General features: G+C 71.2%; 57 protein-coding genes and 1 tRNA gene (1 of these 58 running past the window's edge). 30 read left to right on the forward strand and 28 right to left on the reverse strand.

What is annotated here, in order from left to right; all coding sequences use genetic code 11:
- Positions 1–45: 45 nt before the first annotated feature.
- Positions 46–288, forward strand: a complete 243-nt coding sequence (locus NRP21_RS01420; RefSeq protein WP_257714379.1) for a hypothetical protein — start codon at positions 46–48, stop codon at positions 286–288.
- A gap of 129 nt (positions 289–417) precedes the next feature.
- A complete protein-coding gene (locus NRP21_RS01425; protein ID WP_257714380.1) occupies positions 418–672 on the forward strand; it encodes a hypothetical protein in 255 nt (84 codons plus the stop codon).
- A 228-nt stretch (positions 673–900) separates the two neighbouring features.
- Here the strand turns inward: NRP21_RS01425 and NRP21_RS01430 are convergent, their stop codons facing one another.
- Entirely contained in the window at positions 901–1,566 is a 666-nt protein-coding gene (locus NRP21_RS01430) for a glutathione S-transferase (protein WP_257714381.1), read from the reverse strand.
- A 224-nt stretch (positions 1,567–1,790) separates the two neighbouring features.
- Here NRP21_RS01430 and NRP21_RS01435 point away from each other — a divergent pair, with 224 nt between their 5' ends.
- The 4 genes from NRP21_RS01435 to NRP21_RS01450 all read left to right on the forward strand — a co-directional run bounded on the left by NRP21_RS01435 (position 1,791) and on the right by NRP21_RS01450 (position 7,527).
- Entirely contained in the window at positions 1,791–3,020 is a 1,230-nt protein-coding gene (locus tag NRP21_RS01435; protein ID WP_257714382.1) for a polyhydroxyalkanoate depolymerase, read from the forward strand.
- 164 nt (positions 3,021–3,184) lie between these two features.
- Positions 3,185–6,409, forward strand: a complete 3,225-nt coding sequence (locus NRP21_RS01440) for a PAS domain-containing protein (protein WP_257714383.1) — start codon at positions 3,185–3,187, stop codon at positions 6,407–6,409.
- A 135-nt stretch (positions 6,410–6,544) separates the two neighbouring features.
- Complete coding sequence (locus NRP21_RS01445; protein ID WP_257714384.1) at positions 6,545–6,883, forward strand: YMGG-like glycine zipper-containing protein; 339 nt, start codon at positions 6,545–6,547, stop codon at positions 6,881–6,883.
- 80 nt (positions 6,884–6,963) lie between these two features.
- Positions 6,964–7,527, forward strand: coding sequence for a DNA-3-methyladenine glycosylase (locus NRP21_RS01450; protein ID WP_257714683.1), 564 nt, complete (start codon positions 6,964–6,966; stop codon positions 7,525–7,527).
- Positions 7,528–7,560: 33 nt separating this feature from the next.
- Here the strand turns inward: NRP21_RS01450 and ypfJ are convergent, their stop codons facing one another.
- Positions 7,561–8,496, reverse strand: a complete 936-nt coding sequence (gene ypfJ, locus NRP21_RS01455) for a KPN_02809 family neutral zinc metallopeptidase (RefSeq protein ID WP_257714385.1) — start codon at positions 8,494–8,496, stop codon at positions 7,561–7,563.
- Positions 8,497–8,691: 195 nt separating this feature from the next.
- Positions 8,692–9,117, reverse strand: a complete 426-nt coding sequence (locus NRP21_RS01460; RefSeq protein WP_257714386.1) for an organic hydroperoxide resistance protein — start codon at positions 9,115–9,117, stop codon at positions 8,692–8,694.
- A 179-nt stretch (positions 9,118–9,296) separates the two neighbouring features.
- Here NRP21_RS01460 and NRP21_RS01465 point away from each other — a divergent pair, with 179 nt between their 5' ends.
- Entirely contained in the window at positions 9,297–9,737 is a 441-nt protein-coding gene (locus NRP21_RS01465; protein ID WP_257714387.1) for a MarR family winged helix-turn-helix transcriptional regulator, read from the forward strand.
- Between the two features lie 24 nt (positions 9,738–9,761).
- Here the strand turns inward: NRP21_RS01465 and NRP21_RS01470 are convergent, their stop codons facing one another.
- The 8 genes from NRP21_RS01470 to NRP21_RS01505 form a co-directional block, all read right to left on the reverse strand.
- On the reverse strand, positions 9,762–10,676 hold the full coding sequence (locus tag NRP21_RS01470) for a Rossmann-fold NAD(P)-binding domain-containing protein (protein WP_257714388.1): 915 nt from the start codon (positions 10,674–10,676) through the stop codon (positions 9,762–9,764).
- A 92-nt stretch (positions 10,677–10,768) separates the two neighbouring features.
- Positions 10,769–12,229, reverse strand: a complete 1,461-nt coding sequence (locus NRP21_RS01475) for an amidohydrolase family protein (RefSeq protein WP_257714389.1) — start codon at positions 12,227–12,229, stop codon at positions 10,769–10,771.
- 85 nt (positions 12,230–12,314) lie between these two features.
- Positions 12,315–13,289, reverse strand: coding sequence for a tripartite tricarboxylate transporter substrate-binding protein (locus NRP21_RS01480; RefSeq protein ID WP_257714390.1), 975 nt, complete (start codon positions 13,287–13,289; stop codon positions 12,315–12,317).
- Positions 13,290–13,323: 34 nt separating this feature from the next.
- Positions 13,324–13,686: a cupin domain-containing protein gene (locus tag NRP21_RS01485; protein WP_257714391.1), complete on the reverse strand. Its 363-nt coding sequence runs from the start codon at positions 13,684–13,686 to the stop codon at positions 13,324–13,326.
- Positions 13,683–14,693, reverse strand: coding sequence for a quinone oxidoreductase family protein (locus NRP21_RS01490; RefSeq protein ID WP_257714392.1), 1,011 nt, complete (start codon positions 14,691–14,693; stop codon positions 13,683–13,685). Before NRP21_RS01490 ends, NRP21_RS01485 begins: the two co-directional genes overlap by 4 nt.
- A gap of 11 nt (positions 14,694–14,704) precedes the next feature.
- Positions 14,705–15,589 carry a BKACE family enzyme gene (locus NRP21_RS01495; protein ID WP_257714393.1) on the reverse strand — a complete coding sequence of 295 codons (885 nt, stop codon included), beginning with the start codon at positions 15,587–15,589 and terminating at the stop codon, positions 14,705–14,707.
- Positions 15,586–16,326, reverse strand: coding sequence for an SDR family NAD(P)-dependent oxidoreductase (locus NRP21_RS01500; protein ID WP_257714394.1), 741 nt, complete (start codon positions 16,324–16,326; stop codon positions 15,586–15,588). The genes NRP21_RS01495 and NRP21_RS01500 overlap by 4 nt, the downstream gene beginning before the upstream one ends.
- Positions 16,323–17,207: a dioxygenase family protein gene (locus NRP21_RS01505; protein ID WP_257714395.1), complete on the reverse strand. Its 885-nt coding sequence runs from the start codon at positions 17,205–17,207 to the stop codon at positions 16,323–16,325. The genes NRP21_RS01500 and NRP21_RS01505 overlap by 4 nt, the downstream gene beginning before the upstream one ends.
- A 77-nt stretch (positions 17,208–17,284) precedes the next feature.
- Here NRP21_RS01505 and NRP21_RS01510 point away from each other — a divergent pair, with 77 nt between their 5' ends.
- Positions 17,285–18,322, forward strand: a complete 1,038-nt coding sequence (locus tag NRP21_RS01510; RefSeq protein ID WP_257714396.1) for a LacI family DNA-binding transcriptional regulator — start codon at positions 17,285–17,287, stop codon at positions 18,320–18,322.
- A 13-nt stretch (positions 18,323–18,335) separates the two neighbouring features.
- Here the strand turns inward: NRP21_RS01510 and NRP21_RS01515 are convergent, their stop codons facing one another.
- From NRP21_RS01515 to NRP21_RS01525, 3 genes are read right to left on the reverse strand one after another with little or no spacing between them, the layout of a single operon-like run.
- Complete coding sequence (locus NRP21_RS01515; RefSeq protein ID WP_257714397.1) at positions 18,336–19,124, reverse strand: IclR family transcriptional regulator domain-containing protein; 789 nt, start codon at positions 19,122–19,124, stop codon at positions 18,336–18,338.
- Between the two features lie 19 nt (positions 19,125–19,143).
- The gene (locus NRP21_RS01520) at positions 19,144–20,124 is read right to left on the reverse strand and encodes a Bug family tripartite tricarboxylate transporter substrate binding protein (RefSeq protein ID WP_257714398.1); all 981 of its coding nucleotides are present in this window, start codon (positions 20,122–20,124) and stop codon (positions 19,144–19,146) included.
- 13 nt (positions 20,125–20,137) lie between these two features.
- Positions 20,138–21,421: an FAD-dependent oxidoreductase gene (locus NRP21_RS01525; protein WP_257714399.1), complete on the reverse strand. Its 1,284-nt coding sequence runs from the start codon at positions 21,419–21,421 to the stop codon at positions 20,138–20,140.
- A 199-nt stretch (positions 21,422–21,620) separates the two neighbouring features.
- Here NRP21_RS01525 and NRP21_RS01530 point away from each other — a divergent pair, with 199 nt between their 5' ends.
- The 5 genes from NRP21_RS01530 (at position 21,621) to NRP21_RS27850 (ending at position 26,151) form a co-directional block, all read left to right on the forward strand.
- Positions 21,621–22,730 (forward strand): ABC transporter substrate-binding protein, encoded by a 1,110-nt coding sequence (locus NRP21_RS01530; protein WP_257714400.1) that lies wholly within the window; start codon positions 21,621–21,623, stop codon positions 22,728–22,730.
- Positions 22,727–23,542, forward strand: coding sequence for an ABC transporter ATP-binding protein (locus NRP21_RS01535; protein WP_257714401.1), 816 nt, complete (start codon positions 22,727–22,729; stop codon positions 23,540–23,542). Before NRP21_RS01530 ends, NRP21_RS01535 begins: the two co-directional genes overlap by 4 nt.
- 24 nt (positions 23,543–23,566) lie before the next feature.
- A complete protein-coding gene (locus NRP21_RS01540; protein ID WP_257714402.1) occupies positions 23,567–24,427 on the forward strand; it encodes an ABC transporter permease in 861 nt (286 codons plus the stop codon).
- Positions 24,428–24,495: 68 nt separating this feature from the next.
- Entirely contained in the window at positions 24,496–25,194 is a 699-nt protein-coding gene (locus tag NRP21_RS01545) for an isochorismatase family protein (RefSeq protein ID WP_257714403.1), read from the forward strand.
- Positions 25,195–25,305: 111 nt separating this feature from the next.
- Positions 25,306–26,151, forward strand: a complete 846-nt coding sequence (locus NRP21_RS27850; protein WP_308219859.1) for a tetratricopeptide repeat protein — start codon at positions 25,306–25,308, stop codon at positions 26,149–26,151.
- A gap of 77 nt (positions 26,152–26,228) precedes the next feature.
- On the opposite strand, the gene fzlA is transcribed toward NRP21_RS27850, so the two are convergent.
- The 3 genes from fzlA to NRP21_RS01570 form a co-directional block, all read right to left on the reverse strand.
- Positions 26,229–26,897: an FtsZ-binding protein FzlA gene (fzlA, locus tag NRP21_RS01560; protein ID WP_257714404.1), complete on the reverse strand. Its 669-nt coding sequence runs from the start codon at positions 26,895–26,897 to the stop codon at positions 26,229–26,231.
- A 159-nt stretch (positions 26,898–27,056) separates the two neighbouring features.
- Positions 27,057–31,574, reverse strand: coding sequence for a glutamate synthase large subunit (gene gltB, locus NRP21_RS01565; protein ID WP_257714405.1), 4,518 nt, complete (start codon positions 31,572–31,574; stop codon positions 27,057–27,059).
- A gap of 14 nt (positions 31,575–31,588) precedes the next feature.
- Complete coding sequence (locus NRP21_RS01570; RefSeq protein ID WP_257714406.1) at positions 31,589–33,025, reverse strand: NAD(P)-dependent oxidoreductase; 1,437 nt, start codon at positions 33,023–33,025, stop codon at positions 31,589–31,591.
- Positions 33,026–33,355: 330 nt separating this feature from the next.
- Here NRP21_RS01570 and NRP21_RS01575 point away from each other — a divergent pair.
- From NRP21_RS01575 to hpf, 7 genes are all read left to right on the forward strand, one after another.
- Positions 33,356–33,442: transfer RNA gene (locus NRP21_RS01575), tRNA-Leu, on the forward strand.
- A 58-nt stretch (positions 33,443–33,500) separates the two neighbouring features.
- A complete protein-coding gene (locus tag NRP21_RS01580; protein WP_257714407.1) occupies positions 33,501–34,154 on the forward strand; it encodes a ribonuclease D in 654 nt (217 codons plus the stop codon).
- A gap of 116 nt (positions 34,155–34,270) precedes the next feature.
- A complete protein-coding gene (lptC, locus tag NRP21_RS01585) occupies positions 34,271–35,038 on the forward strand; it encodes an LPS export ABC transporter periplasmic protein LptC (RefSeq protein ID WP_257714408.1) in 768 nt (255 codons plus the stop codon).
- A 23-nt stretch (positions 35,039–35,061) separates the two neighbouring features.
- Positions 35,062–36,099: an LptA/OstA family protein gene (locus NRP21_RS01590; protein ID WP_257714409.1), complete on the forward strand. Its 1,038-nt coding sequence runs from the start codon at positions 35,062–35,064 to the stop codon at positions 36,097–36,099.
- An 11-nt stretch (positions 36,100–36,110) separates the two neighbouring features.
- Positions 36,111–36,866 (forward strand): LPS export ABC transporter ATP-binding protein, encoded by a 756-nt coding sequence (gene lptB, locus NRP21_RS01595; protein WP_257714685.1) that lies wholly within the window; start codon positions 36,111–36,113, stop codon positions 36,864–36,866.
- A 180-nt stretch (positions 36,867–37,046) separates the two neighbouring features.
- Entirely contained in the window at positions 37,047–38,510 is a 1,464-nt protein-coding gene (gene rpoN, locus NRP21_RS01600) for an RNA polymerase factor sigma-54 (protein WP_257714410.1), read from the forward strand.
- A gap of 72 nt (positions 38,511–38,582) precedes the next feature.
- Positions 38,583–39,197 carry a ribosome hibernation-promoting factor, HPF/YfiA family gene (hpf, locus tag NRP21_RS01605; protein ID WP_257714411.1) on the forward strand — a complete coding sequence of 205 codons (615 nt, stop codon included), beginning with the start codon at positions 38,583–38,585 and terminating at the stop codon, positions 39,195–39,197.
- 64 nt (positions 39,198–39,261) lie between these two features.
- Here hpf and NRP21_RS01610 read toward each other — a convergent pair whose 3' ends face one another.
- The 5 genes from NRP21_RS01610 to NRP21_RS01630 form a co-directional block, all read right to left on the reverse strand.
- Entirely contained in the window at positions 39,262–41,145 is a 1,884-nt protein-coding gene (locus NRP21_RS01610) for a TRAP transporter permease (RefSeq protein ID WP_257714412.1), read from the reverse strand.
- Positions 41,146–41,155: 10 nt separating this feature from the next.
- Positions 41,156–42,142, reverse strand: a complete 987-nt coding sequence (locus NRP21_RS01615) for a TAXI family TRAP transporter solute-binding subunit (RefSeq protein ID WP_257714413.1) — start codon at positions 42,140–42,142, stop codon at positions 41,156–41,158.
- A 97-nt stretch (positions 42,143–42,239) separates the two neighbouring features.
- The gene (gene pdxY, locus NRP21_RS01620) at positions 42,240–43,088 is read right to left on the reverse strand and encodes a pyridoxal kinase PdxY (RefSeq protein WP_257714414.1); all 849 of its coding nucleotides are present in this window, start codon (positions 43,086–43,088) and stop codon (positions 42,240–42,242) included.
- A gap of 115 nt (positions 43,089–43,203) precedes the next feature.
- Positions 43,204–43,947: a glucose 1-dehydrogenase gene (locus NRP21_RS01625; protein ID WP_257714415.1), complete on the reverse strand. Its 744-nt coding sequence runs from the start codon at positions 43,945–43,947 to the stop codon at positions 43,204–43,206.
- Between the two features lie 81 nt (positions 43,948–44,028).
- Positions 44,029–44,271, reverse strand: coding sequence for a hypothetical protein (locus tag NRP21_RS01630; protein WP_257714416.1), 243 nt, complete (start codon positions 44,269–44,271; stop codon positions 44,029–44,031).
- 296 nt (positions 44,272–44,567) lie between these two features.
- On the opposite strand from NRP21_RS01630, the gene NRP21_RS01635 reads away from it, so the two are divergent.
- From NRP21_RS01635 to NRP21_RS01645, 3 genes are all read left to right on the forward strand, one after another.
- Positions 44,568–44,813 carry a hypothetical protein gene (locus NRP21_RS01635; protein ID WP_257714417.1) on the forward strand — a complete coding sequence of 82 codons (246 nt, stop codon included), beginning with the start codon at positions 44,568–44,570 and terminating at the stop codon, positions 44,811–44,813.
- Positions 44,814–44,961: 148 nt separating this feature from the next.
- Positions 44,962–45,189 carry a 50S ribosomal protein L31 gene (gene rpmE / locus NRP21_RS01640; RefSeq protein ID WP_257714418.1) on the forward strand — a complete coding sequence of 76 codons (228 nt, stop codon included), beginning with the start codon at positions 44,962–44,964 and terminating at the stop codon, positions 45,187–45,189.
- A gap of 216 nt (positions 45,190–45,405) precedes the next feature.
- Positions 45,406–45,900 (forward strand): Hsp20 family protein, encoded by a 495-nt coding sequence (locus NRP21_RS01645; RefSeq protein WP_257714419.1) that lies wholly within the window; start codon positions 45,406–45,408, stop codon positions 45,898–45,900.
- A 70-nt stretch (positions 45,901–45,970) separates the two neighbouring features.
- Here the strand turns inward: NRP21_RS01645 and NRP21_RS01650 are convergent, their stop codons facing one another.
- A complete protein-coding gene (locus NRP21_RS01650) occupies positions 45,971–46,165 on the reverse strand; it encodes a DUF1192 family protein (protein WP_257714420.1) in 195 nt (64 codons plus the stop codon).
- Positions 46,166–46,283: 118 nt separating this feature from the next.
- Between NRP21_RS01650 and NRP21_RS01655 the strand changes: the two genes are divergently transcribed.
- The gene (locus NRP21_RS01655; protein WP_257714421.1) at positions 46,284–46,838 is read left to right on the forward strand and encodes a DUF1013 domain-containing protein; all 555 of its coding nucleotides are present in this window, start codon (positions 46,284–46,286) and stop codon (positions 46,836–46,838) included.
- Positions 46,839–46,956: 118 nt separating this feature from the next.
- On the opposite strand, the gene NRP21_RS01660 is transcribed toward NRP21_RS01655, so the two are convergent.
- Positions 46,957–47,139 carry a YdcH family protein gene (locus tag NRP21_RS01660; protein ID WP_257714422.1) on the reverse strand — a complete coding sequence of 61 codons (183 nt, stop codon included), beginning with the start codon at positions 47,137–47,139 and terminating at the stop codon, positions 46,957–46,959.
- A 218-nt stretch (positions 47,140–47,357) separates the two neighbouring features.
- On the opposite strand from NRP21_RS01660, the gene NRP21_RS01665 reads away from it, so the two are divergent.
- From NRP21_RS01665 to NRP21_RS01685, 5 genes are all read left to right on the forward strand, one after another.
- Entirely contained in the window at positions 47,358–47,558 is a 201-nt protein-coding gene (locus tag NRP21_RS01665; protein ID WP_257714423.1) for a YdcH family protein, read from the forward strand.
- Positions 47,559–47,578: 20 nt separating this feature from the next.
- On the forward strand, positions 47,579–48,067 hold the full coding sequence (gene purE / locus NRP21_RS01670) for a 5-(carboxyamino)imidazole ribonucleotide mutase (RefSeq protein WP_257714686.1): 489 nt from the start codon (positions 47,579–47,581) through the stop codon (positions 48,065–48,067).
- Between the two features lie 8 nt (positions 48,068–48,075).
- Positions 48,076–49,200, forward strand: coding sequence for a 5-(carboxyamino)imidazole ribonucleotide synthase (locus NRP21_RS01675; protein WP_257714424.1), 1,125 nt, complete (start codon positions 48,076–48,078; stop codon positions 49,198–49,200).
- A gap of 176 nt (positions 49,201–49,376) precedes the next feature.
- The gene (locus NRP21_RS01680) at positions 49,377–50,528 is read left to right on the forward strand and encodes an OmpA family protein (RefSeq protein ID WP_257714425.1); all 1,152 of its coding nucleotides are present in this window, start codon (positions 49,377–49,379) and stop codon (positions 50,526–50,528) included.
- A gap of 175 nt (positions 50,529–50,703) precedes the next feature.
- Positions 50,704–51,141 carry a hypothetical protein gene (locus NRP21_RS01685; RefSeq protein ID WP_257714426.1) on the forward strand — a complete coding sequence of 146 codons (438 nt, stop codon included), beginning with the start codon at positions 50,704–50,706 and terminating at the stop codon, positions 51,139–51,141.
- Between the two features lie 9 nt (positions 51,142–51,150).
- Here NRP21_RS01685 and NRP21_RS01690 read toward each other — a convergent pair whose 3' ends face one another.
- The 3 genes from NRP21_RS01690 to def all read right to left on the reverse strand — a co-directional run bounded on the left by NRP21_RS01690 (position 51,151) and on the right by def (position 52,989).
- On the reverse strand, positions 51,151–51,690 hold the full coding sequence (locus NRP21_RS01690) for a hypothetical protein (RefSeq protein WP_257714427.1): 540 nt from the start codon (positions 51,688–51,690) through the stop codon (positions 51,151–51,153).
- Between the two features lie 202 nt (positions 51,691–51,892).
- A complete protein-coding gene (locus NRP21_RS01695; protein WP_257714428.1) occupies positions 51,893–52,474 on the reverse strand; it encodes a COQ9 family protein in 582 nt (193 codons plus the stop codon).
- The gene (def, locus tag NRP21_RS01700; protein ID WP_257714429.1) at positions 52,471–52,989 is read right to left on the reverse strand and encodes a peptide deformylase; all 519 of its coding nucleotides are present in this window, start codon (positions 52,987–52,989) and stop codon (positions 52,471–52,473) included. Before def ends, NRP21_RS01695 begins: the two co-directional genes overlap by 4 nt.
- 212 nt (positions 52,990–53,201) lie before the next feature.
- On the opposite strand from def, the gene rpsU reads away from it, so the two are divergent.
- Positions 53,202–53,405 (forward strand): 30S ribosomal protein S21, encoded by a 204-nt coding sequence (gene rpsU, locus NRP21_RS01705; protein ID WP_043829268.1) that lies wholly within the window; start codon positions 53,202–53,204, stop codon positions 53,403–53,405.
- Positions 53,406–53,496: 91 nt separating this feature from the next.
- Here rpsU and NRP21_RS01710 read toward each other — a convergent pair whose 3' ends face one another.
- Positions 53,497–54,656 carry the 3' portion of an ABC transporter substrate-binding protein gene (locus NRP21_RS01710; RefSeq protein ID WP_257714430.1) on the reverse strand. Its footprint extends 433 nt past the window's final position, so 1,160 of the gene's 1,593 nt are visible here — the last part of the coding sequence; its start codon lies off the right edge, out of view; its stop codon occupies positions 53,497–53,499.

Here is a 54,656-nt window from a genome sequence, read left to right on the forward strand (position 1 = left end):
CAGGAGCAGACCTGGAGCTGAAATGACTGTCATCACGAGGCTTGGATGACATCGGACGACCCTCGCCCGCTACCCAGCGGGCCCGAGCAGCTCGATGCCATGCTGGAGGAACTGATCGCCCGCTTCAACGAGCGGGATCTGGAGAGGGTTCTGCTGCGGGACGTGGGACTGTCGCTGATCCAGCGGCTGGCCTCGCCCGAGGAGGTGGAAGGCATCGCGGCGCGCTGGCGGGATCGCTGGCGGGAAACCGTGCGGCTGGAGAGCATGCCGATGCGAAGGCAGGGCTAGGCCGGGACGGGCGGGCCGGTCCGGGACCTCTCGGACCCGCTTCCAATAATTCCACTATCGCAATATATTTTGAGGGCTACGCATCCGGCACCACCGCCGCTTGCCCATTGATTTGTTGGACGGGATGACATGACCACGCCACCCGGCAGCGCCTCCGGCATTACCCGCGTGCTGGAAATGCGCGATTCCGCGCGCGGAACCAGGACGGTGGCGGTGGAATTCGAGACCGGCTCCGGGTCCGGGGCCGTGATCGTGACCGTCGATGCGGCCGGCAAGCTTAGTTTCAACTCGGTGTTCCGGGACCCGGCGTCGGTTCGCCCGCCATCCTCAGCCAAAGAGCGTCCGGCGGCACTTCGGGCGCCAACCGCCGAGGCTTCCAGCTAGGCGGCGTTGCGCCTGGCGGTCCATCGCCCGCGACCGGCGAGAGCGAAAAGCTGCACATGGGCTGCGGGGCCAGCCCCCACCCCTTGAGGCGGCTGCCTCCCCCGCCCGTTCACTCCTGGCCGCTGCCGCCCGGGTCCGGGTAGTCGAGGATCCGGGGTAGCGGGTCCTGGTGCGGGGAGGCTGGGGCAGGCTGGCTGGGCCACCTCTCGAAGGCCCCCTGCCCCCTGCCTAGAACTCGGCTTCGACCTCGAGCTCGTGAATGGGGGGCTCCGGCTCGTGCTGGGCGGCGGCGACCCATTCGGCCATGGGTGCCCATTCCATGATCGTCTCGGCGTATTTGGCGCAGGCGCCCTCCATCTTCACGTCATAGGTGAGGAAGCGGGTGATGACGGGGGCGTACATGGCGTCGGCCACGGTGGGATGGTGGCCCATCAGCCAGGGGCCGCCCCAGTGGCCCAGGCATTCCCGCCAGATGGAGACGACACGCTCGATGTCCGCGCGGGGGCCGGACCAGATGCGGAAGCCCGGGCGGTGGGCGCGGAGGTTCATGGGAAGGGAGGCGCGCAGGGCCTGGAAGCCGGCGTGCATCTCCCCGGCGATGGAGCGGCAGCGGGCGCGGGCGGTGGGGTCGGCGGGGAGCATCCGGGCTTCGGGGAAGCGCTCGTTCAGGGTTTCCGCGATGGCGGTGGTGTCCCAGATGCGCAGGCCGTCCATCAGCAGGCAGGGAATGCGGATGGAGGAGGACTGGAGGAGGAGCTCGGCCCGGACGGCGGGGTCGTCCAGGTTCACCGCCTCTACCGCGGCGTCCAGCCCGGCCAAGCGGCAGAGGAGGTGGCCCCGGAGCGACCAGGAGGAGTAGTTGCGGCTGCTGATGAGGAGCCGGGGCCGGTCCATGCAGGAAATCCTCTCCGCCCTTTGCCTGTGGGCTCGCCCTGGGGCGCCCGGCGTTCATGCCAGAACCGTTCCATACCCGCCACACCACGCGCCTGGGAATGGGGCCATGTGTTCCGCGGGATACAGGGGAGATTGACCAGCGTCGTGTGACCTCTCACTTTTCAAACCCACGATGCTCTGGGCCGTTCTATCCCCATGCGCCTGATACCGACGATGCGGCCCGAATGATCTACCAGATCTGGCAGGCGCAGCAGGACATCCAGTTCCCCATGCGGGCCTTCGCCGAGAGCGCGGGCCGGATGCTCCGGCAATGGGAGCCGGTGACCGCCTCCGTCCCCCTCGCGGCTCCGTTCATCCGCACGGCGGGCGCGGCGATGGAGCTGATCGCCCATGCCCGCACCACCCATACCCGGCCGAACTACGGCTTCACCACCGCGCAGGTGGGGAACCGCGCGGTGGAGGTGACGGAGGAGGTGGTGCACGAGACCCCCTTCGGCACCCTGCTGCGCTTCGCCAAGGACACGGCGGTGCAGCAGCCGCGGGTGCTGGTGGTGGCGCCGATGTCCGGGCACTTCTCCACCCTGTTGCGGGGCACCGTGGAGGTGCTGCTGCCCGACCACGACGTGTACATCACGGACTGGGTGAACGCGCGGGACGTCCCCCTCTCGGCCGGGGAATTCACCTTCGACGACTTCACCGACCACATCATCCGGTTCCTGGAGGTGATGGGGCCCGGGGGCCACGTGCTCGCGGTGTGCCAGCCGGCGCCGGCGACGCTGGCGGCGGTGGCGGTGATGGCCGAGGCGCGGAACCGGGCGACGCCGGCGAGCATGACGCTGATGGCCGGGCCGATCGACACGCGGGTGAGCCCGACCAAGGTGAACGACCTGGCGAAGTCCAAGCCGATCGAGTGGTTCGAGCGGAACCTGATCGGGACGGTGCCGGAGCGTTACGCCGGGGCGGGGCGCCGGGTTTATCCCGGGGCGGTCCAGCTGCAGGCCTTCATGTCCATGAACATGGAGCGCCACATGAAGGCGCACCGGACGCAGTTCGAGAACATCGTGGCGGGGAACGTGGAGGCGGCGGCGGCCCATCGGCGTTTCTACGACGAGTATTTCGCCGTGATGGACCTTCCGGCGGACTACTACCTGCAGACCGTGCAGCGGATTTTCCAGGACCACGACCTGCCGCGGGGGGAGCTGACCCACCGCGGCCAGAAGGTGCGGCCGGAGGCGATCCGGCGGACGGCCCTGCTGACGGTTGAGGGGGAGCGGGACGACATCTGCGCCATCGGGCAGACCATGGCGGCGCTGGACCTGTGCCCGAATATCCCCCTGGCGAACCGGCACCACCACCTGCAGACGGGGGTGGGGCATTACGGGGTGTTTAGCGGGCGGCGCTGGGCGAACGAGGTGTACCCGCGCGTGCGGGCGATGATCCAGGCGAACAGCTAGGGCGCTTGGCCACGCTTCCGGCCCGCGGCCGGGCGGGCGGTGTAATTCCGGCGTCAGGAAGTTCCTGCTATCATCCCGGCCAAGGACCGGCCTAGCCGTTGCTGTGACTGCGGGGCAGACGGCCCCCTGTTCCGGGTCGGTACCTCCCGGAGAGACTGTTGCCCTTGCCCGAGCCGACCGATCCGCGGCGCTGGACCGAAGCCGAGCGGTTGGCCGCGCTGGAGCGGACCCGCCTGCTCGATACCCCGCCCGAGCAGGCCTATGACGACCTGGTGCGGCTGGCGGCCGACCTGACCGGCACCCCCATGGCGGCCATCCACCTGGTGGACGCGGACCGGCAATGGGTCAAGGCCGAGTTCGGGCTGGGCGTGCGGGAGATGCCGCGGGGCGATGCCATCTGCCCCACGGCCATGCTGGATCCGGAGGGGCTGGTGGTGCCGGACGCGTCCCGGGACCCGCGTTTCGCCGGCAGTCCGGCGGTGGCGGGGGGCCCGGCGATCCGCTTCTACGCGGGCGTGCCGCTGGAATCCGACGGGGTGCCGATCGGGGCGCTCTGCGTGCTGGATACGGAGCCGCGCGAAGGGCTGGACGCGAGGCAGCGCTTCGCCCTGCGCGCGCTGGCGGCGCAGGCGAGCAGCCAGATCGCCCTGCGGCGGGCCCTGGCCGACCGGGAGCAGGCCGACCGGCTGCACCGTGAGACGCTGAACAGCGTGACGGATTACGCGATCATCTCCATGGACCGGGAAGGCCGGGTGATCGCGTGGAATGCGGGCGCGGCGAATGTGCTGGGCTGGTCTGAGACGGAGATGCTCAGGCAGGAAGGGCGGCGCATCTTCACCGAGGAGGACCGGCTCGCCGGGCGGCCGGAGGAGGAGATGCGGGAGGCGCTGGAGAACGGGCGCGCCTCCGACGAGCGGTGGCACCAGCACCGGGACGGGTCGCGCTTCTGGGCGAGCGGCGAGCTGATGCCGCTTCGCGGCGAGGCGGGCGCGATCATTGGCTTCGTGAAGGTGCTGCGCGACCGGACGGGGCAGCGGCGGGCGACCGAGGCGCTGGAGGCGGTGAACGAGCGCTATCGCCTGGCATCGCGGGCGACGAACGACGCGATCTGGGACTGGGACCTGCGCCGGAACGAGGTGGGGTGGAACGAGGCGCTGGGCTCCGCCTTCGGCTGGCGGCCGGAGCAGGTGGAGCCCACGGGGGACTGGTGGATCGCGCAGATCCACCCGGAGGACCGGGCGCGGATCGACCAAAGCATCCACGCGGTGATCGAGGGGACGGGGACGAGCTGGGCGGGCGAGTACCGCTTCCGCCGGGCGGATGGCAGCTACGCCTCCGTGCTCGACCGGGGCTACGTGACGCGGGATGCCGCGGGCGCGCCGGTCCGGATGATCGGGGCCATGCTGGACCTGACGCCGCGGACGGAGGCGGAGCGGGCGCGGCGGGAGGCGGAGGAGCGGCTGCGGCTGGCCGCGACCGCCGCGCGGATCGGCACCTTCGACTTCCGGGTGGCCGAGGGCGTGCTGAGCTGGGACGACAGGTGCCGGGAGTTGTTCGGGCTGCCGCCGGGTGTGCCGGTGAGCTACGAGGACAGCTTCCTGGCCGGGCTGCACCCGGAGGACCGCGTGCGGGCGGACGCGGCGGTGGTGCGGGCGCTGGACCCTGCGGGGTCGGGCGCCTTCAATGTCGAGTACCGCACCATCGGGATCGTGGACGGGGTGGAGCGCTGGGTTTCCGCCAGCGGCGAGACGAGCTTCCAGGACGGGGCGCCGATGCGGCTGGTGGGCACCGTGCTGGACATCACCGCGCGCAAGCGGGCCGAGGAGGCGCTGCAACGGCTGAACCTGACGCTGGAGCAGCAGGTGGCCGAGCGGACGGCGGACCGGAACCGGCTCTGGCAGCTCTCGGCCGACATCGTGATGGTGGCGCGGCTCGACGGGACGATCACGGCGGCGAACCCGGCCTGGGCGGTGGTGCTGGGCTGGACGGAGGCGGAGTTGGTCGGGCGGGCCTTCCTGGACCTGGTGCATCCGGAGGACCTGGCGCGGACCTGCGAACTCGTGGCCGGGCTGTCCGCGGGGATGGCGCCGCGGCGCTTCGAAAACCGCACCCGCGGGCGGGACGGGCGGTACCGCTGGATCGCCTGGACGGCGGTGCCGGGCGAGGGGCTGATCAACGCTGTGGGCCGCGACGTGACGACGGAGCGCGAGGCGGCGGAGGCGCTGGCCCGCGCGGAGGAGAGCCTGCGGCAGAGCCAGAAGATGGAGGCCGTGGGGCAGCTGACCGGCGGCATCGCGCACGACTTCAACAACCTGCTGACGGGGATCACGGGTTCCCTGGAGCTGCTGCGGCGGCGGGTGGCGCAGGGGCGGCTGGAGGACGTGGACCGGTACGTGACGGCGGCGCAGGGGGCGGCGAAGCGGGCGGCGGCGCTGACGCACCGGCTGCTCGCCTTCTCCCGCCGGCAGACGCTGGATCCCCGGCCGACGGAGGTGAACCGGCTGGTGGCGGGGATCGAGGAGCTTGTGCGGCGGACGGTGGGGCCGGAGATCGCGCTGGAGGTGGTGCCGGCCGCGGGGCTGTGGACCGTTCTGGTGGATCCGAACCAGTTGGAGAACGCGCTGCTGAACCTGTGCATCAACGCGCGCGACGCGATGCCGGATGGCGGGCGCATCGCCATCGGGACCGCGAACACCTGGGTGGATGCGGGGGCTGCGGCGGAGATCGGGCTGGAGGAAGGGGATTACGTCACGCTCCGCGTGACCGATACGGGCACGGGCATGGCGCCGGAGGTGGTGGAGCGCGCCTTCGATCCCTTCTTCACCACCAAGCCGCTGGGCCAGGGCACGGGGCTCGGGCTCTCCATGATCTACGGCTTTGTGCGGCAGTCCGGCGGGGGGGTACGGGTGCAGTCGGAGCCGGGCCGGGGCACCACCATGTGCCTCTTCCTGCCGCGCCACCACGGGGTGGCGGAGGCGGAGGCGGTGCAGGCGCGCGCGGCCCTGCCGCACGCCGATGCGGGTGAGACGGTGCTGGTGGTGGACGACGAGGCGACCGTGCGCATGCTCGTCGCCGAGGTGCTGGAGGAGTTCGGCTACACGGCGGTGGAGGCGGCGGACGGGGCTTCCGGGCTGAAGGTGCTGCAATCCGACCTGCGGGTGGACCTGCTGATCACCGATGTGGGCCTGCCCGGGGGCATGAACGGGCGGCAGTTGGCGGATGCGGCGCGGGTGCTGCGGCCGGAGGTGAAGGTGCTGTTCATCACGGGATATGCCGAGAACGCGGCGATCGGCAGCGGGCAGCTGGAGCCGGGCATGCACGTGCTGACGAAGCCGTTCGAGATCGGCGCGCTGGCGGCGCGGATACGGGACGTGATCGGCGAGGGGTGAGAGGCGGGGCAGGATTGGGGCGGTGCGGCCACTATCCGGCCGCCTTGCCCTGGCATATTCCCTACTGGGCGCCGTGGAACGGATCCCCGGCACGGCCGTTTTCATCCGTGCTGCCTTTGTTGATGGGAGACGAACGTGAAGCGCCTGGGCAAATCCTGTCTTCTGGCGTTGGCGCTGGCCGGTGGCCTGACTGCCTGCACCAACCCCTATGACCCCAACCAGCGCGCGCTGGGCGGTGCCGCGATCGGCGCGGGCAGCGGCGCGGCGCTGGGCGCCATCGCCGGCGGCGGCCGGGGCGCCGCGATCGGCGCCGTTGCGGGCGGGGCCGTGGGCGCCATCACCGGTGCGGCCACGACGCCGCAGCCGGCCCCTGTTTATGGCTATGGCTACGCGCCGGCCCCGGCGCCCGCGCCGGGATACTACTACGCGCCGCCGCCCCCGCCCCCGCCGCCGGGCTACTACTACCGGTACTGAGCGGGCGGGCCGCCCGGCCGGGTCCAGGAGATTCGGCCGGTGCCCCCACCCGATGGTTTGAGGCGGAAGCCAGCGTGAGCATGGCGCCGATCCCACAAGCTTTCTTCGCGCGGCCCGCACCGGATGTGGCCAGGGACCTGATTGGCGCCACCCTGCTGGTGGACGGGGTCGGGGGCTTGGTCACCGAGACGGAGGCCTATGATCACGAGGATCCGGCCTCGCACAGCTATGCCGGGCGAACCGCGCGGAACGCGTCCATGTTCGGGCCGCCCGGGCACGCCTATGTCTACCGGTCCTACGGCCTACACTGGTGCCTCAACCTCGTCTGCGGCACGGAGCCGGCAGGCAGCGCCGTGCTCATTCGCGCGCTGGAGCCTGTTGCGGGCATCGAGGCGATGCGACAGCGGCGTGGCACGGCAGTGCCGAGGCTGCTCTGCGGCGGACCTGGCCGGCTGAGCCAGGCGCTCGGCGTGACGGGGGCCCTGGATGGCTGCCCAGTCGATCGGCCGCCCTTTCTCGTTCTCGCCAGGGAGCGGGAGGTTCCGGTCGTCAGCGGGCCGCGCATCGGGATCACGCGGGGGACCGAGACGCCATGGCGCTTTGGCCTGCGCGGATCCGCCTTCCTCAGCCGCCGCTTCGGGTGACTGCCCCGGGCAGCGCGCGCCCCCTCCCCGGCCTCAGCCGTTGAAGGTGTCGCACTGGCGGACGTCGCCGCTGTCCAGGCCGCGGCGGAACCACGTGGCGCGCTGGCGGGAGCTGCCGTGGGTAAAGTTCTCCGGGCTGATGCGTCCGCCGGTGACGCGGTCGTCTCCCACGGCGGCGGCGGCGTTCAGGCCTTCCTCAACGTCGCCCTGTTCCAGGATCTGGCGGGCCCGGTTGGCCTGGTTGGCCCAGACGCCGGCGAAGCAATCGGCCTGCAGTTCCACGCGGACCTGGAGCTGATTGCGCTCGGACTCGTCCATGCGGGCCTGGGCGCGCTGGACCTGGGGGAGGACGCCCAGGAGGTTCTGGACGTGATGGCCGACCTCGTGGGCCACGATGTAGGCGGCGGCGAAGTCGCCGGTGGCGCGGAGCTGGCGCTGGAGCCGGGCCATGAACTCGAGGTCGATATAAACCTTGCGGTCCTCGGGGCAGTAGAAGGGGCCGGTCTGGGCCTGGGCGAAGCCGCAGCCGGACCGGGTCTGGCCGGAGAAGAGGACGAGGACGGGCTCCTCGTAGCGGCGGCCCAGGCGCTGGAACTGCTCGTTCCAGACCTGCTCGGTCTCGCCGAGGACCTGGGCGATGAAGCGGCGGCCGCCATCCTCGGAGGGGGCGGCCCGATCCTGGGGAGCGTTCTGGGCCTGACGCGGGGCATTGCCGCCTGAGGGGCCTGGGTCGAAGCGCCGTTCCTGCGGGGCGGGCTGGGGCGGGGGCGCGCCGTCTCCACCGCCGAGGATGACGGAGGGGTCCACGCCGAAGAGAAGGCAGACGACGAGCAGCACCACGCCGCCGATGCCGCCGACGGCGATGCCGCCGCCGCGGCCCATCCCACCGCCGCCGCCAAAGCCACCGCCGAAGCCACCCTGGCCGCGGCGATCTTCGACGTTCTGGCTTTCGGGTCCGTCGAGGCGCATGGGGCGAAACCGTCCTGGATTGTAGGCGGATCGCCAACGCCACCTGTGACCGGGAGTTGCCGAGAGGGTGGCCCGAACGCGCGCAGCCCCGGCGCGGAGGGGGCGCCGGGGCTGCAGCCGGCGCGGGAGGCGCGCGCCGGCCGGGTCAGGAGGGAGCTTCGCGCCCCGATCGGGCGCCCGGTTCAGGCGCCCGGTTCAGGCGACGGTAAGCTTCACGTCCACGTTGCCGCGGGTGGCGTTGGAGTAGGGGCACACCTGGTGGGCCTTCTCGACCAGCGCCTCGGCCTCGGCACGCGGCACGCCCGGCAGGGAGACGGTCAGGGCGGCGGTGATGCCGAAGCCACCCTCCGAGCGCGGGCCGATGCCGACCTCGGCGGTGACGGTGGCGTCCGCCGGGACCTTCGGGCCGCCCTGGGAGGCGACGAACTTCATGGCGCCGAGAAAGCAGGCCGAGTAGCCGGCCGCGAAGAGCTGCTCCGGGTTGTTGCCCTCGCCGCCGGCGCCGCCGAGTTCCTTCGGCGTGGCGAGGCGGACATCGAGCGCGCCGTCCGCGGTGGTGGCGCGGCCGTCGCGGCCGCCCGTTGCGGTGGCGGTGGTGCGGTAGAGGACGTTGACGGACATGGCGGGTGTTCCAGCAAGGGCCCCGCCCCGTGCGGGGACCGTCGACATTTATATTGCGCGATAAATTATCGAGCACGATTGCAATCCCTGCATGGAAGCCATGCAATGGATCGTCCCCTAAAATTTCGTGAACGACCTAAATCTACTCGCGTTCCTCCCTCGAACCATCTGGCAAGGTCATGACCGAGTCGCTGCCCCGACCGGCGGAGCTGCTCTGCTTCTCCGTCTACGCCGCCGCCCACGCGATGAACCGGGTTTACAAGCCGCTTCTGGAGCGCCTGGGGCTCACCTACCCGCAGTACCTTGTCATGCTGACCCTCTGGGACGAGGACGGGCAGACCGTGGGGCAGGTGAGCGAACGGCTCTTCCTGGAATCCAGCACCATCACGCCCCTGCTGAAGCGGCTGGAGGCGGCGGGGCTGGTGACGCGGGAGCGGGACCGGACGGATGAGCGCGTGGTGCGGGCGCGGCTGACAGAGGCCGGGCGGGCTCTCCGGGAGAAGGCGCTGGACATTCCCGGCTGCATTCTCGGCGCCACGGGGCTGGACCTGCCTGCTGCGGTGCGGCTGCGGGACGAGGTGGACGGGCTGCGGAAGTCGCTGGAGCGGGCGGCGGACTGAGGCACGGCCGGGGGCGGTGCCGCCTCAGCGCGGGCTGTCCCTCCCCTCCTTTGGCCCCTCCTTTGGCCCCTCCTCCGCCCTCTCCTCCGCAAGAATGGCGGCGAGGCCTTCCCGCCAGCTCGGGTAGCGCCAGGCGATGCCGAGGGCGGCCTTGGTGCGGGCGCTGGAGATGCGGCGGTTCTCCGCCCAGAAGGACAGGGCCATGGGGGACATGGCCGCCCGCGCTGTCTCGAAGGGGATGGCGGCCGGGGGCGGCAGGCCCAGCATCCGGGCGGCCCCCTCGGTGACGGCCGCGCTCTCGGCGGGCTCGTCGTCGGCGAGGTGGAGGACGCGGAGGCCGGGGGGCGGCGGGTTCGACGCGGCGGCGAGGACGGCGCGGGCGATATCGTCGCAGTGGATGCGGCCGAAGGCGTGGCCGGGCCTGACGGTGCGGCGGGCGGTGCCGGCGCGCAGGTCGTCCAGCACGGAGCGGCCGGGGCCGTAGATGCCGGCGCAGCGGAGGAGGTCCACGGCGGCGCGGGTGGCGAAGGCTTCCCACTGGAGCTCGGCGGCGCGGCGGCGGATGGAGCGAGGCTGGGCGGGGGCGGGTTCCGTCGTCTCGTCCACCCAGGCGCCGCCTCGATCGCCGTAGACGCCCGTCGTGGAGAGATAGCCGATCCAGCGCAGAGGGGCGGCCGCGAGGGCGGCGGCGTGGGCGGCGAGGACGGGGTCGGGCCCCTGCCCCGCCGATTCTGCTGGTGGTGCGGTGACGGCAAGGTGGGTGGCGCCGGCGAGGGCCGGGCCGGCCTCCGCGAAGGGCAGGAGATCGACGCCCGGAGGCGGCGCTGCCCTGGCCGGGTTGCGGGCGGTGGCGGTGACGCGCCAGCCGGCCTCCGCCGCGTGGCGCGCGATGGCCGTGCCGCTGAAGCCGAGGCCGATGACGAGAAGGTGGCGGTCCATGCGCCATCCTTGGCGGCTGCGGTGGCGGGTGGCCAGGGGAGGTCGCGGCGCGGAAGGCCGCCCGGCGCGCGCTGCGGCCGGGCGGCCCGCGGCTAGGTCGCGCTGCGGGCTTCCAACGCGGCGGCGCGGCGGCGCAGTTCCTCCGCGGCGCGGGCGGCGTCGGCCTGCAGCAGCTTGCCGTCGCGCTTCAGCACGCGGCCGTCCACCATCACCGTTTCCACCGCGGCTGCGCCGCCCTGGTTCAGCACGGCGGCCACGGGATCGTGGACCGGGCTGGTTGCCAGGGTATCCGCCCGCAGCAGCACGATATCGGCGCGCTTGCCGGGCGTGAGGCTGCCGGTGACGTCGCCGAGGCCCGCCGCGCGGGCGCCGCCCAGCGTTGCCCAGTGCAGGGCCTGGCGCGTGGTGAAGGCGACCTGTGGGAGAAGCGTGCCGGCCTGGCGGGCTTCCGCGTTCGCGAGGCCGCGCGCGGCGGCGAGCGCGATCCGGGCCTGCACCAGCACGTCCCCGCCCACCCCGGCCGAGATGTCGCTGCCCAGGGCCGCGATGCCGCCCGCGCGCTGCATGCGCGCGGCGCAGGGGAAACCGTGGCCCATCTGCATCTCCACCTCCGGCGTGGAGACGGTGCTGCCGCCGGCATCGGCGACCATCTTGTACTCGTCCTCGTCCAGGTCGTTGGCGTGGGCGAGCGAGACTTTCGGCGTGAGCAGGCCGCGTTCCCGCATCATGGCGATGCCGCGCCGCGTGCGGCCGGCATAGACGGGGGCGCCGGCGTGGAACTGCACGAGCAGGTCGAACTCCCGTGCCAGGCGGATATCGCCGGCCACCTCCTCCATGGTGGAGAAGTCCGGGCCGCGGATGGCCAGCGCGAGGCGCACGCGGCCGGGCGAGGCCATGCGGCCGGCGCGCAGGCGGCGCATGTCCTCCGCAACCGCCTCCGGGCTGTTGGCGCTGCGGACGCTGCCCGCGCCCGATCCAGCGAGGCCATAGGCGAAGACGGCGCGGATGCCCGAGGCGTCGAAGGCGTCCAGCGCGGCGTCCGCGTGGGCGGGGCTCGTCGTCTCGCGGCTCCAGTCCAGCACCGTGGTGACGCCGGCATCGAGGAGCTCCAGCGAGCCGCCGTAGTCGGCCGCGCGAAGGTCCTCCGGCGAGAGGCGGGAGGAGAGCTTCGCGACGACGTTGGCGAAGTACTGGGCCAGGGTCTGGTCGGCCGACATGCCGCGCTGGAGGGCCTGGCCGAGGTGGATGTGCGCGTTCACCAGCCCGGGGATGGCGATGCGGCCCGCCGCGTCCAGCATCTGCGCGCCCTCGGGCGCTTCCAGGGCGGGGCCGATGGCGGAGATGGCGCCGCCCCGCACGAGGATGTCGCCGCGGGCGAGGTCCGGCACGGCCGGGTCCATCGTGACGATCGTGGCGCCGCGGATCAGGATCGGGCGGGCGGGATCGAGGGCGTCCGGCAGCCGCGCCGTGGCGGGCGTGGTCTGGGCGGCGGCGGGCAGGGATGCGGCAGCGAGCGAGAGCCCGGCCAGCAGGGCGCGGCGGGGTGGGCGCATGGATGGTTTCCTCGCGCCCCCTTGTGAGAGGTTGGCGCCGGGCGGAGGGCTTCGCCGCGGCGCCTTCTTTGGATCCCCGCGCAGGTCAGTCCGCGTATTCGCCGGCGGCGGAGAGGATGGGGCGCCAGCGCGCGATCTCCGCCTCCAGGAAGGCACGGTGGGCCTGCGGCGTGGCCCGCTCAGGAGGCTCGGCCGTCGTGGCGAGGTCGCTGAAGCGGTTGAGCACGGCCGGGTCGGCGAGTGCGGTGCGGAGGGACTGCGCGAGGCGGTCGATCACCGGGCGGGGCGTGCCGTGCGGGGCGTAGAAGCCGTGCCAGATCGTGACCTGCAGTTGCGGCAGGCCGCCTTCGGTCGTGGTCGGCACGTCCGGCAGCGCGGCGAGGCGCTGGGGCGTGGTGACGGCATAGGCCTTCACCCGGTTGTCGCGGATATAGGGCACGGTGTTGGTGGTCTGGTCGCAGGTGATGTCGATGCGGCCGGCCATCATCTCCGTCATGACGGGGGCGGTGCCGCGGAAGGCCACGGGCGTCATCGGCGTCTGCAGGATGGAGCGGAGGAGCGTGCCGCAGAGCTGGCTGGCGGAGCCGAGGCCGGCATGGGCGATGTTCACCTCCGCGCCCGGGCGGCGCAGCCAGGCCAGCAGCTCCGGCAGGTCCTTCGCGGGCAGGTCGGTGCGGCCGATCAGCGTCATCGGGACGGGCGTGATCAGGCCGATCGCGTCAAGCTGCGTCAGCGGGTCGTAGGGCGGGCGGCGATAGAGGGTGGGCGCGGTTGCGACGCCGACATTGCCGAGGAGCAGGGTATAGCCGTCGGGCCGGGCCTGCACGACGCGCTGCGCGCCGAGCGTGCCGCCGGCGCCCGTCACGTTCTCCGCCACGACGGAGACGCCGAGGTCGCGCGACATGGCCTCCGCGATCTGGCGGGCCACCACGTCGGTGGGGCCGCCGGCCGCGAAGGGCACGATGATGGTGATGCTCTTGTCGGGGAAGCGTGATTGCTGCGCGAGGGCGGGGAATGCCGCCATCAGGGCTCCCGCCAGCAGGATGATCGCTCTTCTCATTCCTCATTCCCTCCCTTCTGTTTGCGGACCGGGGCTAGCCCGGGGTGGCAGGCTTCAACGGCATGGCGAGCAGGACGGCGGCTGGCCGGTTGGTGCGGTTCTCCAGCTTCCGGCCCTCGCCCGGGGCGATGCGGCAGGAATCCAGGCGGGCCAGGGTGGCTTCCTCCCGGCGGCCGTCGATCTCAGCGACGACCGTCAGCTCACCCTCAACCACGACGTAGTGCTTCTCGATCGGCGAGGCGTCGAGCGTGGTCTGGCCGCCCGGCAGGAGCCAGGAGAGGCCCATCCAGAGCGTGTCCGACGGGCCGGCCTCCCGGCCCTGCAGGCGGAACATCCGCATGTCGAAGTGGCCGGGCGCCTCGTAGGGCCGCGCCTCGTCGAAGCGCGTGACGTTCATGCCGCCATCTCCAGCAGCACGCGCTGCGGGGCGCCGCCGAGGACGATGCGGTAGGCTTCTTCCGCGCGGGAGAGCGGGAAGACGTGGTCCTCCTCGATCTCATAAGGCGTGATCGCGCCGGACTCGAAGCCGGGGCGGAGGGAGTCCAGGACCGCGCCCGTCTCCGCCGCGCTGAGTGCCAGCGTGTCCACGCCGACGTAGCGGTGGCGGGCGCGGTAGAAGGCGAGGATGTCGAAGGGCACCGCGCGGTCCAGCGTGGCGATGAAGATCTGCGTGCCCCCATGGCCCAGCGCCGCGTTGCCGGTGGTGAACCAGGGCGAACCGACGCAGTTGAAGACGAGATCCGCGCCGTGCCCGCCCGTGGCCGCGAGGACGGCCTGCGCCACGTCGCCCTGCGTGCTGTCGAAGACCGCATCGGCGCCGCGGGTGGCAGCGGCGGCTTCCGGGCGGCGGATGCCGGCCAGCACGCGCGCGCCGGCGGCCTTCGCGATGACGCAGGCGGCCTGGCCGACGCGGCCATTGGCGCCGAGCACCAGCACGGTCTGGCCCGCGCGCACGCCGCCCGCCTCTCGCCAGCCGACCTCGGCCGTGACGAAGGGCACGCCGATCGCCGCTGCCTCCCGCATCGAGAGATTGGCGGGCTTGCGGAACACGGCTTCCGGCGGGAGGGCGAGGTAGCGGGCGTGGCTGCCGTCGCGCGTGATGCCGACATCCCCGCCGGAGCCCCAGACCTCGGCGCCGAGGAGCTCGGCCGGGCCTTCCACCACCGTGCCGGCGAAGTCGCGGCCGGGGGTGCGGGGGAAGACGGCCTTCGGCATGGCGCCGAGCAGCGCCTTCACGTCCGAGGGGTTCACGCCGGCGGCGGCTACCTCCACAAGGCACCAGCCCGGCGGCAGTTCCGGCCGGTGCTCCTGCAGTTGCAGGCCCAGGGATTGCGGGCCGGCGGCCTTGGCGGCGATGCGCAGCGCCGGGTTCTTGCCCGTCTCCGTCTGGAGGGCGGCGGACATGGCGGGACCTTTCAGGACAGGCCGATGATCGCGCGGGCCCGGGCGGGGCTGGCGATCTTCGGGCCGAGGTGCTCGACGATGCGGCGGGCCTTGGCGACCATGGCCGCGTTGGAGGGGGCGAGGACGCCGCGCTCGATCATCACCGCGTCCTCCAGGCCCACGCGCGCGTGGCCGCCGGCGAGGACGGATTGCGCGACCATGGGGAAGGAGGAGCGGCCGGTGCCGATGACCGTGAACTCCGCATCGTCCGGGATCAGGCTGCGGGCGTAGAGCACCGTCTCCGGCGAGGGCGGGAAGCCGTACTTCACGCCCAGCACGAAGGAGCAGAGCACCGGCGTGCCGAGCGAGCCATCTGCCAGCATGTCGCGCATCAACCCGCAGTCGCCGGAATCGAAGAGCTCGATCTCCGGCACGGCGCCGGCCTCGCGAATGGCCTTCGCCATGAGGCGCGCGTTCTTCGGCGTGTTGATCACCACCTGGGCGCCCGAGTTCATCGTGTTCAGGTCCAGCGTGGCGATGTCCGGCCGCAGCGCGGTGATGTGCGCGGTGCGGATGGCAGGCGTGGTCAGGGTGGTGCCGGGGCCGGCGATCTTCGGGTCCTCCTCCCCTACCACGAAGCGACCGCCGGGGCCGGTGGTGAGGTTGATGATGAGGTCCTTGTTCTTCGCACGGATCCGCTCCACCACGTCGCGGTAGTATTCCAGCTCCATGCTGGGCTTGCCCGTCGCGGGGTCGCGCACGTGGAGGTGGGCGATGGAGGCCCCTTCCTCGGCCGCGGCCAGGGCGGCGTCCGCGATTTCCTCCGGCGTGACCGGCAGCTTCGGGTGCTGCTCCAGCGTCGTCAGGTTGCCCGTCACGGCGCAGGTGAGGATCACCTCGTCCCGCATGGCCCTCATAGTGCGCGCCCTCCATCCACGAGAAGTACGGATCCGGTCGAGTAGGTGAGCAGCGTGGCGCAGGCGAGGACGGCTTCCGCCACGTCCTCCGGCAGGGCCACGCGCTTCAGGGGGATGCTGGGCGCGATCTTCGCGTTCTGCTCCGGCCCGCGGCCGGGCACGAAGCCGGTCTCCACGATGCCGGGGGAGATGGACATGGCCCGCACCTTCGGCGCCAGCGCGCGGGCCAGCGATTTCGTCATGCTGTCGGTCGCCGCCTTCAGCGCGGCATAGGCGAGGTTGGAGCCGGAGCCGTTCAGGCCGCCGATGGAGGAGATGTTCACGACCAGCCCCTCGGCCTCCTCCAGCAATGGGCGGAAGGCGCGCACGGCGGCGAAGGGGCCGCGCCAGTTCACCGCCCACATGCGGTCCAGGAACGCATCGTCCAGCGCGTCCAGGTCGTTGTGCGGCACGGCCTTCGTGAAGCCGGCGCTGTTGACGAGGATGTCGCAGCGGCCGCGCGTCTCCCTGACCTTCGCGGCGAGGGCGTTGAGGGAGGCGCTGTCCTCCACGCTCGCGGGCAGGGCGGCGTGGCCCTGGCCGGGCAGCTCGGCGATCAGGGCGCGTGCCGCCGCTTCCCCGCCGCGATAGGTGACGACCACCGCGGCCCCTGCCCCGGCCAGGCTGCGCGCCGTGGCCGCGCCGATGCCGCCCGATCCGCCGATGATGACGGCGGTGCTTCCCTGCAGCTTCTTCATGCGATCGGCGGCACCGGCAGGCGTGCCTCCCCGGGTTCCATGTGGAAGGTGTAGTCCAGGCTCCACCACTCATTGGCGTTGCCGTCCGGCGCCGGCCCTTCGCCGAGCTTGTAGCCGCCCACCAGCGCGCGGGTGACGCCGAAGACCACGTCGCTTTCCAGGTGCTCGTCGTCGTCCACGAAGACCTGGGTGATGAGCGTTTTGAAGCCGGGCTTGTGGATCAGGAAGTGCAGGTGCGCCGGGCGGAAGGGATGGCGGTGCTGGGCGCGCAGCAGGTCGCCGGTGGGGCCATGCGTGGGCACGGGGTAGCCGGCGGGCTTCACGGAGGTGAAGCGGAAGCGCCCCTCGGCATCCGTGGTGAACTGGCCGCGCAGGTTCATGGGGGCCATGTCCGGATCCTGGTTCTCGTACACGCCCTCCGGCGAGGAGTGCCAGACATCCACGCGCGCATCCGCCACGGGCTTGCCGCCCGCCAGCACCTGGCAGGCGGCGAAGAGGCGCGGGCCGGGGGTGGGGCCGCGGACGATGCTGCCACCATCCTCCACCTTCGGGGAGTTGTCCCGCCAGAAGGGGCCGAGGAGTGCCGCTGCCGTCTCCGTGGCGCCGTCGTTGCCGTTGTTCAGGAGGCAGACGAGGGTGGAGACGCCGACGGCATCGGAGAAGAGCACGCCCTCGTTGTGGGTGTCGCTGTTGGCCTGGCCGATGCGGCAGAGGAAGTCCACGCCGAACTCCCACTCCTCCTCGCTCGGCCTGACCTCCCGGATGAAGGCGTGGAGGTGGCGCACCAGGGCGGCGGTCACCTCCTTCAGGCGGGGGTCCGAGGTTCCCGCCATGGCTTCCAGCACAGCGGGCGTTACCGCTGCCTCGCCGTCGATAATCACGACCGCGCCTCCTCCAACGTCGTTGCAATCGATTGTAAGGAGTTCTCAGGGCGGGTTGCAATCGATATTTTGCGGTCATGTCCTCGCCCCCTTCCCGGCCGGTGGCCCTGCGCGACGTTGCCGCCGAGGCCGGGGTGCATCCCTCAACGGCTTCCCGGGCACTCAACCCCGCCATGCGCTACCTCGTGGCCGATCCGGTTGCCGAGCGCGTGCAGGAGGTCGCGGCGCGGCTCGGGTACCGGCCGAACGCGGTCGCGCTCTCGCTGCGGACGGGGCGCACGCGGCTGATCGGCGCGCTGGTGCCGGGGATCGCCAATCCGGTCTTCGCGCCGATCCTGGCCGGGGCGGCGGAGGCGCTCTCCTCGGTGGGCTACGCGCTGATGGTCGCCGATCCCGGCGACGATCCCGGGCGCGCCGCGGAGTTCGTGGAGCAGCTCGCCGCGCGGAGCGTGGACGGGCTGCTGCTCGCCACCGCATCCCTGCACGACGACCCCGCCCTGGCGGCGTGCCGCGCGCGGCAGATCCCAGCCGTGCTGGTGAACCGTGGCAGCGAGGGCATTCCCTCGGTCGTCGCCGATGACCGGGGCGGGATGGGACTGGCGGCGGAGCATCTTCTCGGCCTCGGGCACCGGCGCATCGGCCATGTCGCCGGGCCGGCGCAGCTCTCCACCGGCCTGCTGCGCGCCGAGGGGTTCGAGCGGGCGCTGCGGGCGCACGGGGTGGAAGCGGAGCCCTCGCTCCGGGTGGTCACCGCCGCCTACACGCGCGAGGAAGGGGATCGGGCGGCCGCCGTTCTGATCGCGCGGAACCCCGACATGACGGCCCTGGCCTGCGCCAACGACCTGCTGGCGCTGGGTGCCTATGACGCTTGCCGCCGCGCGGGGCTGCGCATCCCCGAGGAGATCTCGGTGACCGGCCACAACGACATGCCGATGGTGGACCTGATCGAGCCGCCGCTGACCACGGTGCGGATCCCGCACGGGGAGATGGGGGCCCAGGCCGCGCGCCTGCTGCTGGGGCTGATCGGCCATGGCGAGGAGGCGGGCGCGGTGGTGCTGCCTTCGGCGCTGGTCGTGCGCGGCTCCACGGCGGTTCCGCGGTCCGACGGCCGGTAGGCTGCGCGGCGGCCTATCGCGACCAGCGGAGGCTTGCGCCCATCTCCTTCGCCGTTTCGCGCAGGGCGGGCAACACCTCGCGCTCCATGGCCTCGGCGCTCCGCTCCAGGGCCTGGCTGCTGGTGGCGAGGGCCGCGAGGATGCGCCCGGCGCCATCGCGCAGCGGCACGGCGGCGGAGATGAAGCCTTCCTGCAACTCCCCGTCCACGATCGCGAAGCCCGATTCCCTGCACGCCGCGATCGCGGCGAGCTGGGCGGGGATATCGGTCCGGCTTCTGGCGGTGAAGCGCGGCAGGGGCGCGCGGCCCAGCAGTGCCTGCAGTTCCGGCGGCGGGAGCGCGGCCAGCAGCACGCGGCCGGAGGCGGTGGCGACGGCGGGCATCCGCGCGGCGGTCTTCAGCATGACGTGGGGCTGGCGTTCCCGCGCCTCGGCCCGCGCCACGTGCACGATCTCCGGGTAGTCCAGCACGGTGAGCGAGGTGTTGAGCGAGAGCTGGCGCGAGAGCGCCTCCAGCGCGGGCTGCAGGCGGTCGAAGCCCTCCGTGGACAGGTAGCTGTCGGCCAGGCGCAGCACGCGCGGGGTGAGGGCGAAGCGCTTGCCGTCGTGGCGGGCGAAGCCGAGATCGGCAAGGGTCCGCAGCAGCCGCCGCGCCACGGCGCGGTCCACGCCGGTGCGGGCCGCGACCTCGGAGAGGGTGAGCGAGGGGGATTCGGGGCCGAAGGCCTGGATCACGTCCAGCCCGCGGGCGAAGGCGACCACGAAGTCCCTGCCCCGGCCCTCGGCATCCCGCTCGTCATCCATCCCCGCCACCCCCGCCGGCCTATTCGGTCTTGATGTTACGCTCCTTGATCAGCGCGCCCCAGCGGCGGAACTCCTCCGGCACCATGGCCGTGAAGTCGGCGTTGCTTCGCGTCGCGGGAACGGCGCCGAAGGTGGTGATGCGCTGGCGGATGGCGGGATCCGCCATGGCGGCGGCGAGGATGCCGGAGAGGCGGCCCGCTGCTTCCGCCGGCACGCCGCGCGGGGCGAACATGGCCTGCCACCCGTCCACCTCCACGCCGGGGTAGCCGGCCTCGGCCAGGGTGGGGACTTCCGGCAGCTCCGGCAGCCGCGTGGGGCCGGCCACGGCCAGGGCGCGCAGGGTTCCCGCGCGGAGGTGCGGCAGCACGGAGGAGAGGGTGAGGAAGCCCAGCTCGACGCTGCCGGAGAGCAGGTCGGGCATCAGCACGCCCTCCCCCCGATAGACGACGGGCAGCAGGTCGATCCCGGCCTGGCGGTTGAACAGCTCGGCGGTGAGGTGGGACAGGGTGCCGTAGCCGCTGTTCGCCGCGCTCATGCCCTTGTTGGCCTTCGCCGCGGCGACGAGCGCGCGCACGTCGGGGATGGCGGACCTTGCGGGGACGACGAGCAGGAACGGGGTGGAGGCGATCTGCGCGAGGGCCGTGAAGTCCCGCAGCACGTCGTAGCCGACGGGCTGGGCCTGCAGGTGCGGCACGATGGTCATGCTGATGCTGCCGAAGAGCAGGGTGTGCGCGTCGTTCGCCTGCGCCGCGGCCGCCGTGCCGATCACGCCGCCGGCGCCGGCGCGGTTCTCCACGATCACGTTCTGGCCGAGCTTCGGGGCCAGCACCTGTTCCGCCAGCATGCGGGCCAGGCCGTCCGCGGGGCCGCCCGGTGCGAAGGGCACGATGATGCGGACGGGGCGGTCCGGCCATTCCGCGGCGCGGGCGGCGGTGCCGATCCAGGGTAGCGTGAGGCCGGCCGCTAGGAGGGCGCGGCGGGAGGGGTGTGGTGCGTTCATCTTGTCTCCTCCGTCAGGCCGGCAGGTAGGCCCGGTTCTCGATCAGGCGCTGCCGCAGCAGCGACGTGTCCAGTTGCCGCGTGCCGCCATTGCCGGCGCAGACCAGCGCGGCGGCGGTGCCGGCGGCCTGGCCGACCGCCATGGTCGTCGGCATCACGCGGGTGGAGGCGTGGGCGCCGTGGCTGGCCGAGATGCCGCGCCCGGCGACGAGGGCGTTGTCCAGCCCCGCCGGCAGCAGGGAGCGGTAGGGGATCTCGTAGGAGCGGTCGCCGCCGAGGGTCTCGAAGCCCAGCCCGGCGCCCTTCGCGGGGTGAATGTCCATGGGGTAGGCGCCGACCGCGATGGCGTCGGGGAAGCGGCGCTCGGCGCGCAGGTCGTCGGCGGTCAGCACGTAGTCGCCGGCGATGCGGCGGGATTCGCGGATGCCGAGCTGGGCGGCCAGCGCCACCAGCCGCCCGTTGCCGCAGCCCGGGACATGGTCGTGCAGGAAGCGGGCGGCGGAGAAGGCCTGGCGGCGGCCCTCCATCTCGCCGGCGCTGAGGGCGAAGGGGTCGGTGGCGTCCAGCGCCACGCGGCTGATGTTGAACCAGCCGTCGTCCGTGCCGGGGATGCGGCTCTGGTGCAGGGCCGCGCGGGCCAGGGCGCCGCTCTCCACGCCGCGCCGGGCCAGGGCCTGGAGCTCCGGCGTGGTCAGGGCCTCAAAGGTGGCGAAGTCGATCGGGCCGAAGCGGAACATCATGGTGGCGGGCTGGGGCGCCTCGTCCGGCGCCAGCGGCAGGAACTCGGCGCCAGCGCGGGCCAGGACGTCGAGGTCGCCGGAGGAGTCGATCACCAGGCGCGGGCGGATGGTGACCGGCCCGGCCTTCGTCAGCACGGTGACGGCGGCGATACGGCGCGGCGCGGCCTCCACCGACAGGATCGTGGCGTGGAGGAGCGGGCGGACGCCGGCTTCGGCCACCATCTCGTCTAGGACGAGCTTCAGCACCTCCGGGTCGTAGGAGACCTGGTCCATGCGGTGGCCGGTGGACATGGTGAAGACGGTGTGGCCGCCGGAGCCGCCGTGGCGGTCCAGGCGCTCCACCACCTCCTCCGCCATGCCATGGATGACCTGGCGGCCGGCCTCGGTGGCCCAGCCGACGAACTGGCCGACGGCGCCGGCGGTGGCGCTGCCGCCGAGAAAGCCCCAGCGCTCGACGAGGAGGACGCGGGCGCCGGCACGGGCCGCGGCGGTGGCCGCGACAACGCCGGCCATGCCGCCGCCGCAGACGAGCAGATCGGTCTCGATGTCGGCTGGCACGGCGTTCCTCCAGTTTGTGCGTTCATCGCACGATTATGCGTTCTACGCACAACATCGGTGGCGGGGCTTGGCGGAGTCAAGTTTCGATCCGTTCCATCCGGGGGTCCCTTCCCTTCCCGGCTGGCACGTTTCTGGCTGGGGAGCGGCGCGCATCAGGCAAGCGCCTTCCGCGCCGATCCATACAGGGCCCTCCCCAGACATGCCGCATGACCGCTCCGCCCCTTCCCGCCGCAGCCTGCTCAGGGCGGGCGGTGCCATCGGGCTCGGCGGCGCGGCGGGCCTGCGCCTCTCCGCGCCCGCCATCGCCCAGACGCGCAGCGTGAAGCTGACGCTGCCCTGGCTGGCGAACGGCTCCACGCTCTTCACCTATGTCGCAAAGAACCAGGGCTACTTCCGGAAGCGCGGGCTCGATGTGACCATCTCGCGGGGCTTCGGCTCGGTGGCGGCGGCGCAGGCCGTGGCGGCCGGCGAGTTCGACTTCGGCTTCGTGTTCGCCGGCGGCGTCATCCTCGGCGCCGCGCGCGGGCTGCCGCTCGTGGCGCTCGGCACGCTCGGCTACGACGCGACCATGGGCGTGCTGGTGCGCGCGGACAGCCCGATCAAGGCGCCGAAGGACCTGGAGGGGAAGAAGATCGGCACCGTGCCCACCTCGGCCGAGGCGCCCTACTGGCCGGCCTATGCGAGCAAGGCCGGAATCGACACGGCCGGCATTACGATGGTGCAGATGGACAACCGCGTGCTGGAGCAGGCGGTGATCAACAGGCAGGTGGACGCCATCACGGCGATCGGCACCTCCTCCATTCCCGTGGCCATGGCGCTGAACGAGCCGAGCCGCTTCCTGCTGTGGAGCAAGGCGGGCGTCTCGCTCTATGCCGGGCAGGTGGTGACGCGCGCGGAGACGCTGGCGAAGGACAGGGAGCTGTGCCGGGCCGTGACCGACGCGCTGGTGGAGGGGCTGGTCCACACGCTGAAGGACCCGGCCTCGGGCGTGGACATCTTCCTCAAGGAGGTGCCGGAGGTGGGCGTGACGCGCGGCGGGCGCGAGAACGCGGTGATCTCGCAGGGCCTGATGCACTACACCGTCATCTCGCCGGAGGCCGAGGGGCACGGGATCGGCTACACGGACATGAGCAAGGCCGCCGGCATGGTGGACCTGGTGATGCAGTACGGCGCGCCGAAGGATGCCAGGCGGCCCGATCCCGCGGCGCTCTTCGTCAACGACTTCATTGGCGATGCGGGCAAGCTGACGCCGGACGGGTGGGCGGCGGTGCGGAAGAACGTCGCCGAGTACGCGGCCATCCTCGGATGATGGCGGCCCCCGTTGCCGGGCAGGCGGCTGCGGCCCGGCCGCCGGCCAGCGCCATCGCCGCGAGCGGGGTGAGGAAGGTGTACAGCACCGCCTCCGGCCCCGTGGAGGCGGTGGCGGAGGCGAGCTTCGAGATCGCGCAGGGGGAGTTCGTCTCCATCCTCGGGCCTTCCGGCTGCGGCAAGAGCACGCTGATGCTGATGGTGGCGGGGCTGGAGGCGACGACGGCCGGCGCGATCACGGTGGACGGGATGCCCGTGACCGGCCCGCAGATTGAGGCGGGCATGATGTTCCAGGACCCGACGCTGCTGCCCTGGCGCTCGGTGCTGGACAACGTGCTCTTCCCCGTCTTCATGAGCCGGACGGTGACGCCGGAGGATCGGGCGCGGGCTGAGCAACTGCTCCGCATGGTCGATCTCTGGCCGTTCCGGGACAAGCGACCGCGCGAGCTTTCCGGCGGCATGCGGCAGCGCGTGGCGCTGGCCCGCGCGCTGATCCAGGACCCGGGCATCCTGCTGATGGATGAGCCCTTCTCCGCGCTCGATGCCATCACCCGCGACGAGATGGGCCTCTCCCTCGCGCGGATCTGGGACAGCTCGCGCAAGACGGCGATCTTCATCACGCACTCCATCCGCGAGGCCATCTTCCTCTCGGACCGTATCCTGGTGATGGGGCGGCGGCCCTCCACCATCATCGAGGACGTCCGCGTGCCCTTCCCGCGCCCGCGGAGGCCGGAGGTGGAGGCGGATCCGGCCTTCAACGCGCTCTACCTGCATCTCAAGGCGTCCATCCACCGCTCGCCGCCGCTCCAGTGAGGCGCGGTGCCCGAAGGCCCGATCATGACCTCTCCCGCTTCCGCGACACCCTTTGACGGCCGCGACCCGTCCGTGACCCGGCCGGCCGAGCCGCCGCGCGCTACGGCGGCGCGGCGCGGCCTTGCGGCGCTGTCCACCGCGCGACTGCGGCCGGTGGTGCTGCCGGTGGTCACGGCGGCGCTGATGATCGCGGCCTGGGAGGCCGTGGTCCGGCTGCGCGAGATCCCGGAGGTGCTGCTACCCGCGCCATCGGCCGTGGCGGCGCGGCTGTGGGAGACGCTGCCCTTCCTGCTCGGCCAGGCGGTACCGACCACGCTGGAGACGATCGCGGGTTTCGCCATCTCGACCCTGCTCGGCATCGCGCTCGCGGTCATGGTGACGGCATCGCGCCTGGCGCGGGAGGCGTTCTACCCGAACATCGTCTTCTTCCAGCTCATCCCGAAGATCGCGCTCGCGCCGCTGTTCATCGTCTGGCTGGGGATCGGCAGCTCCTCGCGCATCACCTTCTCGGTCTTCATCTCCTTCTTTCCCGTGGTGGTGGCGACGCTGACGGGGCTGACCTCGGTGGACCGCGACCTGCTGCGGCTGTGCCGCGCGGTCGGGGCGCGGGGCGTGCGGGTCTATACGCAGGTGCGGTTCCCGGCCGCCGTGCCGCACATCTTCTCCGGGCTGAAGATCGCGATCACCTTCGCCATGATCGGCGTGATCGTCGGCGAGTTCATCACGGCCCAGGCGGGGCTGGGCTACATGATCCTGTTCGCGGCGTCGCAGGCGGAGATGGCGCTCATCTTCGCCTCCATCGTCCTGCTCTGCGTCATCGGCCTCGGCCTCTACGCCCTCGTCGTACTGGCCGAGCGCATCGCGCTCCGGCGCTACGGAGGCTGACCGCCCTGTCCTCCACCGTTCCGGCGCCCCCGCGGGGCAACCAGGCCTATGCATCCGGCGAGGCCGCCGTGCCCACGGCCGCGGGGGCCGACATCGTCATCCCCGCGCGGCCGGAGCCCTTCGCCATCCGGGTCGCCTCGACCGCCCTCGTCGTGGTGGACATGCAGAACGCCTATCTCTCCCCGGGCGGCTACCTCGACCGGGTTGGGTTCGACGTGTCCGGCAGCCCGCCGGTGATCGCGGCGGCGGCGCGGGTGCTGCGGGCGGCGCGCGCGGCGGGAATGTTCGTCGTGCATCTGCAGAACGGCTTCTCGGCGGACCAGAAGGAGGCGGGCGGGCCGACCTCGCCGGTCTGGCACAAATCCAACGCGCTGAAATACATGCGCGCCCATGAGGCGGAGCGCGGCCGGCTGATCACCCACGGGACCTGGGACCACGAGATCGTGGAGGCGCTGGCACCGCTGCCCGGGGAGGCCGTGGTGGCAAAGGCGCGCTACAGCGGGTTCGCCGGCACCAACCTGGAGCAGCTTCTTCGCGCCCGCGACGCCACCGCCCTGCTTCTGGCGGGCGTGAACAGCAATGTCTGCGTGGAATCGACCCTGCGCGACGCCTATCACCGCGAGTTCTTCGCCCTGATGGTGCATGACGCGACGCTGCAGGCCGGGCCGCGGGCCATCCACGAGGCGAGCCTATTCAACGTCGAGAGCTTCCTTGGCTGGACGGCCACCTCCGAGGCCGTGGCCGCCGCGCTCTCGCCGGGGAGCTGAGCGAAGCCCTCCTGTCCCGCCCCAGGGGTGCCGGCGCTGGGGAATGGGGGCCCCGGGCCTTCGAACGCTTCCACCTCCCATCCCTGCCCAACAGCCTCTAGATTGGAAGGGATGCGATTCTCCGCCCGCAACCTTCTGCTCGGGACCGCCGTCGTGCTGGTGCTGGCGGTGGGGGGCGCGTGGTGGTGGGCCACTCCGGAGCCCGAGGGGGTGCCACAGGTGCCGGAAGCAGCGGAGGAGGTTCTTCCCCTGCCGCCGGAGCCGCCGAGGGTGGCCGACAGCCCGGAATACGAGGAGTGCCTGGGCAAGCTGCGCGACGACGCGCAGGGCGCGCTGGCCTTCGCCGAGGCCTGGGAGGCGCGGGGCGGCGCGGACGGGGCGCGGCACTGCTCCGCCCTGGCGCTGCTGGCGCTGGGTGAGCCCGAGCGGGCGGCCTCGCGCCTGGAGAACCTGGGGGGGCGGACCACCGTGGGGCCCGCGGCGCGGGCGGCGGTCTATGGGCAGGCCGGGCAGGCCTGGATGGTGGCCGGGCAGGCCGTGCGGGCGAACGGCGCCTTCACCCTCGCCCTCTCGTTCACGCCGAATGACCCGGAACTGCTGGTGGACCGGGCGATTGCGGCGGGGATGCTCGGGCGCTTCGCGGATTCGCTGGCCGATATCGACCGCGCCCTGGCGCAGGACGCGCAGCGGGCGGAAGCATGGGTGTTCCGCGCCGCCGCGCTGCGGCACCTGGAGCGCCCGCAGGAGGCGTTGCGCGACATCGAGCGGGCGCTGCAGATCGAGCCGGGGAGCCCCGAGGCGCTGCTGGAACGGGGGATCCTGCGGCAGCTGCAGGGGGATACGGCCGGGGCGAGGGCGGACTGGGAGAGCGTGGTGGCGAACAGCCCGGACAGCGCAGCGGCGGACCTGGCGCAGCAGAACCTGGCGCTGAACGCGGCGGGGCCGGCGCGGCGCTGAAGCGCCCTGCCCGCTTCCCGCGCAGAAATCCCCGTTCAGAAATCCCCGTTCAGAAATCCCCGTTCAGAAATCCCCGTTCAGAAATCCAGGTCGGCGTAGTGCTGCGGCGGGGTGAGGCCGGAGACGCGATCGGCGAGGACGGGGCGGAAGGACGGGCGGGACTTCACGCGGGCGTACCAGTCCTTCACCGCGTCGTTCAGGGACCAGTCGATGTCGCCAATGTAGTCCAGGGTTGAGAGGTGGGCGGCGGCGGCGAGGTCGGCGAGGGAGATCTGGCTGCCGGCGAGCCAGGCGCGGGTTTCCGCAAGCCAGCCGATGTACTCGATGTGTGGCTTGAGATTGGCGTAGCCGGCGCGGAGCGCGGAGGCGTCGGGGTTGCCGAGGCCGAGGGTGCGCTTGAGCTGCTTCTCGAAGTAGAGGTTGCGCGTCACCTCGCGCTCGAACTTCGTGTCGAACCAGGCGACGAGGCGGCGGACCTCGGCGCGCTCCGCGTGGGTGCGGCCCATCAGGGGCGTGTCGGGGTAGGCCTCGTCGAGGTACTCGCAGATCGCGTAGCTCTCGGCGATGACGAGGCCGTTCTCCTCCTCCAGCACCGGCACGGTGCCGGCGGGGTTCATGCCCAGGAACTCCTCCCGCCGCTCCCAGATGCGCTCGGCGCGCAGCTCGAAGGGGATTCGCTTCTCGTGGAGCGCGAGCCGCACCTTGCGGCAGAAGGGGGAGAGCGGGATGTGATGGAGGATGCGCACGGTGCGTGTTTCTGCCACCGGCCCGTGCGCGCGGCAAGGCAGAGGGCGGTTGAAGGACGGCGCCCAAACTCTTGTTGCAGCTAAGTTTAGGCTTGGCGTGACAGGAACGTCACGCAGGCTTCGCCGGGGCCGGCCCGGTGGGGCCGGCCCCGAACGGGGTCACTCGGCGGCGAGGAGCTGGTCGCTCATCGGCTGGGGCAGGAGCTTGGCGTAGTCCTTCGGCACGACATGCCAGAAGGCGTTCCGCTCCTCGTTCCAGTCGTTGAGGATGCGGGCGGCGAGGCGCGAGCCCGTTTCCTGCGCGTGGCGGGCGATGAGGTTCCGCAGCACCCCTTCCCAGTGAGAGGAGGCGAGGCGGGCCCAGAGGAGGGTGTCGGGGTTCAGCCGGTGCTCGAAGGTGCGGTCCGCGTCCCAGACGAAGGCGTGGCCGCCGGTGAAGCCGGCGCCGAAATTGTCGCCGACGGCGCCGAGGATGACGACCGTGCCGCCCGTCATGTACTCGCAGCCATTGGCGCCGATGCCCTCCACCACGCAGGTGGCACCGGAGTTGCGGACGGCGAAGCGCTCACCTCCCTGCCCTGCCGCGAAGAGCTCGCCCGCCGTCGCACCGTAGAGGACGGTGTTGCCGACGATGGTGTTCTCCTCCCAGACGAAGTTGGCGCTGGGGCCGGGGCGGACGGTGATGGTGGCGCCGGACAGGCCCTTGCCGACGTAGTCGTTGGCGTCGCCCAGCACCTCCAGCTTCAGGCCGCGGACGCCGAAGGCGCCGAGGGACTGGCCGGCGGAGCCGCGCAGGCGGACCGTGAGGTGGCCGGGCTGCAGGCCGGACATGCCGAACTGGCGCACGATCATCGCGCTGGTCTTGGTGCCGATGGCGCGGTGCGTGTTCTGCACGTTGTACTGCAGCTGCATCTTCTCGCCGCGCGAGAAGAGGGAGCTGGCGTCGCGGATCATGTCCGCGTCCAGCGTCTCCGGCACCTCGTTGCGGCCTTCCAGCGTGCAGTGGGCGGGGTGGCCGCCGGCATCGGCCTGGACCAGCAGCGGGTTCAGGTCGAGGTCGTCCAGGTCCTCCGCGCCGCGGGAGACCTGCTTCAGCAGGTCGGTGCGGCCGATGATGTCCTCCAGCTTGCGGAAGCCGAGGGAGGCGAGGATTTCCCGCACCTCCTCCGCCACGAAGGAGAAGAGGGAGATCACCTTCTCCGGGCTGCCCGTGAACTTGGCGCGGAGCGCCTCATCCTGCGTGCAGACGCCGACGGGGCAGGTGTTGGAGTGGCACTGGCGGACCATGATGCAGCCCATGGCGACAAGCGACGCCGTGCCGATGCCGAACTCCTCGGCACCGAGCATGGCGGCGATCACCACGTCCCGCCCCGTCTTCATGCCGCCATCCGTCCGCAGCTTCACGCGGTGGCGGAGGCGGTTGAGGAGGAGGACCTGGTGGGTCTCGGAGAGGCCCATCTCCCAGGGCAGGCCGGCATACTTGATGGAGGTGACGGGGGACGCGCCCGTGCCGCCGGAATGGCCGGAGATGAGGATGGCGTCGGCCTTCGCCTTCGCCACGCCCGCCGCGATCGTGCCGATGCCGCTGCGCGAGACGAGCTTCACGCAGACGGTGGCATCGGGGTTGATCTGCTTCAGGTCGTAGATGAGCTGGGCGAGATCCTCGATCGAGTAGATGTCGTGGTGCGGCGGCGGAGAGATGAGCGTCACGCCGGGGGTGGAGTGGCGCAGCTTGCCGATCAGCTCCGTGACCTTAAAGCCGGGAAGCTGGCCGCCCTCGCCGGGCTTGGCGCCCTGGGCGACCTTGATCTCGATCTCCCGGCAGTTGTTCAGGTACTCCGCCGTGACGCCGAAGCGGCCGGAGGCGATCTGCTTGATGGCGGAGTTGGCGTTGTCGCCGTTCGCGCGGGGCTTCGCGCGCTCGGGGTCCTCGCCGCCCTCGCCGCTGTCGGAGCGGGCGCCGATGCGGTTCATGGCGATGGAGAGGGTCTCGTGCGCCTCGGGCCCGAGGGCGCCGAGGGAGATTCCGGGCGCCAGCAGGCGCTTGCGGATCTCCGTAATGCTCTCGACCTCCTCCAGCGGGATGGGCTTGCTCGCCGTCTCGCGGAAGTCCAGCAGGTCGCGCAGCGCGACGGCGGGCTGCTGGCGCACGGCGTGGCTGTAGCGCTTGAAGGTCTCGTAGCTGTCCGTGTCCACCGCCTTCTGCAGCAGGTGGATCAGGCTGCCCTCGAAGGCGTGCGCCTCGCCACGGCGGCGGAGCTTGTAGAGGCCGCCGACGGGGAGGACGACGGTGCTCGGCTCCCACGCCGCCTTGTGCATGGCGAGCACGCGCTGCGCGATGCCGGTGAGGCCGATGCCGGAGATGCGGGACTGGGTGCCCGGGAAGAACTCCGCCACCAGGGCGCGGGAGAGGCCGATCGCCTCGAAGTTCATGCCGCCGCGATAGGAGGAGAGGACGCCGATGCCGATCTTCGACATCGTCTTCAGCAGGCCCTTGTCGATGGCCTTGCGGTACTTCTCCACGCACTCCGCCAGCGACTTGCCGGGGAAGAGGCCGCGGCGGTGGCGGTCCGCGATGCTCTCCTGCGCGAGGTAGGCGTTCACCGTGGTGGCGCCGGCGCCGATGAGGACGGCGAAGTAGTGCACGTCCATGCATTCCGCCGAGCGGATGTTGAGGCTGGTGAAGGTGCGGAGGGAGTGGCGCACGAGGTGGGTGTGGACGGCGCCGACCGCGAGGATCATCGGGATGGCGGCGCGGTCCGGGCCCTGCGCCTCGTCCGAGAGGATGACGTGGGCGTTGCCGGAGCGAACGGCTTCCTCGGATTCGCGGCGGATGCGCTCGATGGCGCGGCGCAGGCCGGCCTCGCCTTCGGAAACCGGGAAGGTGGCGTCAACCTCGGCGGCCGTGTCGCCCATGTAGGCGCGCATGGCCGCGAACTCGGCGTTGGACAGAACGGGGCTGTCCAGCATGAGCATGTCGCACTGGGTCGGGTCCTCGTCGAGGATGTTCCCGAGGTTGCCCAGGCGGGTCTTGATCGTCATCACCCGCGTCTCGCGGAGCGAGTCGATCGGCGGGTTGGTGACCTGCGCGAAGGCCTGGCGGAAGTAGTGGTGTAGGCCGCGGTACTGGCGGGAGAGGACGGCGATGGGCGTGTCGTCGCCCATGGAGCCGATGGCCTCGGCGCCCTCCTCCACCATCGGGTGCAGGATGGCTTCCAGGTCTTCCAGGGTGAAGCCCATGGAGAGCTGGCGGCGGCGCAGGGATTCTCCCTCGAGCGTCGCGACCTCGACCTTGTGGGACTTGACGATCTCGTCGATGCGCGTGGTGCGCGCGGTCCAGTCGCCCCAGGGCTTGCGGGCGGCGAGCATGTCCTTGAGCTGGCCGTCATCGTAGAACTGGGCGCTGTTCAGGTCCACGCCGATGCACTGGCCGGGCCCGAGGCGGCCGCGGGCGAGGATGCTGTCCTCGGGGAAGCGGACCATGCCGGTCTCGCTGCCGACCACGAGCATGCGGTTCGCGGTGATGGTGTAGCGCATCGGGCGCAGGCCGTTGCGGTCCAGGCCGGCCACGACCCAGCGGCCGTCGGTGGCGGCGATGGCGGCGGGGCCGTCCCAGGGCTCCATCACCGCGTTGCAGTACATGAAGAGGTCCTGGTGGGACTTCGGCATGGTGGCGTTGCTGCCGATGCTCTCGGGAATGAGCATGGCCTTGGCCATCGGCGCGTCGCGGCCGGCGCGCACCAGCAGCTCGAAGACGTTGTCGAGGCTGGCGGTGTCGGAGTTGCCGGCCTGGATGACGGGCTTCACGTCCTCCATGAAGGCGTCCAGCGAGGGATGGGAGAGCCGGGTCTCGTGGCTCTTCATCCAGTTCTGGTTGCCGTGCACCGTGTTGATCTCGCCGTTATGGGCGAGGGTGCGGAAGGGCTGGGCGAGGCGCCAGGTGGGGAAGGTGTTGGTGCTGTAGCGCTGGTGATAGATGGCGAAGCGGCTGACGAAGCGCGGGTCCAGCAGGTCCGGGTAGAAGACCGAGAGGCTCTCGGCCAGGAACATGCCCTTGTAGATGATGGAGCGGCAGGAGAGCGTGCAGAGGTAGAGATCGGGGATCTGGGCCGCGATGGACTGCTTCTCGATCCGCCGGCGGATGACGTAGAGGTCGCGCTCGAAGAGGTCCTCGTCCCGGTTCTCCGGGTCGTAGATGAGGATCTGCTCGATTTCCGGCCGGGTGGCGTTGGCCTTCTCACCGATGCAGGTGACATCGATCGGCACCTGGCGCCAGGAGTAGATGCCGTAGCCGGCGTTCAGCACCTCGGTCTCCACGATGGAGCGGCAGCGCTCCTGCGCGCCGAGGTCGGTCTTGGGCATGAAGACCATGCCGACGCCGATGCGGCCGGGGCGCAGGCGGTCGCCGCCGCGCTCCACGACTTCCGCGAAGAAGTCCTGCGGGATCTCCACGTGGATGCCGGCGCCGTCGCCGGTCTTGCCGTCGGCGTCCACGGCGCCGCGGTGCCAGACGGCCTTGAGGGCGTTGATGCCGGCTTCCACCACGTCGCGGCGGGCCTTGCCGTCCAGGGCAGCGACGAGGCCGACGCCGCAGGCGTCGTGCTCCGTGATGTCCACATGCGCCTGGTCGCGCAGCAGGGCGGCGTTGGCGTGGTGCAGGGAGACGTAGTCGCTCATTGTTTGTCCTCCGCTCACTCTGCGGCCTGGGCCACGCTGTCGCGGGCCTTCACGTATTCGGCGATGCGCTCGGCGGCGTCGCGGCCGTCGCGGATGGCCCAGACCACCAGGGAGGCGCCGCGGACGATGTCGCCGGCGGCGAAAACACCGGGGAGGCTGGTCTGCATGGTCTTGCGGTCCACCGTGAGGGTGCCCCAGCGGGAGACCTTCAGCGCGGGCTCGTCAAACATGGTGGGCAGGTCCTCGGGGTCGAAGCCCAGGGCCTTGATGACGAGGTCGGCGCCTTCCACGAAGCTGCTGTTCGGGATGGGCTCCACCTGCTGGCGGCCGGTGGCGTCGGGAAGGCCCAGGTGCATCTTCGTCACGCGGACGCCGGTGACCTTGTCCTCGCCCTCGAAGCCTTCCGGCGCGGTGAGCCAGGCGAAGCGGACGCCCTCCTCCTCGGCGTTGTGCACCTCGCGCATGGAACCGGGCATGTTGGCCTTGTCGCGGCGGTAGAGGCAGGTGACGGAGGCCGCACCCTGCCGGATGGAGGTGCGGAGGCAGTCCATGGCCGTGTCGCCGCCGCCGATCACGACCACGCGCTTGCCCTCGGCGTTCAGGGCGCCGCTGTCGAATTCCGGTACCGCATCGCCCAGGCCCTTGCGGTTGGACGCGGTGAGGAAGGTCATGGCGGGGATGACGCCCTCGAGGTGCGAGCCGGGCACCTCGATGTCGCGGGCCTTGTACACGCCAGTGGCGATGAGGACGGCGTCGTGCTTCTCGCGGAGCTCAGCGACGGTGACGTCGCGGCCGATCTCGCAGTTCAGGTGGAAGGTGATGCCGCCTTCCTCGAACTGCGCGGTGCGGCGGGTGATGACGTCCTTCTCCAGCTTGAAGTTGGGGATGCCGTAGATCATCAGGCCGCCGGCGCGGTCGTAGCGGTCGTAGACGTGGACCTGCCAGCCGATGGAGCGCAGGCGCTCCGCCGCGGCGAGGCCGGCGGGGCCGGCACCGATGATGCCGACCGAGTGTTCGAGCTCCCGCGGGGGCTTGGGCGGCTTCACCCAGCCCTTCTCCCAGGCGGTGTCGTTGATGTAGCGCTCCACCGCGCCGATCGTGACGGCGTCGAAGCCCTTCTCGATGACGCAGTTGCCCTCGCAGAGACGGTCCTGCGGGCAGACGCGGCCGCAGATCTCGGGGAAGGTGTTGGTGGCAGAGTTGACCTCGTAGGCCTCCTCCAGCCGGCCTTCCGCCGTGAGCTTCAGCCAGTCCGGGATGTTCTGCTGGAGCGGGCAGTGGACGGAGCAGAAGGGCACGCCACACTGGGAGCAGCGGCTGGCCTGCTCCGAGGCGCGCTCCGGATCGAAGCGGGCGTAGATCTCGTCGAAGTCCTCGCGGCGCACGGTGGCGGCGCGCTTCTCCGGCGTCTGCTGGGAGAGGCGGACGAATTGCAGCATGCGCTCGGCCATGGCGCGATCCTTGCTAATCTGGAACGTGTCCAGTGGTGCCGGTTGGGCCCGGGAGCCCATTCGGCGGCGTTTTGCCATGGTGAATTGTGCGGTGCGAGGCGAAAATGCGACATAGGTAAGTTTTGCTGACGCATTTCTGGCCACCTATGTGGAGTGTTGGATGAGAACCGCTCGCAACCCGGTCAATTATGTCCGATTCGGACCTAGCGGCCAGTGCGGCCGCTTTCCAGGCTCCATGACGAAAAGGTGTCGGGGGTGCCTTGACGGGTCCCTCGCCTCCCCATAGAAGCCCGCCACGCCGCTGCGATGACAGAGGCGCCCGACCTCCTTGCCCAGGTGGCGGAATTGGTAGACGCGCAGGTTTCAGGTACCTGTGACCGCAAGGTTGTGAAGGTTCGAGTCCTTTCCTGGGCACCACTCTCCCGCCGGTTGCGGGAGGGACATTCGGCAGAGCGGCCCCCAAGGGTTTGATGTGATGGGGGAGATGCTCTTCATGCCGAACGCGACCATTCATCTTCACAAGCATGATCTTCCCGACGGGCTTTCGCTCGGCCCCGTCGTGGCCGTGGACACCGAGACGATGGGGCTGGACCCGCGCCGGGACCGGCTCTGCCTCGTTCAGCTCTCGTCGGGTGATGGCTCTGCGCATTGCGTGCAGATCGTGCCGCCCTCCCTCGGCGGGCGGGGGGCGGACTGCCCGAACCTCAAGATGCTGCTGGCGGATCCCGCCACCGTAAAGCTGTTCCACTTCGCGCGCTTCGACGTGGCGATGCTGCGCCACGCCCTGGGGGTGGAGTGCGCGCCGGTGCGCTGCACGAAGATCGCCTCCAGGCTCGTCCGCACCTACACGGACCGGCACGGGCTGAAGGACCTGTGCCGGGAGCTGCTGGGGGTGGACATCTCCAAGGGGCAGCAGAGCAGCGACTGGGGAGCGGCCGACCTCTCCCCGGAGCAGCTGGCCTACGCGGCCTCCGACGTGCTGCACCTGCACGCCCTCTGGTCCCGGCTGGAGGGGATGCTGCGGCGGGAAGGCCGGCTGGAACTGGCGGAGGCCTGCTTCCGCTTCCTGCCGGTGCGCGGGGCTCTGGACCTGCTGGGCTACACGGAGCCCGACATCTTCGCGCACTGAGGACGCCCGGCGGCATCGCAGGATTCAAACATAGCGATTCCCATTGGCACGATTCTTGATAGTTGGGACCGATCATCCGCGTTGACCGGCCCGCCGGGCGGCCTCATACAAGAGGCGTGACCCTTCGCGCCACCCTGCCTGCCGAAGCCCCTCGTGAGGGCGCCCCGGGCCTCCTCGGCGCCCGGGCGGATGAGGCCGCCCCCGTTCAGGGGGGCGCGCCAGCCGAGGGGATTCCCCCGATTCAGGAGCCGGACGACCGGCCCATCCCCTCCCGCGCCCGGCGGCAGTACACGCGCGGCGCCATGCTGCGCCGCCGCTGGCTGGTGCGGCTTCTGAAGTTCCTGCTGCCGGCCGGCGCGCTGGCCCTGCTGGCCGCGATCGTGCTGTGGCCGGAGTTCGAGCGCACGGGGGAGAATGCACGGCTCTCCTTCCGCCGCATGAGCCGCGCCGCCCCGGAATCCGTGCGGGTGGTGGACCCGCGCTACCAGGGCGTGGACGAGCAGGGGCGGCCCTTCAACGTGACGGCCTTCACCGCGTCCCAGCAGGGCAGCAGCAACGTGGTGGACCTGGAGGCGCCGCGGGGCGACCTGATGCTCTCGGGCGGGGGCTGGATGCTGGTGGAGAGCAGGACGGGCGTCTTCGACCGGGATGCGAACATCCTGGACATGAAGGGCGACGTGACGATCTGGCAGGATGACGGGACGTTGATCGAGACGCAGGAGGCAAGGGTGGACGTGAAGGGCGGCAACGCCGAAGGCGACCGCCCGATCGCGGCGCAGGGCACTTTCGGCACGGTGACGGGCGAGGGCTTCCGGCTGCGGGATCGCGGCGCGGTGGTGATCTTCACCGGGCGGGCCCGCGCGGTGCTGGAGGGCGGCCAGTGAGGGTCCCCGGCAGGATTTCGGCCGTGCGGCGCCTGGCCGTTGCGGCGATGGTAGCGGCGCCCTTCGCCGCGTTCCCCCTGGCCGGGGCCGTGGCGCAGCCGCTGAACCTTTCCGGCGGCGGGCCGGTGGAGGTGACGGCGACCGACGGGATCGAGTGGCGCCAGAACGAGCAGGTGGTGGTGGCGCGCGGCAACGCGAAGGCGGTGCGCGACGGCGTGACGGTGGATGCGGCGCGGCTGATCGCCCGCTACCGCCCGCGCGGCGGGGCGGCAGCCCAGGCGGCGCAGCAGCAGGAAGGCGGCGACAGCCCGCTCTCGGGCGGCGAGATCTGGCGGTTGGAGGCGGAGGGCGATGTCCGCATCAGCACCGATACAGACAAGGCCCAGGGCGACCGGGCCGTGTACGACATGGACCAGGCGGTGATGGTGCTGACCGGGCGCGACCTGCGCCTGGCCACGCCGAACGACACGATCACCGCGCGGGACAGCCTGGAATACTGGTCCCAGCGGCGCATGGCGGTGGCGCGCGGGGCGGCGAAGGTGGTGACGAGCGACAACCGCCAGATCACGGCGGACACGCTGGTGGCCTATTTCCTGGAGAACGCGCCGGCGGTGCAGCCCGCGGCGGCGCGGAGCCCGGCTCCGGGCCCGGCGGTGCGCGTGCCCGGCGGGGCTCCGGCCGCGGCGCCCGGCGCCGCGCGGCGCGTGCCGGGCGAGGGATCGAAGCTCGACCGGGTAGAGGTGTTCGGGAACGTCGAGATCCGCACCGAGACCGAGGTCGTGCGGGGTGACCGGGCCGTCTACAGCCCGGTGACGGGGATGGCGCGGGTGCTGGGCAATGTGCGGATCACGCGCGGGCAGAACCAGCTGCAGGGGCAGGAGGCGATCGTGAATCTGCGCACGGGGATCTCGCGCCTCGTCTCCGCGCCCGGGCAGCGGGTGCAGGGGCTGGTTCTGCCCTCCTCCGGGCAGGAGAACGCCCCGGCGGGCGGCGGGCAGCCGAGTGGCGCGGCGCGGCCGGCCCAACCCTCCCAAGTGCCCAGCCAGGGGCGCACACGGTGAGCGGGGCGGCGATGGCGCAGGAGGCGCTGCGGCCTCCCTCCACCGAGGCGGGGCTCGTCGCCCGGGGGCTGGGCAAGCGCTACAAGAAGCGGCCGGTGGTGCGGGGCGTCTCCCTCTCGCTCAAGCGCGGGGAGGCGGTGGGGCTGCTGGGGCCGAACGGCGCGGGCAAGACGACCACCTTCTACATGATGACCGGGCTGGTGAGGCCGGATGAGGGCCGCGTGTTCCTGGACGGGCACGACGTGACGATGCTGCCCATGTACCGCCGCGCGCGGCTTGGGCTGGGGTATCTTCCGCAGGAAGCCTCGATCTTCCGGGGACTTTCCGTGGAGGACAACATCCGCGCGGCGCTGGAGGTGGTGGAGCCGGAGCGCGAGCAGCGGGAGACGATGCTGGATTCCCTGCTGGCGGAATTCGGCATCGCGCATCTGCGGCGGGCACCGGCGCTGGCGCTCTCGGGCGGCGAGAGGCGGCGCTGCGAGATCGCGCGCGCGCTGGCGACGCACCCCGCCTACATCCTGCTGGACGAGCCGCTGGCGGGCATCGACCCCATCGCGGTGGGCGAGATCCGCGACCTGGTGAAGCACCTGAAGAATCGCGGGATCGGCGTGCTGATCACCGAGCACAACGTGCGGGAGACGCTGGCGATCATCGACCGCGCCTACATCCTGCATGACGGGCAGGTGCTGATGGAGGGCTCCCCGGAGGAGATCGTGGCGAACGAGGCGGTTCGCCGGGTCTATCTCGGCGAAAAGTTCAGCCTGTGACCGCGGGGGGCGGCTTCTTCCCCGACGGGGCGGCCCCCCTGCCCTGCCCCGCGTGGCCCGATGCGGCGCCGTTCCCGCGCGCGGAGCGCGCGTGCAAGTTCCAAGCTTCCGATGACCGGAGGGCCGAAAGGCCCGAAGGTCTGAATCGGATGCGCCCGCGCGCGGAGCGCGCGCACTAAGATGGTCTCGCTCGCGCCTCGGCTGGATTTCCGCCAGACGCAGCAGCTGGTGATGACGCCGCAGCTGCGGCAGGCGATCAAGCTGCTGCAGTCCAGCAACCTCGAGGTCTCGGCCTTCGTGGAGGAGGAGCTGGAGCGCAACCCGATGCTGGAGCGCGAGGAGGGCAGCGCCCCCGCGGAGCCGGTGCAGGTGGAGCGCGATTCCTTCGAGGCGGCTTCCGCCACCACCATGGCGGAGGACGGCGCGGGGCCGCTGGAGGCGGACTGGTCCTCCTCCTACGAGAGCGGGGACGCGCTCTACCCCTCCTCCCGCGGGGCGCGGGCGGATAGCTGGGACGAGGACGGGCGCAGCCTGGAAGAAATCGCCGGCGAGCGGCCGCGATCCTTGCGGGAGCTGCTGGCGGAGCAGGCGCGGCTGGCCTTCGGCGACCCGAAGGAGCGGCTGATCGCCGGGCAGCTCATCGCGCTGCTGGACGGGGCGGGACGCCTGGCGGTGCCGGACTCCGCGATCGCGGAGGCGCTGGGCTGCGAGGTGGGGCTGGTTTCCGGCGTGCGGGCGCGGATGCAGCGCTTCGAGCCGACCGGGCTGTTCTGCGCGGACCTGCGGGAGTGCCTGGCCGTGCAGCTCGCGGAGCTGAACCGGCTGGACCCGGCGATGCAGGCGCTGCTGGACAACCTGGACCTGCTCGCGCGGCGCGACATGGCGGGGCTGCTGCGCGTCTGCGGCGTGGATGCCGAAGATCTCTCGGGCATGGTGGCCGAGATCCGGCGGCTGAACCCCAAGCCCGGCGCCTCCACGGATGGGGAGCAGGCGCCGCTAGTGGTGCCGGACGTGCTGATGCGCCGGCTGCCCGACGGCACCTGGCTGCTGGAGCTGAACCCGGAGACGCTGCCGCGCGTGCTGGTGAACCGGGGCTTCCACGCCACCTGCCAGACGGGCGCGCGGACGAAGGAGGAGAAGGCCTTCGTCGCGGAGAAGCTGCAGGCGGCCAACTGGCTGGTGCGCAGCCTGGAGCAGCGAGCGAACACCATCCTGCGCGTGGCGGCCGAGATCGTGCGGCGACAGGAAGGCTTCTTCCGCCACGGCGTGGGCCACCTGCGGCCGCTGATCCTGCGGGACGTGGCGGACGAGCTGGGGATGCACGAGAGCACTGTCTCCCGCGTCACCGCGAACAAGTACATCGCGACGCCGCGCGGCACGCTGGAGCTGAAGTACTTCTTCACCACGGCAATCGCGGGCACGCGCGGCGGCGAGAGCTTCTCCGCCGAGGCGATCCGGCACCGCATCCGGGACATGGTGGATGCGGAGACGGCTGCCGACATTCTCTCCGACGACGCCATCGTGGAGCGGCTGCGGGCGGAGGGCGTGGACATCGCCCGGCGCACGGTGGCCAAGTACCGTGATGCGCTGAAAATCCCCTCCTCCGTGCAACGCAAAAGGGAAAAATCGGCACCCGTTCTCTGATTTGTTCCCTTTAAACCGGCCTGAGTCCGTCTCAGGTCAACTTGGTTACAAGGGCAAGAAGGGAGTCACTCCATGCACATCACGGTCGCCGGCAAGGGCGTTGAGACCGGTGAGGCGCTGAAGGCCCATGTGACGGACGGGCTGACGCAGGTCACCCGCAAGTATTTCGACCATGCCATCGATGCCCACGTGACCTTCCGCAAGGACCGCGCCTTCTTCGCCTGCGACATCAACCTGCGGGCCGGGCGCGGCCTGAACATGCGCGCCGAGGGAGAGGGAACGGATGCCCACCGGGCCTTCAACGATGCCGCCGAGCACATCGGCAAACGCCTGCGCCGCTACCGGCGGCGGGTGAACGAGCACGCCCGAAGCTTGGCGGAGGAGCGTGACGTGACGCCGGAGCCGGCGCGCGACGTGGTGCTGCGCCCGGAGGAGGAAGACGAGACCGAGGCGCCCGAGGCCGCCGCGCCGGACGGCGTGGTGTCAGCGGACGGCTACACGGACGGCGCGGTGGTGGCCGAGCGGCTGACGGAGATCAGCCGCCTGACGGTTCGGGAGGCGGTGATGCGCCTCGATCTTTCCCAGGAGCCGGTGCTGATGTTTCGCAACCGGGAGAACGGCGTGCTGAACGTCGTTTACCGGCGCGCCGACGGGCATGTCGGGTGGATCGACCCGCGGGCGGCCTGACGCGGGTTTCCCTTGCTGAAACCGCTGCGGAGGGGAGGAAGCCTCCCTTCCGCAGCGCTGACCTTCAGGCCACTCCCCGCGCCGGGGCAGGAGCGCGGCCCATTGCCCAGGCGAGGCCCATCGCCGCCACCGCCAGTGCCAGCCGCACAGGGTCCGGAAAGACCGGCACGAAGGCCGCGACGAGGCCGGCCGTGCCGAGGATGATGCGCGGCACCGGCCCGATGGGTGAAACGAGGTAGCCCGCATAGGCCGCGGTGATGGCGACGAGTGCCGCGACCTGGATGGCGGTGGCGAGGAGGATCTCGTAGAGGCCGCCGCGCATCATGATCCCCGGGTCGTAGATGAAGGCGAAGCCGACGGTGAACCCGGCGATGCCGAGGCGCGTGGCGTGCAGGGCGGTGATCGTTGGCTTCGAGCCGGCGATGGAGGCGGCGGCGAAGGCCGCGGCCGCCACGGGCGGTGAGACGTCCGCCAGCACCGCGAAGTAGAACAGGAAGAGGTGCGCTGGCAGCACCTCCACGCCCATGGCGATGAGCTGCGGCACGCCAATGGCGGCGGCGATGATGTAGCTCGGCGTGGTGGGCAGGCCCATGCCGAGGACCAGCACCGTCAGCGCCAGCAGGACGAGGAGCAGGGGCAGCGAGCCGCCCGCCAGATCCTTGATGATGCCGCCGAAGGCCACGACCATACCGGTGGCGGTGAGCGCGGAGACGACGATGCCGGCGCCCGCGATGGCGACCGCGAGCGGCGCCATGGTGAGGCCGGCATTCACCAGGCTGTCGAAGATGGCGCGCGGCGTCATCCGCGTGCGGGCGCGCAGCATGGAGACGGCGACCATGGCGACCGTGGCGCAGAAAGCGGCGAAGTTGCCGGACCAGCGCTCCATCATCAGATAGACGAGCAGCGCTATGGGAAGAACCAGGTGGGTGTCGGCCAGCACCTCGCGCCAGGGTGGGATCTCGGCCTTCGGCATGGGGGCCATGCCCGCGCGCTTCGCCTCGAAATGCACGGCGGCGAGGATGGCGAAGTAGTAGAGCACGGCGCCGATCGCGGCGGCGACCACGATCTCGCCGTAGGGGATGTTGGTGATCTCCGCCATCACGAAGGCGGCCGCGCCCATGACGGGCGGCATGATGGCGCCGCCGACGGAGGCCGCGCTCTCGATCCCGCCGGCGACGGCAGGGCGGTAGCCGATGCGCTTCATCAGCGGGATCGTCATCGCGCCCGTGGTGATGACGTTGGAGACGGAGGAGCCGCTCATCGTGCCGAAGAGGCCGGAGGTGACCACGGCCACCTTCGCCGGGCCGCCCGTGAAGCGGCCAGCGGCGGCCGCGCCGAGATTGCTGAACAGGCGCCCCGTGCCGCTGCCCCCCATGAAGGCGCCGAAGATGATGAATACGGCGATGGTGGTGGCGACGATGCCCGTCAGCGGGCCGTAGACGCCGCCGGCGGTGGGAACGAGCCAGGAGGCCTCCAGGATCTCCTCCACCGAGAAGGGACGGGTGTTCAGCACGCCGGGCATGAGATGGCCGAAGCCCATGTAGGCGATGCTGATGATCACCATCCAGGCGAGGCCGGGCTCTACCGCGCGCCGCGTGGCTTCCAGCAGCGTGACGATGCAGAGGACCGCCATGCCGGACATGACGGGCGTCCATTCGTCCACGTACTCCATGCGGTCGGAGACGGCGGCGGCGTTGGCCCAGACCCAGACATGCGGCGCGGCGGCGGCGGCGAACCAGAGCCAGTCCGCGACCGTCGGGCGGTCCGCCGGGCTATTCTTTCCGGCGGGCCAGAGGAGGAAGATCGGCGGCACGAAGGCCAGCAGGTGGAAGGCCCGCATGGCGATCGGCTCCGGGAAGCCGACGCCGCCGAAATACAGGTGAACCGCCGCCGCGAGGGCAAGCCAGGCCGAGAGGATCGGGCCCAGCGGACCCTTCAGCGCGCGCAATTCAGAATCCTCAGCCCGGGGGCATCGCGCCGGCTTCGCGGTAGGCGCGGGCGGCGCCGGGGTGCAGCGGGGCACCGGCGTACTTCCAGGCCTCCTTCGGGTCGTAGGCGGCCATGGAGGCGTGGATCTGCGTCAGCCGCGCGCCCTTGGCGGCGATCAGCGCCTTGGTCAGCTTGTAGGCCACGTCGTCCGGCACCGTCTCGTGCACCACGATCACGCTGTCCATCGTCGTCACCGGGACGTCGGCCGTCTGGAGCGTGGGATAGGCGGCGGCGGGAATGATGCCCTGGTTGTAGGCGTAGGTGTCGATCAGGTGCTTCCGCACGTCCTCGGGGAAGGCCACCAGCTTGGAGGTGCGGCGGCCCTGGCCGAGTTCCGTCAGGATGGCGGCGGGCTTGGCGAGGGCGAAGTACACGCAGTCCACCTGCCCGTCGCCGAAGGCGGCCGCGACATCGTTGTAGGAGCCGTTCAGGTAGGTGCCGCCATTGGCGCGGATCTGCTCGGGCGAGGTGCCGTAGAACTTCAGGATGCGCTGCAGCGTCATCTCATCGGTCGAGGAGCGCTGCGGGCATCCGATGCGGAGGCCGCGCTGCGTGAGGAGCGCGCGCATGTCGTCGCTGCCCTTGTCCGCGGCGCGGACGAGGTTGTGCTCGGTCGGGGAGTAGCCGGTGCCGAGGGTGCGGATCTTGTCGTGCTTCTGGCGGTACGGCTCCTCTCCGCGCACGGCGGCGGCGGTGAAGGCGTCGATGCCCCAGCCCATCTGGGACTGGCCGTTGTTGATGCGGGTGGGGTTGGCCAGGCCGCCGCCGGGGACGACGCGGATCTGCAGGTCGGCCTCGTCCTTCGCGAGCGCGGCGATGCCGGCGCCCATGGTGTACCAGCCGCCACCGAGCGAGCCCGCCACGAACTCGAAGGTCTGCTGGGCGGAGGCGGCGCGGATGAACGGCATCGCCAGGGCGCCGCCGAGCAGGAGGCGGCGGGGAAGGATCGGGAGCATCGGGAGGCCTCCTGGAGGGCGGGTTTTGCCGGGCGATGTTGGGCCCGACCGCGCGTCAGCCGCAATGGGCGTGCAATGCGCGTGCCGCCCTTCGGCCTCAGCAGGGCTCGGCGAGGAAAACGCGGGAGGGGGTGACGAACTCCTCCTGCGCCTGGACGGTCAGGATCTCCCGCGCGCCGGCTTCCGCGGTGCGGCGCAGCAGGCCGTAGATGGAGGAGGTGGCGGCGGAGAGGGCAAGGCGGGAATCGCCCCAGCGCAGGCGGTGGAAGAGGAAGAGGGCGGCCATCGCGTCCCCTGCCCCGTTGACGGAGATGGGCAGGCGCGGCGTGCGGACGCGCCAGAAGGCGCCGCCCTCCGCGGCCAGGAGGTCCACGGAGTCCTCCGGCGTGTCCTCCACCTGCAGGCTCGTCACCAGCACGGTGCCCGGGCCCCTGGCCTGGAGGGCTGCGGCGGCGGCCTTCGCGTCGTCGAGCGATGAGACCTGGCGGCCGGTCAGCCACTCCAGCTCGAACTGGTTCGGGGTGACAATGGCGGCCTGGGGCACGGCGCGGTCGCGCATGAATTCCGGGATGCCCGGGCGGACGAAGATGCCGCGGCCGACATCGCCGATCACGGGATCGCAGCACCAGATGGCGGCGGGATTGGCGGCGCGCACGCGGGCGGCGGCGCCGATGATCGCCTCCCCGATCGCGGCATCGCCCATGTAGCCGGAGAGGATGGCGTCGCAGCGGGCGAGGACGCCGCGCTCCTCGATTCCCTGGACGAGATCGCCGATCAGGTCCGCACCGAAGACCTGGCCGCGCCAGGCGCCGTAGCCCGTGTGGTTGGAGAACTGCACGGTGTTCAGCGCCCAGACCTCCGCGCCGAGGCGCTGGAGGGGGAAGACGGCGCTGGCGTTGCCGACATGGCCGTAGGCGACCCAGGACTGGATGGAGAGGATGTTCATCGCGGCATCCGCCCCGCAAGGACAGGAAACGCCGCCCGCGCGGGGAGCGGGACGGCACCACTTCCCTAGATCAGTTCGGGCGGGACCGGAATCGGCCGGGAGCCCGAATCTGCGATCAGGCCGTTCGCCCGCCATCCACCGGCAGCAGGACACCGGTGATGAAGGAGGAGGAGTCCTCGGCCAGCCAGACGCAGGCATTGGCGATGTCGGCGGGGGTGGAGAGGCGGCCGATGGGGATGGTGGCGAGGAAGCGGCCGCGATTTTCTGGCGTGTCCTCCACCCCCATGAAGGCGGAGGTGAGGCCGGTGACGCCCATGACCGGGCAGACGGCGTTCACCCGCACGTTGTCCTTCGCCCATTCCTGGGCGAGGGACTGGGTGAAGACGTTCACCGCGCCCTTCGTGCCGTTGTACCAGGTGAGGCCGGGGCGCGGGCGGAGGCCGGCGGTGGAGGAGACGGTGATGAAGCTGCCGCCGCCGCGGGCCTTCAGGGCGGGGTAGGCCGACTTTGCCATCAGGAAGACGGACTTCACGTTGATGGCGAAGACGCGGTCGAACTCCTCCTCCGCGACGTCGAGGGAGGGCTGGTTGCGGTAGGTCCAGCCGGCGTTGTTCACCACGATGTCCAGCCCGCCGAGGGCGGAGAGGGTTCCGTCCACCATGGATTGGATGTCAGGGGCGCGGGAGACGTCTCCGCCAAGGGCGATGCCGCCGATCCCCTCGGCGACGCGGCGCGCGCCCTCCTCGTTCAGGTCGGCCACGGCGACCTTCGCGCCCTGGGCGGCGTATTCCCTGGCGATGCCCTCGCCGAAGCCCGAGGCGGCGCCCGTGACGAGCGCGACTTTGCCTTGCAGGCGCATGATCCGTTTCCCCGATTGCGATACCAGTCTGAAAAGACCGGTGGTGCCGGTCAACGCGCTCGGATGCGGAACGGCCGCAGCCTATCCCCGGAGTTCCTGCAGAGCCTTTTCCAACTGCTCAAGCATAAAGGCGCGCCGCGCTGCGCTCTCCTCGGCATTGCCCTGGAGCGGCGCCTCGCGGAGGTGGCGAGCCAATCGATCACCTAGGTCCTGCAGCGTCTCGGCGCGCTCGTCCGGATTGATAATGGACGCGACCTGTACCTCAAGGCTGGTGACGAAAGCCTCTCTCAGGAGTTGGGCGCTGGTGCGTTGCGAATCGATCAAGTGGCAACCCTCAGCGAAGTGGCACCATTCATTGCGCTTGCTGACTGATGTTGCGGGTGATGGCAAGCCAGCAGGTACAATCGAACGACGCACTCCTACCACAGGTTGTATGACGGAAGTGTTATCCCACCCGCGACATTGGAGAGTTTTCAGGCTGAACAGGCAAATTTGCCGTTTCGCTCACCTAGCCTCTCCAAATTTCGTCAATACTTAAGAAAGGTCTCCAAATTTATCCATTGCCCGCCGCCTTCCGCCCGGGAATCGTGCGGTGAGGCAGATCGCCAGAGGGGGACAAAATGGCGCGCTTGATGATGAGTGATCAGAGGTTCAAGTCCGAGCTGGCGACGGTGGTCGGAGTTCTGGGGTGCCTGGGAGAGTACGCGGGCGACAGGGGCGATCTGCAGGCAGCGAACGTTCTGATCAGCGCTGCTGAGATTTTGGAAACGGTGCTTGCCCGTGCGGCTGCGCCACAGGTTTCCAGCGCCGCTCCCTTGCAGGCCGTGATTGCGGGCCTGGAGGCGGTGGGCCGGGTCCCTGCCTGAGGCAGGGCCGTGGATCTCGCTGGGAACCTGGGGGAGAGGAGGTTCCCGGCGGCTTCGTGGTTGCACAAGGTGCCGCTGCCCGCTAAACGCGCCCGTCTTGCGCTTCCGGTCGGCATCGGCGGCGCCACATGTCTATGGAACCCGCCCGATGAAGTCCGATATCCATCCCGACTACCACGAGATCAACGTGATCATGACGGACGGGAGCACCTACAAGACCCGCTCCTGCTACGGCCAGCCGGGCGACACGCTGCGCCTGGACATTGACCCGAAGTCTCACCCGGCTTGGACGGGCGTGCAGCGCATCGTGGACACGGGCGGGCAGATCGCGAAGTTCAACAAGAAGTTCGCTGGCATCGGCGCCCGCAAGGGCTGATCTGCGGCCAGCGCAATGCTGGCTTGCGATTTACGCATATGAAGTGGGGCTCCGGGGCTTGAAGCTTCGGGGCCTTTTTTCCATTTATCGGCTGTCAGCGGCGCCCGAATGGGGCCGGTGGCGTGAGGCGAGCGGACGCACGGCCCGATCGGGGGTGCACCAGCCGCAAGTCCTTGCAATTGCAGACGACAACCTTGCTCAAGCAGGAGGTTTCTCGTGAACGCTCTCGACTTCTCTCCCCTTTTCCGCACCGCCATCGGCTTCGACCGTCTGGCCCGCCTGGCGGACACCGCCCGCGCGGCCGCCGAGGCGCCTTCCTATCCTCCGTACAACATCGAGCGCACCGCGGACGACAGCTACGTCCTGACCATGGCCGTGGCGGGCTTCTCGCAGTCCGACATCGAGATCACCGCGCAGGACAACGTCCTCCTCGTCTCCGGCAAGGCGCCGCAGGCGAATGACGAGGGTCGCTACCTGCACCGCGGGATTGCCGGCCGCGCCTTCGAGCGCCGCTTCGTCCTCGCCGACCACATCCGGGTCGAGGGTGCGTCGCTGCAGAACGGCCTGCTGCATGTCTCCCTGCGCCGCGAGGTGCCGGAGCAGCTGAAGCCGCGCCGGATCGAGATCGCGCAGGGCGCCCCGCAGCGCCCGGCCCTCGAGGGCCGCGTGGAGGCCGCGAACAGCCAGGAGAGCGGTGCCCAGGCGGCCTGAGGCTCCTGGTCCCTATCCTTCGCGGGAGTAGCGTATTGGGGGCCGGCGGAGTGATCTGCCGGCCCTCTTGCTATTCCGGCTTCCTGAAGAAGGCGTCCGCTGCCGCCCTCTGCGCGGCCCGCGCGGCGATGGCGGCCTCGGCCCGGCCAATCTCGGTCCGCAGCGCCTCGATATAGGCGCGCAGCGTCTCCTCGGACCATTCCGCCAGCGCGGCGGGGGTGAAGCCGCCGGCCGCGGGCTTGCGCCGCTCCTCTTCTTCGAACATCAGACCTCCTTCTGGGCTTTGACCGCCCCCATCCCCCTCTCTATATCCGCTGGCAACAGCCCAGGGGGCCCCCGGCCCCTGCCGACCGGCCCGAAGGGGCCGCGACGAGGTTTCCATTATGCCCACGCCCCTGATGCCCAAGGCCACCGCCGTGTGGCTGATCGACAAGACCTCCCTCACCTTCGACCAGGTGGCCGATTTCGTGGGGATGCACCCGCTTGAGGTGCAGGCCATCGCGGATGGCGAAGTGGCGCAGGGGATCGTCGGCTACGATCCCGTCGCCAATTCCCAGCTGACGCGGGAGGAGATCGCCCGCTGCGAGGCCGACCCGAAGGCGCGGCTGAAGATGATGGAGAGCGCCCTTCCCCAGCCGAAGGCGCGCGGCAAGGGCGCGAAGTACACCCCCGTGGCCAAGCGCAACGACCGGCCGGACGGCATCGCCTGGCTGCTGCGGAACTACCCGCAGCTGACGGATGCCCAGGTGGCGAAGCTGCTGGGCACCACGAAGGAGACGATCGCGAAGGTGCGGGACCGCAGCCACTGGAACGCGGCCAACATCAAGCCGCGCGACCCGGTGATCCTCGGGCTCTGCAGCCAGTCCGACCTGAACGCCCTCATCGTCTCGATCGGCGCCGAGCCGGCCCCGACGGCGGTGGAGGACGACGCGGCCTAAAGTTCCCCTGCGGGGTGGACGCGGCAGGGATCAGCCCTGGCCGGCAGCATGAAAAAGGGCGGGTTCCCCCAGGGGAGCCCGCCCTTCGCTCATTTTGGGGCCCGATCGGCCCCGGGGATCACTGAGGGAGGCGGCGCTGCGCCTCGAAGCGCTCCATCTCCTCCTTCAACCTCAGCTTCTCCCGCTTCAGCCGAGCCAGTTCGAGGCTGTCCGGAAAGGGTCGGGCGTCCTCCTCAAGGATGCGCGTATCGAGCGCGGCGTGACGATCCTTGAGCGACTGCAGCCGGTGCGGGTTCAGCATACGCTTGAGCCTCCTGCTTTTTTCGTCCGGGACTGCGACCCCTGGGCTACTCTTCCGCAAGCCCTCCCGAGGCCGCCGCGCGGCGTTTGTCACCGCCGCGCCGAAGATGATATGGCATCTGGAAGCCCGGGCGCGACACCTCTCACGCCCTTATCAACCCGCCCGTTCGTCGCCCGTGTTGCGGGGCGCGACGGGCCGCCCGATCCATCCGGGGGACCATGCTGCCCGAACGTGACAGCCTCCTGCGTCGCCTGCACGAGTTGCGAAGCGAGCACCGCGACCTGGACACGGTGATCGCCCGCCTCGAGGATAGCCTCCACGACCAGCTGCAGCTTCAACGGCTGAAGAAGCGTAAGCTGAAGCTGAAGGACGAGATCTCCTCGCTGGAGAGCCGGCTCGTCCCGGACATCATCGCATGAGTGGGGGCGTGAGCGGAGCCATGGGCGGGGCCGCGCCCCTGGTCGGGATCATCATGGGCTCGCGCTCCGACTGGGAGACGATGCGCCACGCGGCCGAGATGCTGGAGGCGCTGGAGGTTCCCCACGAGACGCGCGTGGTCTCCGCCCACCGCACCCCGCGGCGCATGGTGGAGTACGCGGAAGGTGCGGCCGGGCGCGGGCTGCAGGTGATCATCGCCGGGGCGGGCGGCGCCGCCCACCTGCCCGGCATGACCGCGAGCCTGACCTCCCTGCCCGTCCTCGGCGTGCCGGTGGAGAGCCACGCGCTGAAGGGGCAGGACTCCCTTCTCTCCATCGTGCAGATGCCGGCCGGCATCCCCGTGGGGACGCTGGCGATCGGCCGTGCCGGGGCCGTGAACGCCGCCCTGCTCGCGGCCGCCATCCTCGCCCTCTCGGATCCTGCGCTGGCGGACCGGCTGAACGCCTATCGCCGGGCGCAGACCGAGAGCGTGCCGAGGGACCCGGCTTGAGCAGCGGCGTGAGCGAGAGGCCCCTGCCCCCGGGTGCCACCATCGGGATACTCGGCGGCGGGCAGCTCGGGCGGATGACGGCGCTGGCCGCGGCCCGGCTGGGCTACCGGTGCCACGTCTTTTCCCCGGCGGCGGGCGAGCCCGGCACCCAGGTTGCGGCGGAGAGCACGATCGCGGCTTACGGGGACGAGGACGCGCTTGGCCGCTTCGCGCGCAGCGTGGACGTGGTGACCTTCGAGTTCGAGAACGTGCCGGCCGCCACGCTGGACCACCTGGCCGCCATCGTGCCCTGCCGCCCGGGAATCCGGGCGCTGTCGATCTGCCAGGACCGGCTGCTGGAGAAGGCCTTCCTGGAGAAGGCCGGGGTTCCCGTGGCGCCCTGGGCCGCGGTGCATTCCGCAGCCGACCTTCCCGCCGCCCTGGCGAAGGTGGGGCTGCCCGCCGTGCTGAAGACGACGCGGCTGGGCTATGACGGGCGCGGCCAGGCGGTGGTGCGGACGGCGGAGGAGGCGGAGGCGGCGCTGGCGCGCCTTTCCCCCCACCCGTTGATCGCGGAGGCCTTCGTTCCCTTCGCCGCCGAGATCTCGGCAGTAGCGGCGCGGGCGGTGGACGGGACTACCGCCACCTATGACGCGGTGGAAAACCGGCACGCGCACCACATCCTCGACCTCTCCTTCGCGCCGGCCCGCGTGCCGGCGGAGGCGGCCGCCGCCGCGCGCCGCCACGCCGCCGCGGTCGCGGAGGCGTTGGAGCTGGTGGGGGTGCTGGCCGTGGAGCTCTTCCTGCTGCCGGACGGGACGCTGCTGGGCAACGAGATCGCGCCGCGGCCGCACAATTCCGGCCACTGGACGATGGATGCCTGCGGGGCCAGCCAGTTCGACCAGCACGCCCGCGCCGTGGCCGGGCTGCCCCTGGCCTCCACCGCCCGGCACGCGGACGCGGTGATGCGGAACCTCATCGGGCCGGAGGGAATGGCGCGCTGGCCGGGAATCGCCGGGGAGCCCGACGTGTTCCTGCACCTCTACGGCAAGGCGGAGGCCCGGCCGGGGCGGAAGATGGGGCACGCGACGCGCGTCTTTCCCCTGGGCGCACTGGGCGCAACCCCTGAATCGGACCTGCTCAAGGGTATGTGACCGAAATGCAAGGGGGGGCTGTGGCACGCCCGCCACAGCGCCCCGAAACCCTTGCAGCACGGGCCCTGGTGCGGTGCACGGGCCTGAGGGGAATGGTATTGAGCCCTACGCGGCGCCGGAATCGGGGGGACTCCTGAGTCCCGCGCAAGCGCCCTGGTGGATCGGGAGTTCACATCATGAGCCTGAAGAAGGCCCTTCTGGCGGCGACGATCCTGTCGCTTCCGCTCGCCGCGCAGGCCCAGCCTGTCGCCGGCCTCTACATCGCCGGCGGCGCCGGCTTCAACTGGCAGCAGTCGACCAAGGACACGATCGGCGGCGCCGCCGGTGCGTACCTCGGCCCGGTCAACAACCGCGTTAAGGTCAACCCGGACATGGGTTGGGTCGGCGTTGGCAGCATCGGCTTCGGCTTCGGCAACGGCCTGCGCATCGAGGCCGAAGGCAACTTCCGCGAGAACGATGTCGGCGACGTTCGCTTCGGCAACACGAACCCGCGCTTCCAGTCCGGCCGGACCCGCAGCTACGGCGCCATGGGCAACGTGCTGTATGACTTCAACATCCCCGGCATCCCCGTTGTTCCGTACATCGGTGGTGGCGTCGGCTACGTGTGGACCGAGTACAACAACGTCCGCGCGAACGACTACCAGAACTTCCGCGCCGGCCTGCCCGTCTCCGTGACCGGCAACCGCCTGCGGATCGACGACACCGACGGCCAGTTCGCCTACCAGGGCATCGCCGGCGTTGCCTTCGGTCTCGGCGTTCCCGGCCTGGCGCTGACCGCCGAGTACCGCTTCCTCGGCACGCTGTCGCCCGAGCTGACCGGCGTCGTTTCCCGCCAGTCCCCTGGCCAGGGCCCGAACGGCACGCGCATCGCCGCTGGCCGCGTTGAGGTCGACAACTTCAACCACTCCGTGCTGATCGGTCTGCGCTACGCGTTCAACGCGCCGCGCCCGGCCCCGGCCCCCGTCGCTGCCCCGGTTCCCGCCGCGGCTCCGGCTCCGGCCCGCACCTACCTGGTGTTCTTCGACTTTGACCGCGCCGACCTGACGGACCGCGCCCGCCAGATCATCTCCGAGGCCGCGCAGGCCGTGTCCTCCACGGGCACGACCCGCATCGAGGTGGCCGGCCACGCCGACCGCTCCGGTACGCCGCAGTACAACCAGCGCCTCTCCATGCGCCGCGCCGAGGCCGTCGCTGCCGAGCTGACGCGCCGTGGCGTGCCGCGTTCGGCCATGTCGATCCAGGCCTTCGGCGAGAGCCGCCCGCTGGTCCCGACCGCCGACGGCGTGCGCGAGCCGCAGAACCGCCGCGTCGAGATCGTGCTGCGCTAAGCAGCCCGATCCCGTCACGGGACATGAGAGGGGGCGGGACCGGAAGGTCCCGCCCCTTCTTCTTTGGCGATGCTTCATCGGCGCGGGCTTGCGGCCCCATCGGTCGTTATGGAAAAGAAAGGGAAGCCCGGGCGGCCAAGGCCCCCAGCAGCGAAGCTGATCCGGCACGGGGTGCATGACCATGCGCGCGCGGCACGTTCTGCCTCTCCTGCTCCTCGCGGGCTGCGGCGCCACGCCACGGGAACCCGGCCTTGCCGGCTATCTCCACATCTTCGAGGCCGCACGGGATGCCCGGCTTGCTTGCGCCGGGCTCCCGGCGGGCTGCGCGCCGCCTAGCATAAGGGACAGCCTGGAACGGGCTGAGGCAGAGGCTCCGCGCCGGTTGTTCCTGCCGCGCCCGGAGGCGAGGGAGGATCGCGTCCTTGCCCGGACGGCGCTGGAGGCGGCGGAGGCGGATTGCCGGGTGCGCGGCGTGCGCCCCGGCTCCGCGCGCTGGGACAGCTGCCTGCTGGATCGCGGGATCATCCGCCTGGAGGAGGCGGCCGCGGAGCGCGGGCGGGTGCCTGAAACGACGAAGGGCGCCTTGCGGCGCCCTTCGGGACCAACGGCCTGAGCGGAGGGCTCAGCGCGTGTTGGTGGAGACCCGGCGGATGGCCGTGCGGCGCTCCGGCTTCTCCGGCGCGGAGCTGGCGGCCGGGGTGGTCGCGGAGCACTCGCTGCGGCCGTGCGGGTTGGACAGGCCGTTCGCCACGGCGAGCTGGGCCAGGCCCTCGGTGGTCTTCGGCGCGGCCATCGCGGCGGTGAAGAGCGAGGCGACGTTGGCGCAGAAGGCGGTGCCCTGGCGGCCGCTGTCCATCTGCTGGACGTTCGCCAGCTCGGTCACGAAGTTGTCGCGCACGCGGACGCCGGTGTTGCCATTGGCGCGGCGGTAATAGGTGGACATGCCCTCCCAGGCGGAGGAGAGCTGGCCCTGATAGCTGCGCACGAAGGTGTTGTACTGCTCGTCCTGCTTGCAGAGCAGGGCGGCGACCATCAGCTGGCTCTGAAGGGCGCGCACGTCGAAGGCGGCCTTGTCAGCGGGGCGCATGCAGGTCTGCGCCATGGCAGGGGTGGCGGCAACGACGGCCACCAGACCGGCGGCGAGGAAGCGGATCGGCGACATTTCGACCGTGGTCTCCCGAGGCATGAGGGGCGGTACCTCCCGCCCTGCGGCACATCTAGCGATTCGACTTCGTTGATGCACGCGGCTTTTTGAGGGCGAGAGGCGAATGCTCTCAGCAACTTAAGGGCCGTGGCGGAAATGCCATGGCAAGTCCGCAAGGCGCGCATGGCACGCCCGGCGGAAAGGCCCGGCGCGCAGAGCGTCAAGCCGCCTTCGCAGCCCTTGGCCGCATGACGCGAGCCAGGCCTGACATCCGCCTGTCAAGAAAATCCAGCGCCGCCAGCGTGTCCTCCGGCTCCCGCAGCCAGTAGGCGAGGGTCGCGGCGTAGAGCCCGGCCAGGGAGGCGCGGCGCGTGTACCAGGAGAAGTCGGCGGAGGTGTCGCCGGCCGCAGCCCAGATCGAGTCCGCGCTGCGCGCCAGGGTGCGGGCGGCCGCGCCCGCGTTCCAGGGCAGCGCCAGCAGGGCCAGGGCGCGCCGGAGCGCCTGCCGCTGGTGGGAGGCATGGTCCAGCCGGATTTCCACCAGCCTGCGGATCCGGCCGGGGATGCGGAGGACGGAGAGGTCCTCCCTCGCGGCCGCTTCCTCCATCCGGCGGTCGGCGAGGTCGATCCAAGCCTCCACGGCGCCCACGGGGCCTGTCGGGAAGAGCCAGCGATGCGCGGCCGGCTCCTCGCCGATGCCGCGCAGCCCGGCCTCCAGCGCGGCCTCCGTCCATCCCAGGCGCGGGACATGCGGCAGGGTAGCCAGGATGGCGCCGTCCCGCTCCGCGCTGCGCTCGATCACCGTGCCCTCTCCTTCGCGTCCGCTGGCGCCTGATGGCGCGACAATTCCTCGTTGAAGCCGAGGCGGGAGAGATCCTCCATCCGCATGGGGTAGAGAAGCCCCTCCAGGTGGTCGAACTCGTGCTGCATCACCCGGGCCGCCATGCCGTCCGCCTCCCCGGAGACGGGGCGCCCCTCGGCGTCCAGGCCGCGCCAGGCGATGCGGGCGGCGCGCCGCACCTCGCCGCGCAGGCCGGGGATGGAGAGGCAGCCCTCCCAGCCCAGCTCCCGCTCCTCGCCCACCGGGGCGATCTCCGGGTTGAACAGGGCGAAGACCCGGGGGCCGTCCCGCATGACGAAGAGGCGGAGGGGTATGTGGACCTGCGGCGCGGCGAGGCCGAGCCCGCCGGCATCAACCATGGTTTCGGCCATGTCGGCGGCCAGGCGGCGCATCTCCGGCGCCGTGGGGTCCGGCACGGGCTCTGCCCGGCGCAGCAGCACCGGGTGGCCCATGCGGGCGATCTTCAGGATGGCCATTCGTAATCCAACAGTGGCAGGGGCAACCGTGCCCGGGGCCGCATGTTGGAGCGGGACCCGGATTCGTCACCAGGGTGCGGTGCAGCGGCGTTTCGGGCTTCCGCACCCCGCGCGCGACGTGCTACACGGCCGGGCTTTCGCCGGAAGGGATTCGTCCCTCCGGCCTTTTGCGATCCTTTAACCTCAACCCCTGACCAGGAGGTCGTTGCCGCGTGCAAGTCGTCGTTCGGGACAACAACATCGACCAGGCGCTGAAGGCGCTCAAGAAGAAGCTGCAGCGCGAGGGCGTGTTTCGCGAGATGAAGCTGCGCCGCCACTTCGAGAAGCCCTCGGAGCGCCGCGCGCGCGAGGCCGCCGAGGCCGTTCGCCGCGCCCGCAAGGTCGAGCGCAAGCGCCTGGAGCGCGAGGGCTTCTGAGCCCTTCCCGCCCCCTTCTGCGGGGCGGGCCACCGAACGTCAGGAGCTGCGGCGCGGGGATCACCCCTGCGCATCGCGGCTTTTGGCGTTTTCAGCCGGTTTTGCTGAGTCCCCAGAAGGTGGCGAAGTTCGGCACCACGTCCCGCAGCGTGTTCCGGTAGGCGGTGGCCTGGAAATACTGGCCGAGCGGGATGAAGGGCACCGTTTCGAAGGCGCGGCGCTGCATCCGGCCGGCGACGGTCTTCTGGACCTGCAGGTCGGGGGCGTCGAACCACTCGTCCCGGAGCGTTTCCAGTTCCGGGTCCTCGGGCCAGCCGAACCATCCGGCCTGCCCGTTGGCGCGGAGCTGAGTGTTCGCCGCCGGGGTGGCGTTGTCGGCGCCGGCGGAGAAGGTGACGAAGGCGCTCCAGCCGCCGGCATCGGGCGCGGCCTTGCTGGCGCGGCGGGTGAGCACCGAGCCCCAGTCCGTGGCCTGGTAATCCACGTTCAGGCCGATCTTCTTCATCGTGTCGGCCATCACCTCGCTCATGGCATTCAGGTGGGGCAGGTCGGTGGGAACAATGAAGGCGACCTTCTCGCCCTTGTAGCCGGCCGCCGCCAGCTCGCGCTTAGAGCGCTCCAGGTCACGGGGGCGGGACAGGACGTCCAGGGCGATGTCGTTCGCGAGCGGGGTGCCCGGGGTGAAGACGCCCGCGGGGACGCGCCACATGGCCGGGTCGTCGCCGGCGCAGGCGATCATCAGGTCCTTCTGGTCCACGGCGCCCAGGACCACCCGCCGGACGAGGGGGTTATCGAAGGGCGGTTGCAGGTGGTTCATGCGGAAGCTGGCGCCGTAGCCTGCGCGGTCCAGCACGGCCACGGTCAGGTTGCGGTTCCGGCGCAGCAGCGGCAGCAGGTCAGGCGTGGCGAAGTCCCACCAGTCCACCTCTCCGGCCTGCAGCGCGGCGGCCGCGGTGGCGGGATCGGGGGTGGTCAGCCACTCCACCCTGTCTAGGTTGACGATCTTCGGGCCGGCGGTGCCGCGGGGCGTGCCCTCCGGGCGGGGGACGTAGCGCTCGTTGCGGGCATAGACGGCGCGGGCGCCGGGCACGCGCTCCCCGGCCAGGAAGCGGTAAGGGCCGGAGCCGACCATCTCCGTGACCTGGGTCGTGCCGGGGGTCCTTGCCAGGCGCTCAGGCATCATCGCGGGCATGAAGACGCCGAACTTGCCCAGGGCGTTGGGCAGCATCGGGAAGGGCTTCTTCAGGCGGA

Source organism: Roseomonas populi (assembly GCF_024594815.1).
Taxonomy (GTDB): domain Bacteria; phylum Pseudomonadota; class Alphaproteobacteria; order Acetobacterales; family Acetobacteraceae; genus Roseomonas; species Roseomonas populi.

Excerpts from the sequence above, each read along its gene's own strand:
- gltB (WP_257714405.1), bottom strand. The coding sequence starts at position 31,574 with ATGAGCGACTACGTCTCCCTGCACCACGCCAACGCCGCCCTGCTGCGC.
- NRP21_RS01460 (WP_257714386.1), bottom strand. The coding sequence starts at position 9,117 with ATGTCCGTCAACGTCCTCTACCGCACCACCGCCACCGCAACGGGCGGC.
- NRP21_RS01425 (WP_257714380.1), top strand. The coding sequence starts at position 418 with ATGACCACGCCACCCGGCAGCGCCTCCGGCATTACCCGCGTGCTGGAA.
- NRP21_RS01465 (WP_257714387.1), top strand. The coding sequence starts at position 9,297 with ATGACCGAGTCGCTGCCCCGACCGGCGGAGCTGCTCTGCTTCTCCGTC.
- NRP21_RS01690 (WP_257714427.1), bottom strand. The coding sequence starts at position 51,690 with ATGTCGCCGATCCGCTTCCTCGCCGCCGGTCTGGTGGCCGTCGTTGCC.
- NRP21_RS01430 (WP_257714381.1), bottom strand. The coding sequence starts at position 1,566 with ATGGACCGGCCCCGGCTCCTCATCAGCAGCCGCAACTACTCCTCCTGG.
- NRP21_RS01515 (WP_257714397.1), bottom strand. The coding sequence starts at position 19,124 with ATGGATGACGAGCGGGATGCCGAGGGCCGGGGCAGGGACTTCGTGGTC.
- NRP21_RS01520 (WP_257714398.1), bottom strand. The coding sequence starts at position 20,124 with ATGAACGCACCACACCCCTCCCGCCGCGCCCTCCTAGCGGCCGGCCTC.
- NRP21_RS01485 (WP_257714391.1), bottom strand. The coding sequence starts at position 13,686 with ATGAACGTCACGCGCTTCGACGAGGCGCGGCCCTACGAGGCGCCCGGC.
- NRP21_RS01500 (WP_257714394.1), bottom strand. The coding sequence starts at position 16,326 with ATGAAGAAGCTGCAGGGAAGCACCGCCGTCATCATCGGCGGATCGGGC.
- hpf (WP_257714411.1), top strand. The coding sequence starts at position 38,583 with ATGCACATCACGGTCGCCGGCAAGGGCGTTGAGACCGGTGAGGCGCTG.
- NRP21_RS01665 (WP_257714423.1), top strand. The coding sequence starts at position 47,358 with ATGCTGCCCGAACGTGACAGCCTCCTGCGTCGCCTGCACGAGTTGCGA.
- NRP21_RS01475 (WP_257714389.1), bottom strand. The coding sequence starts at position 12,229 with ATGCGCCCACCCCGCCGCGCCCTGCTGGCCGGGCTCTCGCTCGCTGCC.
- NRP21_RS01490 (WP_257714392.1), bottom strand. The coding sequence starts at position 14,693 with ATGTCCGCCGCCCTCCAGACGGAGACGGGCAAGAACCCGGCGCTGCGC.
- NRP21_RS01495 (WP_257714393.1), bottom strand. The coding sequence starts at position 15,589 with ATGAGGGCCATGCGGGACGAGGTGATCCTCACCTGCGCCGTGACGGGC.
- NRP21_RS01480 (WP_257714390.1), bottom strand. The coding sequence starts at position 13,289 with ATGAGAAGAGCGATCATCCTGCTGGCGGGAGCCCTGATGGCGGCATTC.
- NRP21_RS01420 (WP_257714379.1), top strand. The coding sequence starts at position 46 with ATGACATCGGACGACCCTCGCCCGCTACCCAGCGGGCCCGAGCAGCTC.
- NRP21_RS01680 (WP_257714425.1), top strand. The coding sequence starts at position 49,377 with ATGAGCCTGAAGAAGGCCCTTCTGGCGGCGACGATCCTGTCGCTTCCG.
- NRP21_RS01435 (WP_257714382.1), top strand. The coding sequence starts at position 1,791 with ATGATCTACCAGATCTGGCAGGCGCAGCAGGACATCCAGTTCCCCATG.
- NRP21_RS01570 (WP_257714406.1), bottom strand. The coding sequence starts at position 33,025 with ATGGCCGAGCGCATGCTGCAATTCGTCCGCCTCTCCCAGCAGACGCCG.
- purE (WP_257714686.1), top strand. The coding sequence starts at position 47,579 with ATGGGCGGGGCCGCGCCCCTGGTCGGGATCATCATGGGCTCGCGCTCC.
- rpmE (WP_257714418.1), top strand. The coding sequence starts at position 44,962 with ATGAAGTCCGATATCCATCCCGACTACCACGAGATCAACGTGATCATG.
- NRP21_RS01450 (WP_257714683.1), top strand. The coding sequence starts at position 6,964 with ATGGCGCCGATCCCACAAGCTTTCTTCGCGCGGCCCGCACCGGATGTG.
- NRP21_RS01650 (WP_257714420.1), bottom strand. The coding sequence starts at position 46,165 with ATGTTCGAAGAAGAGGAGCGGCGCAAGCCCGCGGCCGGCGGCTTCACC.
- NRP21_RS01580 (WP_257714407.1), top strand. The coding sequence starts at position 33,501 with ATGGGGGAGATGCTCTTCATGCCGAACGCGACCATTCATCTTCACAAG.
- NRP21_RS27850 (WP_308219859.1), top strand. The coding sequence starts at position 25,306 with ATGCGATTCTCCGCCCGCAACCTTCTGCTCGGGACCGCCGTCGTGCTG.
- NRP21_RS01535 (WP_257714401.1), top strand. The coding sequence starts at position 22,727 with ATGATGGCGGCCCCCGTTGCCGGGCAGGCGGCTGCGGCCCGGCCGCCG.
- NRP21_RS01510 (WP_257714396.1), top strand. The coding sequence starts at position 17,285 with ATGTCCTCGCCCCCTTCCCGGCCGGTGGCCCTGCGCGACGTTGCCGCC.
- rpoN (WP_257714410.1), top strand. The coding sequence starts at position 37,047 with ATGGTCTCGCTCGCGCCTCGGCTGGATTTCCGCCAGACGCAGCAGCTG.
- NRP21_RS01635 (WP_257714417.1), top strand. The coding sequence starts at position 44,568 with ATGGCGCGCTTGATGATGAGTGATCAGAGGTTCAAGTCCGAGCTGGCG.
- NRP21_RS01660 (WP_257714422.1), bottom strand. The coding sequence starts at position 47,139 with ATGCTGAACCCGCACCGGCTGCAGTCGCTCAAGGATCGTCACGCCGCG.
- NRP21_RS01625 (WP_257714415.1), bottom strand. The coding sequence starts at position 43,947 with ATGCGCCTGCAAGGCAAAGTCGCGCTCGTCACGGGCGCCGCCTCGGGC.
- pdxY (WP_257714414.1), bottom strand. The coding sequence starts at position 43,088 with ATGAACATCCTCTCCATCCAGTCCTGGGTCGCCTACGGCCATGTCGGC.
- NRP21_RS01470 (WP_257714388.1), bottom strand. The coding sequence starts at position 10,676 with ATGGACCGCCACCTTCTCGTCATCGGCCTCGGCTTCAGCGGCACGGCC.
- lptB (WP_257714685.1), top strand. The coding sequence starts at position 36,111 with ATGGCGCAGGAGGCGCTGCGGCCTCCCTCCACCGAGGCGGGGCTCGTC.
- ypfJ (WP_257714385.1), bottom strand. The coding sequence starts at position 8,496 with ATGCGCCTCGACGGACCCGAAAGCCAGAACGTCGAAGATCGCCGCGGC.
- NRP21_RS01530 (WP_257714400.1), top strand. The coding sequence starts at position 21,621 with ATGCCGCATGACCGCTCCGCCCCTTCCCGCCGCAGCCTGCTCAGGGCG.
- NRP21_RS01540 (WP_257714402.1), top strand. The coding sequence starts at position 23,567 with ATGACCTCTCCCGCTTCCGCGACACCCTTTGACGGCCGCGACCCGTCC.
- NRP21_RS01685 (WP_257714426.1), top strand. The coding sequence starts at position 50,704 with ATGACCATGCGCGCGCGGCACGTTCTGCCTCTCCTGCTCCTCGCGGGC.
- def (WP_257714429.1), bottom strand. The coding sequence starts at position 52,989 with ATGGCCATCCTGAAGATCGCCCGCATGGGCCACCCGGTGCTGCTGCGC.
- NRP21_RS01655 (WP_257714421.1), top strand. The coding sequence starts at position 46,284 with ATGCCCACGCCCCTGATGCCCAAGGCCACCGCCGTGTGGCTGATCGAC.
- NRP21_RS01615 (WP_257714413.1), bottom strand. The coding sequence starts at position 42,142 with ATGCTCCCGATCCTTCCCCGCCGCCTCCTGCTCGGCGGCGCCCTGGCG.